Below are 57,671 nucleotides of genomic sequence, written 5' to 3'. Positions count from 1 at the left end.
GCACATCAAGAAGATTTATGGAAACAGACTGGTTTACACATAGAGATTCATCGTATTTTTGTGAAGGACATACATAAGACCAGAGACATTTCTACTCCTACGAATATGTTGACAACAAATATTGATGATATTCTTCATAGTGATGAGATTGATGTAATTGTGGAAGTTATGGGTGGCATTGAGCAAACCAAATCATACATTTTAACAGCTCTTGAACAGAAAAAACATGTGATCACCGCAAACAAAGATCTGATGGCTCTTCATGGCGGAGAAATATTGAGTACCGCTAGAGCAAACAATTGTGATGTATTTTACGAAGCCAGTGTCGCTGGGGGAATCCCGATTTTGCGAGCATTGGTAGAGGGACTTTCTTCCGATCGCATCAATAAAATGATGGGGATTGTCAATGGAACTACCAACTATATGCTTAGTAAGATGAGCAAAGAAGGTATGGATTATCAAGAAGTCTTAGCAGAAGCACAAGCTTTAGGTTATGCAGAGTCTGATCCGACAGCAGATGTAGAAGGTTTTGATGCAGCTCGTAAAATGGCTATTCTCTCGACACTTGGTTTTCGGGTTGCGATGAAACTAGAAGAAGTAGATGTAAAAGGAATAAGCAGTGTGACAAAAGAAGATATCGCATATGGGAAATCACTTGGGTATGAACTCAAATTACTAGGAATCGCGGAGCGTTCCGATAGTAAGATTGAAGTAAGTGTGCAACCGACGATGATCCATAAATCACACCCATTGGCATCTGTCCACGATGTGTTTAATGCTGTTTATATTTATGGGGATGCAGTGGGAGAAACGATGTTTTATGGACCAGGAGCAGGGGAACTTCCAACGGCTACATCTGTCGTTTCCGATCTCGTCACAGTCGTCAAAAATATGAAACTTGGAACCAATGGTTTAGGGGTAGTTGCACCATATGTGGAGAAACAACTCAAATCGGATGAAGAGAAATATTCGAAATATTTTTTACGAATGATTGTTGCGGATCAACGAGGAGTCTTAGCGAAGGTAACACAGCTGTTTGCAGATCATAATATCTCGTTTAAACAGATTGTCCAACAGCCTTATAATGGCGGGAAGCAAGCAGAAATTATCCTAGTTACACACACATCAGCCAAGGCAGATATGGATCAAGTGATCGAAAAAATGGAATCTATCGATATGATATATCAGTTAAAAAGCTGTTATCGGTTGGAAGGAGAAGGAAGATGAGTATTACAACAAAAGAGAAGCGGTTTGGGATTATCGAGCGTTATCGTGAATTTTTACCTGTGACAGAAAATACACCAAAATTAACGTTGCACGAAGGAGATACCCCCCTTATTCATGCAGCGTCCTTATCCGCGGAACTAGGGATCAACCTCTATGTGAAATACGAAGGATTAAACCCTACAGGTTCTTTTAAAGATCGTGGAATGGTGATGGCTGTTGCCAAAGCAGTCGAAGAAGGAAGTAAAACGATTATGTGTGCTTCAACTGGCAATACCTCCGCAGCAGCAGCAGCATATGCTGCACGTGCAGGTCTACGTTGCATTGTGCTTATTCCTAGTGGCAACATCTCTCTGGGCAAATTGGCACAAGCGATCATTTATGGAGCAGAAGTAATTGCTATTGATGGCAATTTCGATGAGGCTTTGGATATTGTTCGTGATATCACTGCAAAAGAGCCCATCACCTTAGTGAATTCCGTCAATCCATATCGAATCGAAGGACAAAAGACATCTGCTTTTGAAATTTGTGATGTGTTGGAACAAGCGCCAGATATTTTAGCGATTCCTGTTGGGAATGCTGGTAACATCACTGCTTATTGGAAAGGCTTTAAGGAATACAAACAAGCAGGAAAAATGGACCGCCTGCCTCAGATGTATGGTTTCCAAGCAGATGGGTCCGCTCCTTTGGTATATGGAAAGCCGGTTCCAAATCCAGAAACAGTGGCAACAGCGATTCGAATCGGTAATCCTGCGAGCAAAGAAGGAGCACTGGGTGCTTTACAAGAATCAAATGGTTTGATAGATGCTGTTACAGATGAAGAAATTCTCGCAGCTTATCAAAAATTAGCAAGTACAGAAGGTGTATTTTGTGAACCTGCATCCGCTGCTTCCATCGCTGGGGTGATGAAGCAGAGAAAACAAGGAAAAATAGCAGACAATGCAACAGTCGTTTGTGTACTTACAGGTAATGGCTTAAAAGATCCTAATATTGCGCTCAGTACAATTGATGGGCAACCAGAAACCGTTCCAGCAACTCGTGAAGCCGTTCTATCGTTGATATTTTAGTAGAGAGGGTATCCAGCATGCATCAACAAGGAGTTACAGTAAAGGTTCCAGCAAGTACTGCAAACATGGGACCAGGATTTGATTCCATCGGGATGGCTTTTCAGCTTTATACTGTTATTCGTATGGAGCTTGCATCCAAAACAACCATTCGCGCACATGGTGACCATTTAGCACTGCTTGCAACAGATAAATCTAATTTGATCTACCAAGTTGCAGCACATTTGTATCAATCAGCAAATTTACCAATACCAGAACTATTAATTGAAGTGAATTCGGAAATCCCTCTTACCCGTGGGTTGGGAAGCAGTGCTGCTGCTGTAGTGGGAGCACTCGTAGCAGCCAATATTTTAGCAGGTAAACCATATACAACGGATGAGCTTTTCTCTATGGCTGCAAGATGGGAAGGGCATCCAGATAATGTAGGCGCCTCTTTCTTTGGCGGAGTCATTGTTTCTTCTATGCCAGAAGACAAAACAGCGCTCGTTCCATACGTGCGTTTTCCTATACCAGACTCCCTGCGGATATTAGCGGTAATTCCCGATTATTGGTTGTCAACGGATAAAGCAAGATCTGCTTTACCAGAAACCTACAGCAAGCAAGATGCTGTCTTTACGATTGGGCATAGTAGTTTACTTGTGGCAGCACTTGCGCAAAATAGACTAGACTTGTTAGCACATGCCATGCAAGATAAAATCCACCAACCATACCGAGCTAGTCTGATACCTGGATTGACCGAAATACTAGAAAATGCAGTTTCCCATGGGGCGCTAGGTGTGGCTTTAAGTGGCGCTGGTCCTACTAGCATTTGTTTCTACGAAACGGATGAACAAAGAGATTCTCTCTCGGCATTTTTAACCAATGTGATGGCTGACAATCAAATAGCTTTTCAGCTACTTGATCTTGTACCTGATACAATTGGTATACAGATAGCTTAACAAAAACCCAACCGATATCGGTTGGGTTTTTGTATAGATGGGATATGGTTTCTCCATTTCCCAATGTGTCATACTTCTTTCAACTCAGACGGGTTTCATTTTGTGAAACCAATCCTTCTGATTCAACTCTCGTTAAAATCTGTTCAACGGTTTCTTCTGGAGTTAGATCTGAGGTGTCTAGCCACATTCCGATTTTAGGTGTATCTACTTGCAACATTTGATTCAATTGAGTAACGGTCCATACACCATAGCCTGTTTTCCCACGAGTTTCTTCTCTCTGTTTGATTGTTTTTTCGTCGGGAGAAAGTACGACTAGATAGACTGGGTTACTCTGTATCGAGTCGATAAACTCTTTTAGCATAGGCCCAACAATAATATCTTGAACCACTACGTTAAAACCTGCTTTTACATACATATCTGCTACAGATGCACTGATTTGGTAACGAAGTTGTAACTGGTGGATCGCTTCTTGTGAGGGATCTGGCAAAAATTCTTCACGTCCCGTTACAATCATTCTACGAAACGTATCCCCACGCAGATGAACTCCTCTTTCAAATCGTTCTGCTAAAAGTTGGGCAATGGTGGATTTACCTGAAGCCATCGCTCCTGTGATAACAAATACACCAGGTATTTGCAAATCCATATTTTCTACTTCCATCGATTTTTACCTCCACGATTCATGAAAATGTCTGTTTTATTTTTTTGTATTTGGATAAAGAGGACTAATGGTATCGTGATAGAGCTGATACCAATCCATAAAATCCCCTCTGGTGATATATATCTAATGAAAGACCCTATAAAAGTAAAACCAATTGCATAAAAAGCGTCCATCAAAGCGAGTGTCACACTATTAAGACTACCTTGTTTTTCTCTAGGCACCCTTATCTGTATGACAGTAAAATAGATGATTGTACAGAAAATTTCGAGCATCGATGCGACCATCAGCACGATTAACTTGCCATATACATGAATAGGGAAGGTAAGTACTATCAGAAATAGGGATTCTCCAACAACAAATAGCAGATAAATCTTAGTTAGAGGGAGTTTTGGTGTAAGCCGAGCAAGGAACCAACTGCAAACGAGGGAACCAATAAAAGCCCCTGTCCCCTGAGCGGCCAAAAAGAACCCCCAATATTGTTCGATATCTCCAAACAGATCTGCTAACTTTAGCAAATAGATCTTTAAAATTCCTGACATGGCTGAATATCCTATAGCTGAGATAGAAAAAGCCAATACAATAGAATCTCTTCGAAATAATCGCCACAAGTCAGGTAGCATATTTCGCAAGTTATCCCACCAATTTTGATTATCAGATTCACTTTTTTGCTCATCTTTTATGGATAAACCAACAAATAAAGCTAAGGATAAAAAACCGAGAGTCGAATAAATCAAATTGCTATATGTGTAACTAAAAAGAGAAACACAAATTCCTCCAACTAGTGGTCCGCAAATTCTAGAAAGCCTTTCGATTCCCATAATAAGGGAGTTTCCTTGGATTTCATATCCTCTTCCTATCACAGATGTACGAAGAGTGAGTGAGGCGGGAGTTCCGATTGCTTGTGAAATTCCAATGCTAATCATCAATAACTGAACTTGCCATAATTCCGAGGTGAATGGCAAGATCGCTATTAAAATACTGTAGATCAACATATCAAGTGTTACAATATGTTTCGCTCCCCACCCATCAATCCACATACCAATAGTTGGCCCCAAAATAATAGAAGGAAGAATTTGTATAGTCATGCTAAATACAAATTCTGTTCCAAGACCGTATCGACTATTTAAAAATAGTGGAATCGTGGTAATGACCATCCATTTAGTCAATTGCCATAGTGAGAAAGCTGTAATATACTGACCGAATAATTTGTTCATATGAACAAATTGCCAAAAATTCAACTAAATCCCCCCAAGTAAAATATTTTTAACTTGGGGGATATACAAGTGTGATAACCATTATTTCCCTCTTTCTATTAAGTAGTTAATTTAAACCAAATATTTTATTTTTAATGCTTGATAAGCTTCAAAATTCTTTTGGTTTGGAATTCATCTCAATTTGCTTCTATTATGACATAAAAAAATGCCTTATTCTATATCTTCTGAAATACCAAAGTAACGACTTTTATTGATGTGTAGCCAGCATGATTCTGGCATGCTAAGGGTCAATTTCTGAGTGAATTCAAAGTAGTCTACTATAGAAAAAGATAGAAATAACTCATTGATTTCAGAATATTCCTTATTAATATAACTAAATTCAAATCTCAAAGTGGCAACCATTGATGGTTGTTCAACTTGTAGAATAAGAACCGTTATTATCATTGGAAAAGAGAAAAAAACATTTACAGCATACAATAGAAGCTATATAATTTGACTATGGGAAACTTTATTTCCTTAAGTAAAAAGAAGAATCCAAAAATAGAAGCTATCATACACTAGTTACAGATACATTTTTTTATCCAAAAAGTTGCCTATAGCAAAAATCGTTAATTAAAGGAAAAAGATGTGAGGGGAGAAAACAAAACAATGAATGAAGCCTTAGAAGTAAAGGAGTTATATGTTTCCTATCAAGGAGACATAGTGGTTGAGAATGTATCCTTCAGCATCGAAAAAGGAAAGATCGTTGGAATTATTGGACCAAATGGGGCAGGGAAGTCCACTTTATTAAAAGCGATGTTGGATTTAATACCAAATGATAAAGGGCATGTCCGCATTCTTGGAAAAGATGTTGATGATGCTAGAAAGCTTGTTGCATATGTTCCTCAAAGAAGTGATATCGATTGGGATTTTCCGATCACGGTGCTAGATGTGGTGGTAATCGGTACGTATCCAGCTTTGGGGATGATGAAAAGACCAAAAAAAGAACAACGGGATTGGGCATTGGAGTGTCTAAAGAAGGTTGGCATGGAAGAATTTAAAAATAGGCAAATCGGGGAGCTTTCAGGAGGACAGCAGCAGCGGGTGTTTTTAGCTCGAGCGTTAGCACAAAAAGCAGAAGTTTTCTTTCTAGATGAACCTTTTGTTGGGATTGATGCAACAAGTGAGGAAATGATTATGCTTATTCTTCAAGAATTACGAACAGAAGGCAAAACGATTCTGGTGGTACACCATGATTTGAGTAAAGCTGAATTTTATTTTGATGAGTTGATTTTACTGAAAAAAAGTTTAATCCAATATGGGGAAGTTCAAAAAGTATTAGAACCTGCTGTTATTTCCAAAGCTTATATGAATCATCACCTATTTTTAAACCGTTTCGGGGAGGTGCAATCCTCATGAAGATAACAGAGTTTGTTCATGCACTCATGACATACGGTTTTCTACAAAAAGCGTTATTTACTTCCATCATGGTAGGAGTTATTTGTGGTGTGATGGGATGTTTCATTATTTTGCGTGGGATGGCACTGATGGGCGATGCAATTTCCCATGCAGTTTTACCTGGTGTTGCGCTCTCATACATGATTGGGCTCAATTATTTTATCGGTGCAGTAGTAACAGGGGTCATCACTGCGATTGGGATCGGATTTGTCAGTCAAAACAGCCGTATTAAACACGATATGGCGATTGGGATCATGTTTACATCTGTATTTGCTGTTGGAATTATACTCATCACATTTATGAAAAGCAGTGCGGACTTGTACCATATTTTATTTGGAAATGTATTGTCTGTTCGGTCTTCGGATATGTGGATGACACTGGTGATTGGGATCGTCATTATTGGTCTTGTTTATCTGTTTTACAAAGAGCTACTTGTTTCAACGTTTGATCCGATCATGGCACAAAGTTATGGTCTGCCAAACAAGATTATTCATTATGGATTAATGATTCTTCTTACTATGGTAACAGTAGCTTCGCTTCAGACAGTAGGGATAATTTTGGTCGTTGCCATGCTTATCACACCAGCGGCTACCGCATACCTATTAACCAATCGTCTATGGATCATGATTTATTTGGCAGCAGGTATTGGGGTGGTTTCAGCTATAGTCGGATTATATTTTAGCTTCTCCTACAATCTTGCATCAGGGGCGACGATTGTTTTGGTTTCTGCGTTCTTGTTCGGAATAGCTTTCTTTTTCTCTCCTTCACAGGGATTAATTTGGAAGGCTATAAAAATTCGTAAAAACAGAACAAATCTTTCTTGATGCATTGGGGGATAAACATGAAACGAAAAACAATTTGGTTTATTTTGCTCAGTATGTGTGTATTTGCACTAACAGCATGTACCAGTAATGTAAATGGAACAAAAGACGAAAGCGGCAAATTAAAAGTGGCCACCACATACTCCATTATTTATGACATGGTGAAACAAGTAGGCGGGGATAAGGTGGAAATTCATAGTCTTGTCCCGATCGGTGCAAATCCTCATGAATATGATCCGCTGCCAAAAGATGTAATGAAAATGGCCGACGCGAATGTAGTCTTTTACAATGGATTAAACTTGGAAGAAGGTAACTCATGGTTTAAAAAGCTCTTGGAAACCGCTGATAAATCAGGAGAAGATGCTCCTGTTTATCAGGTAAGCGAAGGTGTAGAGCCGATTTATTTAGAAACAAAAGGATTAGAGAAAGAGCCAGATCCGCATGCTTGGTTGGATATCAACAATGGCATAAAGTATGTGGAAAATATCAAAAAGGCATTGATCAAAGAAGATCCAGCAAATAAAGCTTATTATACACAAAACGCAGCAAATTACATCAAGGAACTCCAGAAACTTCATGATTATACAGTCGAAAGGGTTAAACAGATCCCAGCAGAAAAGCGATTTTTAATCTCTAGCGAAGGTGCTTTTAAATATTTTGGGAAAGCCTATGCGATCAAAACGGGATACATTTGGGAAATAAACTCAGAAAACCAAGGGACTCCAGATCAAATTCGACATGTTGTTGACTTGATCCAAACGAATAAAATTCCAGCGTTATTTGTGGAAACCAGTGTAGATAAACGCAGTATGGAAACAGTATCCAAAGAAACGAAAGTTCCGATTGCTGGTACTATTTTTACAGATTCGCTCGGAAATATAGGGACTGATGGAGATACTTATTTGAAAATGATGAAGTGGAACATCGACACTATTTTGAAAGGTTTGGAGCAAGAGGCAAAAAAGAAATAAAACACAAGAAATAAAACACAACCAGTTTAGTAAAGCTGGTTGTGTTTTATTTGTAGTCGTAGGAACGAATTTTATTTTTGTACAGAAAACAAATGGAATTCAAATTAGTAAAATGGATGCCTTGAGAAAGAGTACTCAAAGATCGTTCCATTATCAAGGAAAGCGATCTGGTCAACTTCTAGTACAGGATCAGTTTCTTCAAAGTGTAGATATTTTTTATCCATGTCATTTGGCTTTGCAGTTCGAATGATTTTATGTGCACTTTTAATTGTTAACTGTAATTGTATCTCCATATACTTGTAGATAGAGGTATAGAGTACAGATTCATCCAACAGAAGCAGGGCATATATGTTTTTTCTATTACATATGGTTTCCCTTCTACAGAACGAAGCCGAATGATTTTATAGACAGGACTGCCATTTTCGATATTTAATCGTGATGAGATAAGCGGGTTTGCTAATTCTGCTTTAAACTCTATAACATGACTCTATATCGGGTCGTAGCGTGGATAAGGAAGTAGTACCAAAGGTTTTGTCGTTCTTTTTTCTAGCTTCAACATCCAGATTCAAAAACTGTCTGCTATGTAAGTCATATTCAGTTGGATTTTTACCCCAACAGTATGCCTGAATTTTCCTATATATGGATAACATTCCCAAAAATTCTTAAACTTGAAACGTAGTTGAATCGAGAATTCAAATTCGTAAGAAATGATCGCGATACTCACTTGGTATGGTACTCGACTGAACAGACTCCTGCTTATAGTAGACGAGCAAACAACTTGCTGAAGAAAGGTTATAGCGTGTTCGTTCAAACGTTGATTTAATCCATCTGCACTCATACTGATCCCTGTTGCAACTTCCAACTCACTGTATAACTGAGTCAGAGAAGTACTTGCTAAGTTATGACTTAATTAGACACATAAGGTCACCAGATCGTGTCCTCGATATTTGCTTGTTCTCCTTACAAATTCGATCGCTTTAACTAACTGTTCTAGTTCGGTAGGATTGTACGCTTGGATATTTTTTACATAAAACAACCGACTACTTTGTACGTTAAGGAATCGGTTGGTGATTTTAGTTCTATAGTCAGAAATGGGTACGGTCGCGATCACAATCACCCCTCACCCCGGGATTTATCTGTAAAATAGGTTCCTAATGTTATGCATTTGGTATGTTATTTTTTTACCCCTGTCTGTAGCTCCAAGAAATACGCTACAAGAAAATCTCGAAAATTGCGCGCAGCAAGTGATAAATAACGATCTTTTAACCAAACAAGCTCGTAAATCCGATGACAAGCAGGTTCATTGATTCTTAGTTTAGTTAGGTCATCGTCAATTTTACATGAACCAACAAACGCAACTCCAAGGCCTGCTCGGACAAGGCTAGCGATAGATCCAGGATCATCAGCTTCACAGACTACATTTGGTGAGAAACCAGCCTCATAACAAAGAGTATCGTTCATTATTCGAAACGGATATCCTTTTCTATAGTTGATGAATGGCTCATTTGCTGCTTCACTTAGAGAGATTTTACTTCGATTAGCAAATCGATGTCCGGGAGGAACACCCAGGAAAATCTCTTCCTTTAATACAGGAATGGTAAAAACTCCTGGTCTTACGATTGGAACTGCGGTGAAACAGAAATCCACTTCTGGATCTTCAATTAGTTGAGCCATATTGTCCATAGAAGCTTGAGTAATACGGAAGTTTATCTTTGGGTGCATAGAAAGAAATTTTTTCAGAGCCCCAGATAGACGATCAATAGCAGATGCCACGATATAAATACTTGTATACTCCATCCCAGCCCGATCAGACAGTTCCCTCTGACCTTCCTCCAGAACTTTCAGAGCTGTTTCTGCTTTCTGTAAGAATATTTTCCCATAAGAATTGAGCTTAATTTGCCTCCCCTTGCGATCAAATAAAGGAACACCTAAATCCTTCTCCAATCGTGAGATGGACTGGCTTAGAGCGGGTTGCGCGATATGAAGCTCTTCTGCTGCTTTTGTCATATGTTCTAACTGTGCTACTGTACGAAAATAATGTAATTGCAACAGCTCCATTGTTCCACCCCTCTTTTCATATGTTCAACATTATAAGTTTATATATAAATATATATTTTTTATTATCTAATTAGGATTATAAAATAAACATTACAAGTAGGACAAGTAATGAGAGTACTTGAAAAGATATCCAATCTCATATATGAAAAGAGGATTAGAATGGACATTTTACCCAAACATAAGAGTGATAAGTTAATTATTACTCTTATGTTCACACTCATTATCTCTATGGTTAGTGCAACGATGTTCAACATCGTCCTTCCCAAAATTAGTGAAGAGTTCAGTCTAACCACTTCCCAAGTTAGTTGGATAACTTCCATATATATACTGATTTTTGCGATTGGAACAGTTACGTATGGGAAACTAGCAGATACTTATAAATTAAAAAATTTACTAACATTTGGGCTGTTTTTATGTGCTATTGGCTCAATCATTGGTTTAAGTGCCCAAACCTATGCCATGATCCTGATTGGACGTTCTATTCAGGCTATAGGAGCTTCAGTTAGTCCAGCGACATCGATGCTAATTCCAGTTCGCTATTTTCCTCCAGAAAAACGCGGTCGTGCATTAGGCATCGCATCTGTCGGAATAGCGCTTGGTAGTGCAGTGGGACCTATAGTCTCCGCTTTCATTGTTAGTGTTTTTCATTGGCGCTGGTTATTTTGCTTGCCCCTCCTTTTCTTGTTTACCGTTCCGTTTTATCGAAAATACCTAGGTGATGAACAGCAGAAAATGGGTAAATTTGATTGGATTGGAGGGGGATTACTGGGGGCTACAGTGGCATTATTGATGTTAAGTGTCACAAGTGGAAGGTGGTTATATGTCTTTTGTGGGCTTCTCATGATGAATTTGTTTGTCATTCGAATCCGATTTTCAGCAGAACCATTTATTAGACCTGAACTTTTTAAGAATAAGCGTTATACGTTGGGACTAATCATTTCTTTTCTTGTAAACGGAACCGGTTATTCGCTCTATTTCCTCAGTCCACTTCTATTATCTGATGTTAATAAACTAGCATCTGGATTAATTGGCTTTTTGATGGTTCCCGCTGCTATCACTGCTGCTTTTCTTGGATTGAAAGGCGGCAAGCTCGCAGATACGAAAGGGAATTCATATCTTTTTTACATCGCATCAGTACTTTTACTAATTTGTTTCTTGCTCCTTTCTTCGTTTGTAGGAATCTCATCTTTAGTAATTTCAATCTTTCTAATCATTGGTAATGTTGGTCAGTCCTATATTATAATCGCCATTTCTAATGCAGTATCTCGTACACTTTTAAAAGAAGATGCTGGAGTAGGGATGGGACTTCTAGCGACGATGAATTTTATTTCTGTCGGTATAGCAGCAGCAATATACAGTAAAATGGTTGATTTGGGTTCGTTTACACTTTGGAATCCATTAAACCGTTATCAAGATGGTTTTGTGTACAGTAATATTTATCTGATTCTCTTTGGGGTACATGTATGTATTCTTGTGTTCTATTATTTTCTGTTTGGTAGACGCATTAAATAGCCACCTTATAAAACCACTACAGTCGAACAACCTATTCAAGATGATTTACATCAAAGAATATCCTCACTCCTGAAGAACAGAATTTGCGTCGAGCAGTAGATCGACTTTCTTGGGAATAAATCGGAATAGGAGAAGGTCGAGGGAACACTTTATACAGTTCATGAAAACTACTTCTTTTGCAAAGGGAGATTTTGTGATACTACCAGCAGATTTAGGGGGCTTTGCGATAGATGGTGAAACAGAAATTATAGTCTCTTATAAATAAAAATTGAATAGAAGGGGCAGAAGAAGATGAAGATGAGGTATACATGAAGTATTATATAAAGCTTTAACATCCAGCTAAGATCATGCCCATCGTAGGATCTGGAAAGCAAGAAAGAACCAAATCGATGATCAATGATTTTCATCTTTCATACCTCGATGGGACATGATGCCCCTTTTATCTAAGATGGATTGTTCCAAAAATAGAGAGTGTAAATGATCAGCCAAGCTGCAGCCCAGATGATAAATTTACTTTTACAACTCCATTTGGGTAATGCATATTTCCCGATCGCCCAAGAAAGAAGAGTTACAAGAAAAAAGCGGCCAAATCGAGCAGGAATACTGGAGAGCAGAAATGCTGCGTAGGATATACCTACCCCAGAAGCAGTAATAGCATAAATCTTATAAGGTATTCCTTTTGCTGGTCCTAATATCATTGAGAGGAGTCCATCAGAAGCTAAGCTGGTTTTTACTTCTTGCATCATCGCTTGATCAATGGCAGGAACTTTCTCTACGATCTGGTAACTACTCGCTGGATTGGTTACACCCCAAAAGTACATAATGGTACCACCAATTAATGCACCAAGTAACGCATAGCAACATGCATAGAAAGCTTTTTTTCCACTACGCAAGGCAACTGCGGAGAGTAAAACATCTGGTATGATAAAAAAGAGAGTTGCCTCAGCAAATCCCCAAAGTATACTCGCAATTACTATTCCCATGGAGGAAAATCCCCCTCATCAGCTAAATCTGTCATGCGTTTATTGAGTTCATTCATAAATTCTTTCTTTTGTGGATTCCAATAAAAAGGATCGCCGACGACCACATTGCAGTTAAAAGGAACCAAAAGAAAATCTCCTTTTGGCAATGCTTTTCCAAGTCCATGCATAAAAGTAGGATAGATGGGAACATCAGGGCATCCTCTACCAAGATGAAAAATACCAGTTTTATAATTTTGCAGTTTTTCCGGTTCTCCTCGGCTTCCTTCGGGATACAAAATCACGATGTCCCCATTTTTTAATGCTTCATGTACATTTGCAAACAAGTCATCGATCTTCTTCGCACCGTTACGTTGAATCGGCAGTATGTGCATAATGTTTAGAGAAAACCATGCGAGAAACCGGTTTTTTAGAAAGTAATCAGCAGCTGCAACTGGACGGATGCGATTTGTCAACGTAAGAGGAAATAAGGTCATCAGTACCAATGTATCCAAATGGGAATTGTGGTTAGCTACAATAATGGCAGGTCCTTTTTTTGGGAGACGAAATCGATATCTTCCGCTGATTCCTATGACGATCAGTATTAAAGGGCGAATAATAAGAAGGGAAAATAAAATACGAATCGCATTCATAAAGAAGGCAGCATCCGTTACATAACATCAAAAGGAATACTGCCTATCCCACCTTTCATTTAGAAATAGAGATATCGGATAAAATGAAAAAACATAGGGGCTGTAAAGGTGAGACTATCGATTCGATCAAGTACTCCACCATGCCCGGGGATGGTTGTCCCACTGTCTTTGACTCCAATATCGCGTTTCAAAGCAGATATGTTTACATCGCCAATAAATCCGCCAATACCGATGATCAGCCCAGAAAAGAGAATGTGAAGAGGGCTCAAGGGAGTTAGAAATGGAGCTAATAAATAAGCGAGACCAACTGTTGTTGCCACTCCGCCAACTAATCCTTCCCAAGTTTTATTTGGGCTTACTTTCGGGACTACTTTATGTTTCCCAAGCAATTTACCCCACAAGTACTGAGCGACGTCGTTTCCTTGGGTAAGCACGACTAGGTATAAGATAAGTCCTGCACCGCCAGCTCCCACAGCGTTTTCAGGAGGTAGCACGAGCAAATATGAAATATGGCTCAGTCCAAAAAGCATCATCATCATACCCCAGTGAACAGAACCGACAGATTTTAAAAATCCTTTGTTCTCCCCAATAAAGATGAGAACTAGCGGAATGAGAAGAAACATATAGACAGGGATAAAAATGATAAACATGCCATACCATTGCATATAAATCCAGTAAAATTGCACAGGAATAGAAAGATAGGCAAAAAAGAGCACTGCCCGATGAGCTCGTTTGGTCGGAATAAGCGTAAAGTATTCTTTGAGAGCCAAAAAGCTTAGAAAGGCAAAAAATAAAATAGATATATTTCTATTTATCAGGATGGCGATGGAGAAGAGAATAGCCATGATCCACCATGATTTAATCCGGAGAACCAATTCGTGAAAATTCTTGTCCGGTTTTGATTTGGTTAAAACAAATGTAATAATACTAGCAATCACAAGTACAACAAATATTCCGATAAAAACTGTAAGTAATCCTTGAGGAATGTGGTTCAATTTTTAACCTCCTTTAATGCACGAGTGATACGAAAAATAATATTAAGTACCATCAATAAAATAAGGACGACCAAAAGAATGCTTGTCCACATACCAGCAGAAACCCCACAAGCTAAAATAATAGCGAGCACACCAAAGACAAAAGCACGATCACTTTTCCCCATGGGTCCATCATAACGACGACTCGCTCCTATCACCACACCCATGACTCCAGTCATTTCACTGAGAATAGCTAAAAAGATGACAGCCAGCATCAGAGGTTCTAAGATACCAGCAAGGTAAGCAAAAGGAAGGTATAATGCAGTATCGGAAATAACATCACCAAGTTCGTTTAAGAAGTTGCCAAGCGATGATTTCATATTATGTTCTCGTGCCAACATACCATCAATGGCGTTAAGTGCCATACGAAAAAAAAGGACAATTGGTACGATAACAAGGATGAGTGGATTGGATGAAAAAGCAAAAACAATAAGTCCTGTTGCAATGGATAATAACATCGCAAATATCGTAACTTGATTTGCAGTTACTCCTATCTTTGCAAGTTTCTGTACCAAAGGTCGAAGTAAGTTTTGAAACTTTGGTTTTAACTCATAGATGCTTATCATAAGTCCCCTCTTTTATTATAATTTGTATTTCTTTCGTATTCATAATAGCATAAAAACATGCTATTTGATGGAAGCGCGTTCAAAGATTGAAGAGAAAGGATAGAAAAGATGCAAGTCCTACAAACTTATCACGATGTCCTATGGCTACCCCAACCAAATAAAATCTCCGAGGTTTTATCTTCTGACCTCCCGCCAATGGAACAAATAACAACAGTCTTTGGATTGATCACTTATAAAAAGCAAATTCTGCTCGCAAATTTGTACCGAGGATGGGACTTACCTGGTGGACATGTGGAAGAAGGGGAAAGTTTAGAAGAGACATTGGTGAGAGAAGTGTATGAAGAAACAAAGGTAATAGTAGAAAAGCCCGCTCTGATCGGTTACCAGCAGATGGAAGTGTTAGCTGAAAAGCCAAATGAATATCGGTATCCGTACCCGGTCAGCTATCAAGTTCATTATCATGCAAAGGTAAGGAAAATTTGTGATTTTACAGGTGATCAAGAAACAACGGGCAGAGGATTTTTTACTTATGAACAGGTGAAGGGATTAGAGAATCTACAATTACGACTTGGGTTGATTAGTCATATTTTAGAGAAGATTGTATAAATTAAATATTTTAACTTCCTCTACTAGGATAGTGTTTGAACGTGCTATGAAAATGGTAAAAAGGTTGAGCCAAAAGTGCACAAATTGACTTATCTAGATGCTGATCGAGCAAAAATAAGCATCTAAGTAAACTGAAGTTTTTACTGGATTTAATCATTTTTTTAATTTATTATGAAAATAAGTGGTAGTCGAGTTCATCCATAAATGAACTCCCACCCTCATTTGGAGGAACCATGGCGAAGAGCATGGAGCAGGAGAAGTTCGAGCAGGCGTTCAAGACCTGGGCTGACCAGGCGAGCGATGCTACGCCCAGCACTTTCGCGATCGCGTCCATCGCGGCTCTCCACTGCATTCTGAAGGCCGCTCACGCAGTCGGTGTACGGCCGCAGATCCAGGGTCTCAGCTACCCGCTGGCGTCCGCTGCAGAAGTGGAGCTCTGCGACAAGGTCGTGGAGTACGGCTACAAGCGCACTCCGGAGAACAACTCGGTCTCTATCGATGAGATTGACGAGCTCATCCCCGCCGCGCTCGACTGCCTCGCGAAGGCTCTCAAGGCCACAAGCAAGAACCTGAGTTACGAGATCACCGAGATCAAGTAACAACAGTTCTTCCTGGACCTCATTGCATGGCATTTGGTATTACCCTCCCTTTGGTCTTCGATGAGACCAGATTTATTCGGGAGAACCTCCTTCAGGGAGGATGAAGTTCTCTGTAGTGTGATTGCACAATGTGTCGCAGTACCAGCAGTACCCCCTAGGTTGAAGTAAAGCAGTTAACTTGCGTTCCTTTCCAAGGGCGTAAAAAGCGGTAAAAGCGTTCCATGTGTGTATATTACATTAATCCCAGCTGCATGCTGGGACTAGATTACAATGATTGACCCATATAGTAAAGACTTTAGGGATAGTCGATACCCTAAGGTCTTTACTTTTTTCGAGCACTTTTAGTTTATCCTAGAAGTCAAAGAAACGATATTTGACCTTTGATTTAAATGGTATCTCGAATTTAATACCATCATGGTCATTTGGTGTATAACGAATCAAGTTTTTCCCAGTTGTTACAGCAGTGCCGTTTTTCATGTAAAGAGAGTTGCCTTGAAGGCTCAACCGATACAAGCCTGCTGTATATGGGATGTGTTTGACATCTTTTAGCAGAGGGCTGATCGAAAATAAGAGCCCATCGGTGACTGCATACATGTGATGATTGGGATGGACTATGATACCAGCCCCTTGTCCAATGCCATTTTCAACTAGTTGTTTTTGAAAGACAGGAATTTTTAAGATGGGATTGAAAGCAAAGACATAGCCATCGGCGATGCCCCAGATGTTACCGTCTTCACCGGTTGTCAAAGCTGTAATTTTTTTAACTGTTTTCAGCAGCAGTGGTGAATATTCTCCTGTTTTTTTGTTTGTCTTGGGATCAAAACAAAATAACTTTGCTGCTTTCGCTTTTGGCTGGGTGCCGGCTCCGCCCTCAATACTCGTACCTCCCCAAATCTTTCCACGATAATAGGTCAGTGATGCGACAGCTTGATCGGAAACGATATTTCGATAAACTACAGGATTATCTGGTTTTTTGGAATTTGCTACAGTTAGTGCACCACCTAATTTCCCATAATCTGGTGTAGTCCCCATGTAAATATTATGCTTATCAGTGATAACAACGAGTGGTCGATTTTGTTCATGTTCTTTTCTCAATGCAAATAGTATTTTTGGATTTTCTTCGTCTTTCCAAGGTTTGTTTGGATCATAGACGATAAGCCTGCCATCTGGATAAGTTCCAGCATATAATTTGCCGTTTAGCCATGTCCATCCTTCCACTTGCCCCAATCTTCCTATTTCTTTTACGCTGTTATTTGTTGTTTGAAAAGTACCGATTCTTCCATTTAAGTAAGCATTGGTGTAAATGTCGTCTTTAGGAGCAGCGATGACATGAAACAAATCAATTGGTTGAGGTGGAAAAGGCAACTGAAAATATTCAAATGCATGGGTTTGAGGGTTATAGCGAAATGCTTTTCCTTCATAGTTTCCAGCTAGTCCGACCAATGTTTTGCCTGGATAATTTTTTTCCTTAAATTCTACCCAAGACCAGCCAATCACAGGATTTTTTTGAAGGGAAATAGGTTCCTTTTTGGCATTTACTACTGGAGAAAAAGAGCGATTCTTCAGATCGTAACGTAATAAAAAGCCTTTGTTGGAATAATAAACAGAACGTCCATCTGGTGAAAGTGAAGAAACTCCGCGCGAATCACTGGGAAAAGCATCTGTCTTTTTATTAGTGGAAGCGTCTGTCAATGTCTCTACTTGCTGTGTTTCAGGATTCAAAACAATCGTTTGGAAAGCAGGATGTAGTTTGACAAATAACTTTCCTGCAATATAGTTCAAATCATAAGCTTGTGATTGCGACTGATATTTACTGGGTAAAATTTGTTTTACCGTTTTTGTATGAATATCCATCTGTATTACTTTTGCTTTGGATGATCCTATACCTGCATAAAGAGCTTTTTTGTCAGGATTATAGATTGTGTCATGCGTATATGTATCTCCTGGGGAAACAGAATCGATTGCAATTGGTTTGCCATCTTTGGTGTAGCCAAAAATTTTAGCTTTTCCATAGGAACCTCCATATACAGAACCATCGGGCCCGCTGCTTAGCCCAAATAGTACATCGCTATCGGCTGATGAACGGCCTAGGTCTTGTAATATCTCGGTTTTCGGATCATAGCAATATACATGACCGTTTCGATAGCTTCCGACCCATACCTTTCCATCTGTCGCTACGGTGATGGCCCAAGCACCAGTTGCTGATTCAAGTGGGATCAATTTGTGCAGCTTTCTTGTTTTGATATCTACTACTGCAAATTGTGCAGGTTCGCCTGTGACAACAGCAAATATGACACCATTTCCATGCTTATCTTTTCCAAATGCTGCTTCGTAGATGGTAATCCCTTTGATTTGACTACCTAAATCGGTAAAGCCTGTCTTATTTTTAGCAGACGAAATGGGAGAAGGGGAGGCACTATAACAAAGTAAACAGATCAGCAGCAGGATGAGAATATTTGGTTTGAAATTTTTCATCATACCCTTCTTTCACTTATCAGAATAGGTATGATTTTACAATAATTTCTGTTATTTGTACCTTATTTTAGATAAATTTCATATTTTCCACAGAAAAAACCGCTTTGCAAAGCGGTTATACACGGATGATAGCGGTTTTGTTCTTTAAGAAATAGCTGACACGGGAATATGCTGAAACGTTGTAACATTGAAAAGACCTTTGTCTGTTAGCTTTATGTCTGGGATTACCGGTAAACAAAGGAATGACAGTGTAGGAAATAGATGAAAATGAGTTGGCGCACCAAGTTCGTGCAGGGCTTGATGGAGCAGCGATAAATTTTGATTTACTTCTTCAAAGGGACGAGAACTCATGAGACCTGCGATTTCCAACTTCAGAGAAGCGAGCTTTTTTCCGTTTTTCACCACAACTAGCCCGCCATGCATCTGACGGATAGCTTCTATCGCTGTTTCCATATCTTCATCGTTGGTTCCTGCTACTACAAGGTTATGGGAATCATGAGCTACTGTTGAAGCGATGGCACCCGAAGTTAGTCCCAGCCCAGAGACAATCCCTAATCCGATATTTCCTGTGAGATGGTGGCGTTCTAGCACAGCGATTTTCAGTTGATCTTTTTCGATAGATGGGACAAAGCAGCCATCTGTTATATTTACATCTGCAATGAGATGTTTGGTGACAAGGCTGTTCGGCTGAATTCCGATCATATTTGCCTGTATCCCTTTGATCGGTATCTGTAGTTGATCGGTTTGAAAATCTGGAATATGTACCGTTTGTGTAATCGATGGAGAGATAGGATTTTGTCTGGAGACCGTTTCTATCACCTTGCCATGCTCTGCAACGAGTTTCCCTGCTTTAAATACTTGATCTATCTTTATATGCTCGAGATCATGAAATAGCAAAAAGTCTGCTTCATAACCCGGTGCGATAGCTCCTTTTTGCTTTAATCCAAAACATTCAGCAGCATTGAGAGAGGCCAATTGGATGGCAAGAAGTGGATCTAATCCATGTTGAATGGCAAGCCGTACGTTGTGATCAATACTACCTTCTACGATTAGATCGTCAAGGTGTTTGTCATCGGTACAAAAAGCAAATCGCCTCGCGTTTTTTTCGTTTACCACGGAGATCAGGGAAGTGAGGTCTTTGGCACTAGAACCTTCACGGATAAATACAAACATTCCCCGCTGTATGCGGTTGAGTGCTTCTTCGATTGAAATGCATTCGTGGTCCGTGGAAATACCTGCGCTTCGATATACATTGATCGCTTCATGCTGCAAGCCAGCAGCATGTCCATCGATATGATTTCGATGCTGTAAGGTAGTGGATAATTTGTTCATCATGTGATCAACGCCCTGTAAAACAGCAGGATAATCCATCACTTCTGCGAGCCCTAGTACCCTTGGATGATTGAAGAAAGGCTCCAAGTCTTGTGCATGTAACGTTGCTCCAGCATTTTCAAAGCAAGTACAAGGAACGCTAGAAGGAAGCATAACGAAAATATCCATGGGAAGATCTTCGGAATCAGAAAGCATAAAAGAGATCCCATCTTGACCAACCACATTGGCAATTTCATGTGGATCAGTGATGACAGAAGTGACTCCATGAGACAACACTACTTTGGCAAATTCAGCCGGGGTAACCATGGAGGATTCGATATGTACGTGTGCATCGATAAAACCAGGAGAGATGTATTTTTGCTTTGCATCGATCACTTGTTTCCCCTGGTAATCTCCAATACCAACAATATAACCATCCGCAATTGCTATATCTGCTTCGATGATACTCAAGTTAAAAACATCGATGATTTTTCCATTGGTAATTACTAAGTCAGCTGGTTCGCGTTTACTTGCTACTGCAATTCTTTTTTGTAATTGTTCAACAGATAACTTCAATTTTCTTGCCCCTTTCGCTCATTATTTTATCTCAAGATATAAGAGATCATCTTTTGACCACTCTCCACGCATGAATGTGGCGGATTCTTGGGACGGTAGTCTCTCATGATTACTTCATTACTAAGCTAACCCCGTGATCCCCATGGTTTAGATGTTCTATTAATCACTTAAGCAGCTTGATTATCGCTTGCTCATGGTGAATATTACCATGCGAACAGATGTTTATAAAGATCTTTTTTCAAAAAATGTCAAGTTTATGAGAGGAGTAAAAAATACCCATCCCTTGCTTGACGTTCGCTTTTATCCCCATCGCTGAAGACCGGGGTTTTCTTGCTCATAAAGATATAAAAGAGATGGTTTGTAAAAAAGCTCTATTTGGAAATGTATGTGTTGTAGTATTATTCGCAATAAATATGATAATCTATATCTAGCTCTATCCCTACTCAACAAGGAGTTTGTCCATGACGGACATTGTTCCGATCAGGCCGTCGATCAAGACCCAGATCAAGTATCGCAACGCCAGGCAGCTCAACGAAGTTCTCGGGACCCTTCATATGAAGATGTGGTCGGGTATTCCTGACTACATGAAAACTCATAACAATGGGCGTCTGTTCATCATCAACCACACGACGATGGGTGATGTCCTCGGACCACACTATACTCTGAACTGCCTTGGAGTAAAACCCTACTACATGGCTGCCGAGTTCCTGTGGGAAGTTCCTTTCGCAAAGAAATTCTTCAAGCGAGGGAAGTTCATCAAGGTGGAGCGAGGTACTGCCAATGCGAATAAGGCATATCAGCAGACTCTTGAGATTCTGAAGTCTGGTGGGGATGTGGCGATGTATCCGGAAGGTCGCATCCCCAAACGTGATGACTCTGCAGATTATCTGCCTTCTCCAATCAAGAATGGGGCTGCTCGTTTGCAGATCGAGACTGGGTGTTCCGTCTATCCTGTCGGGCACGCAGGTGCTCCCAAGGCCACGAGTGGTTCCATAGGGAAGAAGGTGGCAGGTGCAATTACTGCGGAGATTCGGGGAGTTGAACGGGTTGTCTATGTAGGCGAACCAGTAGAACCTCGTCCTGAAGGTCCCATCGATTTGATGTCGCTTCGTGAGACCAATCCGAAGATGTATCGGGACATTGTGGACACGGACACCGGGCGTTTGCAGGAGGCTCTCACCGAGTCGACTCAAACTGCCATTGACATTCGGCAGCAGAAGACCGGTAAGAAGAGGTAATTCTGCAAGCCCCTCCATCACAGCCAGTGGTGAGAGGGGCAGTACATTTTTTAACCCTTTATCATTGTCTTCACTCGAGCTATTATCTCCTCAAAAATAGGCTCATTAGCAAACATGATCTTTGTTACCTCATGTTCCTCTCCGTACCGCACTGCCACATCATCGATTCTTTCTTGTAATGTCGTTCTTTCCCCAGTTGCGGTTGTATGCAGATCACAATAACTAACTAAATCAATAAACATCCGATCTTTGTCATCCAATAAGGAAAGATGATGTACATATATTTCTTTTAAATCCGGTCTTGAATACAAAACTCCTTCGAAAGCACAGCTATGGAAAAGCAAAGTTGCGATGATACATTTAGGATACCCTTGTTTTGATGCGAAGATAGCACCATCCAATTGATGGTAGTTGTACTGATTTAATTTCGTGCTGTATCCAATATCATGCAGGTGGCAAGCATCAATGAGTAAAGATTTCCATTTTTGCGAAATTTTAATTCGGGGTAGTAGATCGTGCATGTTACGTACTACCCCTAAAATATGATGGTATCTTGGTAGGCTGGGGTCTAGATAGTGTGCTAACTTCGTTTTATTCATCTGTGGATGATGATTTCCTACGTTTTCAAAAAGATTCAGATAGAAAACTCCTTTCGGTTCTATTCCAAACCATGCTAACATTTTCCTTTTGTGTCTAGCTCATAACATAAAGCTCTCTATAAATTATCATTTGATTCGACCATCAACTAAAATTTTTGCGCACCTTCTTATATCTAGCCAAGTGCGTTCATCTAATTCATTTTCTATATATTTGCTGATCGCTGCGTTGTCCGATAGCCAATCACAGAGCTCTAGCAAAGTAGGTCGGTTATTGGGGAACTCTTCTTGGTAAGATTGAAATAGAAGGGATTTGAAATTTTTGTAAAATTCAACGGCATAGGAGGATGTTTGGTTTTCTGTACTTTTTTCCCAAATTAAAGACTTAAGAAATTTCCGCTTGTCTCGTCTCCAAGTCTGCAAAATCTTCCGCTTTGTAATACTATGTTGGTAATGCCAAATCATAAATTCTGTGCGATTAACTTTTGAGTCATTTAATTTTACAGACATGATGTAGATCTCCTTCATAGCAAATCTTATTTCCAATCTATCTACTTTAATAATGATACAAATCTAATTGTTATTCAATAGTTTTATGAAATAGAAGGAGATTATTTCATTTTTTTATAAAAAGGTGAATGAGCTTAGAGTTCATATTTTCATCTGAGAAGATGCCTTATTTCAACCATACTAACAACCAAAGTAAAAAATAAGTAGAATGATGGAATTCCTTTGTTTCGCATGAATACCTTGACCAAACAAAAAATGTTATTTGTAAATAATCCTAAATAAAATGATAAAAAATAAATGACTAAAAAAAATCTTTCTACCAATTTCACGAGAAAGAGTGGAACTTCCTGCTAAAATTACGTTAATAAAACGTAAAATATGGTTTTATTTTTTCTATTTTTTACTATTTGATAGATAAAGAGAGAGGGAATTTCGTAGATCTCGTAAATCCCATTTGGAGGTAAATTTTCCATGAAGACATCTGGTAAGGACATCAAAAAAATATCGGTAGATGGGCATGAATTTTTCTATGTCCTCCATGAAAAAACTGATTTCGTTCGATTGCGGATTTATTCCGTAAAATGGAAAACTGCCTATTGTGATCTGTATTTCACTTGGAAAGATAATTGGCTCATTCATTTTTATAAACCGAGCATTGCCGTAGTGCTGATAAGGCATGTGATGCATAATGGATGGGAGTACCAAAATCGAGGGATGATGGAAATCAAGGAAGCGAGTTTCTTAATAGAAGAATTGCAATTAGAATCATTAGGAGAGTGAACGAACCTTCTGGGAAATGGTATAAAAAGGATAGAAGGTAAAGGATATAAATCATTGTTAATCTGGAATATTCCTGTTGACATAATCCTGGCGCCATCATAGAATAATCATGAGTTTGATAATCATTCTCAATGTTAATTCTAGAAATAAGTTTTTATATAAAAGGAATACAAGGAGGAGGTGAAGAGATGTCCCTTTCGCGGTTAAATACGAAAAACCTACATATTGCATATGGCGATCAAGAGATTGTGAAAAATGTTAGTTTACATATAACAGATGGTATGATCACGACCATAATTGGTTCCAACGGTTGCGGCAAATCTACCTTACTGAAAACTATCGCTCGAATTCACCCCTCTAAATCTGGATCCGTATTTCTTGATGGAAAAGAAATACACAAAGAATCTACCAAAAAAATTGCTCAGAAAATGGCAATTTTACCTCAATCTCCAGATGCTCCAGAAGGTCTAACTGTTGCTGAATTGGTGTCTTATGGGAGATTTCCATATCAAAAACGTGTTCGTTTAAATGCAAAAGATCATGAAGTGATTAATTGGGCTTTGCAAGTGACAGGAGTAGATGCTTTTCGCCACAAAGTGGTAGATTCATTGTCTGGTGGTCAAAGACAGAAAGTTTGGATTGCGATGGCATTAGCACAAGAAACAGATATCATTTTGTTAGATGAACCGACCACATACCTTGACTTATCCCATCAATTGGAAATCTTAGAGCTTTTGAAATGGTTAAATGTAAAAGAAAAACGCACTATCGTCATGGTATTACATGATCTAAATCATGCAGCCCGTTTTGCTGATCGTATCGTTGCGATGAAACATGGACAGATTGTCAAAGAAGGTAGTGCAGAAGAAGTTATTACTACAGCTACTCTACGTGATGTTTTTCATATCGACGCTGAGGTTATCAAGGACCCAAGGACAAAGAAACCAGTCTGTTTAACATATGATTTAATTGATTCTATTTTTGATGCAGCAGAAGAAAAAGTAATAGTTTGATATTTTTTTTACTCTTAAATGATAATGATTATCATTTATTGAAAATAATAAATGAGGATGAATTGAGATGAAGAAGCAAAATCGAGTGATAGGGTTTCTATTGATTGCTATTTTAGCAGTGGGTTTGCTGGCAGGGTGTGGAGGAACAGCAAGTACAAATGATACTTCTAAACCAAAAACAGTAACTTATCAATCTGAAAAAGGACCTGTTCAAGTTCCTGCAAATCCAAAGCGTGTCGCAGTATTGGCATCGTCCTATGCTGGTAATGTCCTTTCTTTAGGAATCACACCAGTCGGCGTGGACCAATGGGCAAAAAATAGTAAATTTTTGGGAGATAAATTAAAAAATGTAGAGACTGTAACCGTTGATTCTTTGGAAAAAATTCTCGCTTTAAAACCTGATCTTATCATTGCAGCTTCAAATGATAAAAATGTAAAAAAATACCAAGAAATCGCTCCAACTGTTGCGTTTACATATGAAAAATATACGTATACACAAATACATGTCGAGATTGGTAAATTACTTGGTAAAGAAAAAGAAGCGCAAGCTTGGGTGGATAAATGGAACAAGCAAACAGCAGAAGCAAAAACGAAAGTGAAAGCAGCAATTGGCGATACTGCAACTTCAACCGTATTTGAAACATTTGGGAAAGAATTGTATGTATACGGGAATAACTGGGGTCGTGGCACCGAAATTATTTATCAAGCTCTTGGTATTAAAGCACCAAAACAAGTAGAAAAAGATGTTTTTGGACCGGGATACAAAGCTATTTCCTCAGAAGTGATTCCACAATATGCAGGCGATTATTTGTTTGTTGGGAAAGGCGATGCTACGGCAGATAATTCTTATTTGGAAACACCAGTGTGGAAACAAATACCGGCTGTGCAAAAAGGAAATGTATTCTTTTTTGACTCTTCCTCTTTCTATTTTAATGATCCAATCTCTTTGGAGAAAGAATTGGAATTTATCGTTCAATCACTGGCAAAAGGGAAATAAATGATAATCTCCACATAAAGGATACCAATTTATGCTGATCAAGAATAAACAGACAGACGAAAAACAAATAGTTTCCAGACCAGTTATTGGTTTATCCGTTATTATTCTCGGTTTGTTTGTGCTCGTTATTTGCTTGGTATTTGCAATTTCTGTCGGTGCTGCTCATATCGATTTTGCTACGGTGTGGAATTCCATATTTCACTACAACGAGAGCGGAAAAGCAGACCAAGTCATTGTTGGTATTCGATTACCAAGGGAACTAGGGGTTGTATTAGTAGGGGCTGCCCTTGCAGTAAGCGGCGCTATTATGCAAGGGATAACGAGGAATCCTTTGGCTGAACCAGGTTTGTTAGGGATTAATGCTGGTGCTGGGTTTGCTTTGGCATGCTTACTTGCATTTCAAGCTCATGCTTCTTATATAGTGATCATGTTCGCTACGTTCCTTGGTGCTGGACTTGGAGCAGGGATGGTATTTGGGATAAGTTCCATAAAAAGAGGCGGGCTATCCCCTCTTCGAGTTATTTTAGCTGGTTCTGCTGTCATGTATTTGTTGACAGCCTTAGCAGACGGGGTAGCACTTGTTTTTCATCTAACACAAGACTTGAGTATTTGGAAAATAGGTAGTACTTCAGGCACTAACTGGATGCAATTACGGCTAGCTGTTCCCATTGTGATCATAGGAATCTTGATTGCGATTGTCTTTTCTAAAAAACTAACGATTCTTAGTTTTGGGGAGGATATAGCTAAAGGTCTTGGAGAACGTACAACACTGATCAAAGTTGTTTTAATGGCAGTTGTGTTAGTTTTAGCGGGTATCTCCGTTTCATTAGTGGGTGCTCTGGCCTTTGTCGGATTAATGGTTCCTCATATGGTAAGATTTTTAGTTGGTACAGACTATCGCTGGATTATTCCATGCTCTGCTGTTTTTGGAAGTATACTCTTGGTGCTATCAGATACAGCGGCAAGAATGATTAATGCCCCATTTGAAACACCAATTGGTGCTGTTGTGGCAATCATAGGTATTCCTTTCTTTCTTTATCTTGCAAGAAGGGAAGGGAGAAGACAATGAGTATTATTCATCAAGCCAGTCAAAAAAAAGTGCGTCTCATATTTTTTATTTCGGTAGTAGTACTTGTATCCGCTTTTATTATAAGTGTTGCCACAGGCTATATATCACTTTCTCCATCACAACTGGGAAGAACTATCTTTGGTTTTGGAACAAGTCAAGAAAATTTGATCCTTTTTAGTTTTCGACTCCCTAGAATCTTAGTAACAATTCTAGCTGGTATGGGACTTGCTCTATCTGGAGCGATCTTACAGAGTGTGACGAGAAATCCATTATCTGACCCTGGAATACTCGGAATAAATGCAGGGGCAGGTCTAATGGTTGTCATCTACGTCATGTACTTTTCCAGTGAAGCAACTAGTTTTATTTATGTGCTTCCGTTCTTTGCACTTGTTGGGGGGATACTTACAACGATTGTCATCTACTTATTATCTTTCAAAAGAGGAGAAGGTGTAGAGCCGACTCGTCTCGTATTGGTGGGGGTCGGACTGGCTAGTGCCATCAATGGTCTGATTTTCACACTTACTGCTAGATTAGAAGAGGAACAGAATGCGTTTATCGCCAACTGGATAGCAGGTAGGATCTGGGGAGATGATTGGATCTTCGTGCTCGCTCTGCTGCCATGGTTATTGATCTTGTCGCCAATTATTTTTTCGAAAGCGCATATTCTCAACATATTAAATCTAAATGAGAACGTCTCCGTCGGGCTTGGTGTGAAAGTAGAGAGGGAAAGAAGACTTTTACTGCTGATCGCTGTTAGTCTTGCAGCTGTTTCGGTATCCGTCAGTGGAGGAATCGCTTTTATCGGTCTTATGGCTCCGCACATTGCAAGAAATCTAGTGGGACCACGTCACCAGTCCTTTCTTCCGATAGCAGCAGTATTAGGTTCTATCCTTCTTCTGGTTTCCGATACCATCGGAAGGAGTCTATTAGATCCTAGTGGCATCCCTGCTGGAATCATTGTAACGATTATAGGAGCGCCCTATTTTCTATATTTGATGGCGAAAAGATAAGATGAAAAACAACTTACTTTGGTAGGTTGTTTTTTACTAGCTAATCCACTTCCTGCATTTTTGAAATTTCTAGACCATGCTATGATATAATATCTTTATTTAAATAGTCCCAACGTACAAGGAGAATGATGCATTCCACTGTTCCTTCCGCATATTGGTGGGGTAACTACCACATTGGTCGGTCGATTCGGGACATCGTGCTGTGCTATGGATGGCGAACAAAGGCTATTTCTAGGCGTCCCCAAGTGCGCGATGATAACCAGGTTCGTAAGATCATTTCCAACAACCTGAGTGATCTTGGGAGCAAAGAGACACTTCAGGGTGGAGTAGCATTCTTTTCCCGAGTGGAGGATCTTCGCCAGGCAGTTGTGCAAGGAGATGCACGAATCTGCTATCTTCTAGCGCAGGCTCTGGAGAAGCATTTTCTAGCTGATTCCATCCTCTTCCAAGCCTCTAATAGAGGAGCTAGCGAAGAAGAGGTCTGGAATAGACTTGCCAACTCCCCTGAACGGGTCCAGCTTCTCGCGGAAGCAGAGGAGCTGAAGCGTCAAGTGAAGTAACAAGTACGGTGGGGCATACCAAACCAATTAGGTTTGGTGCAGTGGATTGGTTTGTTCTTAAGCGGACTGATTCACTGCCCACTTTAGGAATTTAGATGTAACGACAATAGGTGAAATCATAAGAGACTCCTAACTCTCATGCGACTAGGAGGCATTGTCTAACAATTAATAACTCGTAGTACGAGAAATGTATTATCAAACTCATCACGACAGAAAGTATGGGTTTATTTGATGTTTTAGTTTCTAATGATAAAATATTCAAAAACAAAATGTTTAATCGTATATAACAGATATAAGGGTTTGTGCACAATGGATAAATTACGCGAAATAGCATTCTGTGTATACATCATAGAAGGTGAAAGGAATGTATTGGAAAAGAGTATTATGGATATTGTGGCCGGCTAATTTTTTGATATCCGCAGGGATGAGCTTAGCAGTTCCTTTTTTACCTCTATATGTGGAACAATTAGGTGTACATAATATGCAAAGTGTGGCACATTGGTCAGGATGGATTTTTTCCGCTCAATTCCTAACCTCTTTTTTGTTTCAACCGCTATGGGGAGTATTGGCAGATAAATACGGTCAGAAAACGATGTTGCTTCGTTCTGCTATCGGGATGGGTATTGTAACGATTTTGATGGCATTTGTTACATCTCCTCTGCAATTACTTCTTTTGCGCCTGACAAATGGTATATTCTCCGGCTTTATTTCGATGTCGATTTCTCTTCAAGCTTCGGTTACACCAGATGAAAATTCTGGTAAAGTATTAGGAACACTTCAAACAGGACAAATTGTAGGAGCGCTTATAGGACCATTGATCGGTGGTATTCTGTCGGAAATTACGGGGTATGGAGGCGTATTTGTTCTTACAGGAGTTTTGATTTTACTTGCAGGTTTAGTTGTCATGATTTTTGTAAAACAAACTGACCCCAAACAACTGGGACAAGGTACCATTGTGAAATCAAAACGAAATTGGAAATCGTTGCGGATGCTGTTTCCAGTTTTTCTTGCTTCAACGATTACACAAATGGCGATGATGAGTATTCAACCAATTTTGCCAATCTATACGAAAACCATCTACAACGGCTCGCATTTGGCTTTCATGGTAGGGCTTGTAAGTGCGATCACAGGAGTCGCTAATTTGATTGGTTCTCCCATTCTAGGACGTTTGGGAGATAAAATAGGACAGCGTAAGATCCTGATTTTCTCCCTTATTATGTGTGCAGTAGCTTTTATTCCGCAAATATTTGCTACTACCATTACTGGGTTATTGATTGGTAGATTTTTCTTAGGTCTGTTTATTGGGGGGATGCTGCCTTCCTTAAATGTATTGGTCAAAAAGATGACTCCCAAAGAACTACAAGCTACAGCATTTGGGTTAAATTCTTCTGCTCGTTTTTTAGGTAATCTCATTGGTCCGATATTCGGAAGTTTCGTCGCTACAACATTTCAAATACAAGATGTGTTTTACTTTACGATCGTGTTTTTGCTTATGAATGCAAGTATGATTATATTTGCACACAGGTTTGAAGTAGCTTCACATAAAGTTTGATTGTTATAGCAATTTTATTATAGGTGTAGTTATTGCTATCATCACATGAGTAAGATAAACGAGGCATAAGATTTATCGAATAATTTAAGATGGCTGGTATTCATTTTAGATGAGTGAGGTGTGGGATGTTTTTGTATCATATAGAAAAATACCAAGCGAGCCAAAAGCAGGATCGCTTTTTTAGTTAAAGATTAGATGGATCATAAACAGTTCCAAAAAGCAGCCAGACCACTGATCACGTGTTGCATTGTGAATCAGTGGTCTGATCTGATTTTCATCCATTCACCTGAGTGGATCAGGAGCTGGATGGGAGAGAGAATTAAGACGTGAAATCCTGCCACCAGTGCCTCGTCGTATGTCCGATCGAGCACCTTGACCAGATCTTCCTTGAAGTTGTAGTCGAAGCTATTTCTTACCGTGATCTCGGCGAGCACAACGAAGGTTTCCATCTGGTCACGAGTCAATTCAACAATATACGAGTGGAACTTCGATGTGTACATATTACAAACTAGACATACAGAAAGAAGTAAGCATGGTTTTTAGCACTTATATTTAAAAAGAGAGAGTTCTCTGTCGGAAGGTGGGGAAGGAAGTCGAACATGTAATACCTTTCATAGTGGATTTTAACAAAATTTAATTTTTGCAGTAAATTGCAGGAACTATCATGCAAAATGGTGAATTTATCACTTCGTGGTTATAAAAATTGTGGAATAAAGTTAATGATTCACTACTATTCCAAACCGGAATGAATAGAAATAGTATAAGAGTGGTCCAACAATCTTGGATCTCTTTTTATTTTTAGGAGGAGTATGGATGACCTATCAAGAGCTAGAGCAAAAGTTAGAGGATTTGTATCAAGAATTAGCTATGTATACCAGACAGATGGATAGAGAGAATACATCTCAAACAAGGAGAAAGATAGTAGAACTGGAGAGAACACTGCATCAAGAATATAGCAATGCAACATGATGTTTTTCTATTTTGTGAAAAGGGAACTATTGATTTTGGATTGAACTTATCATATTTTAGATATAAGTATTTGAGGCGTCTTTGTTGATCGGAGAGAGTGATGAGTGAAAACCAGTACCAGTCGGATAGCTCGCATCCCCAGCTGGTGAACATGGAGATGGACGGATGCGGAGGATGCCGAGGTGTCTTTCTGTGGAATGGAACGTATGTCGCGTTCAGCGGCAAGGGTTTCATCCCTACTGCGAATGATGAGATCATCGTCAAGCAACCGTTCTCTTCTATCATCAAGGGGAAGTTCGCCGAACTTCAGAAGCAGCACTCGGAACGTCGTCTGACAGATCGTATGGACCGCTGCATCCTGTTTCTGTTCGAACAGCTCGATCTCCTCCGTGAGGGGGAAGAGCTGAAGGCAGGTGATGCGTGGAACTATGTCCTTCAGAAGTCCGACATGCGAGACTTCCCACCGACTGACTATAACTACTTCCTGATGAACGAAGCCTTCGGGAAGTCCTGGACCTTCGTCTCTTCCCTGCGTTCATAGAGACATGCCACATCCCCGCGATCAATGAATCCACTTTCGTGAACTCGTTGATCGTGGGGACAGCTTTTTATGAAATAAGAACAATGACTCCGCTTTTTTATCTAAAAAAGGCGTTGGAAATCATTCAATACCTTTTGGTGTTACCTCTAAAATTTCTCCAGTAGCTCAATGATCACTTTATAAGTGGAAGTAGTATCGATATATGCATACTTTCCTTTTCTATTCCAAAAATCCCCTTTTTGGATCAATGGGTGACCAAGTTTGTCCATGAGTTTCACTTTATCATCCAGATTATTTACGACAAAGGAAATATGATGAATGCCCTCTCCTTTGGTTTCCAGATGTTCTTTCCAAGTGCTCGGTGAATCGGTAGGTTCGATCAGTTCTAGTTCAATAAGAGGAGTTTGGATGAACATAAATCTTGCTTTCGCTTCGGTATGCTGACCTTTATATACAATTTTTGTAATATCACTAGCTCCAGATAGTACTATATTTGGTTTTTCTACCCCAAGTAAGGTACAGTAAGCTTCAGCAGCTTTATCCAAATCTTTCACCACAATAGCAAGCTGTGTCACTTTGTTTGTGCCTAACAATGGTTCAAAGAGAGGATCAACTGGTTTGATCAATTGAGGTTCATCTCGCTCTAGTAACTCTACGAGCGTTTTATAGGAAGCGATTGTATCTACATACGAATACCGACCATTACTAGAAGTAAAATCTCCTGTCTGCAAGACAGGGAATCCATGTTTTTCCATGGTTTGTTGCTTCTCTTGAATATCATCTACATCAAAAGCGATATGGTGAATCCCTTCTCCAACCGTATCTAAAAATTCACGCATCGTGCTCGGTTTTTCGTTTGGTTCGATCAATTCGATTTGCACAGATGGTGTGTCGATAAAGACTAGCTTGCTTTGAGCATCGGATGATCGTCCACGAAACATGACATGGGAAATTTCATGGGATGCTGTCAAAAACCATTCTGGCTTAGGGATTCCAAGCAATTTTCCAAATGCCTCTGTTGCTGCATCCATATCATTCACTACAAATGCGAGTTGATTTAATCTGTTATTTCCAAGCAAAGGTTTACTCATTTTCTCTACTCCTTTTTCGATTTTTTCAAATAAAAAGGGGAGAAATATCTCCCGATGGTTAAACAAAAATCGCTAGATTTCTGGTGTTTATGGTTGTCTGATCAATGATGAATGTACGTTTCGATAGTTTCCAAGCTCCATCTACATATGTAAATTCATCATTACGTTCTCCAGAGATCAAGTCATGATGAATATCGTTTAAGCGATTTCGATAAATCAAAAGATAGCTTTGAACGACTGCCGTTTTATTTTCCTGATACTCTTGGATTTGCACATTGCTGACAAACCGACGAGTACGAGAGGGAGGTATTTCTGCCCATGCATAATCGGTTTTTAAACGATCGATGCGTAGTTTCATCGTTTCGATATCATCATCAAAAGCATACATATCAGTAGAGTAATCAGGCCGTTCGATGCCTTCTTTGTTGACACGAACGGGCATTTGATAACGCAAGGTTGGATGAAGCAAGTCAAACCAGCTATCAAAGTCGATATCATCTAAGATTTTTGCTTCATTGTATAACCATCGTTCAAACAAATAAGTCGCCGTAATTGTTTCTATATTCATCTCCATCACCTTCCCATCATATCTAACCAGTAACGGTAGTAGTTACGAGAGCCTGCTTCGGAAAACTTGTCGTCATACACCACACCGGGCCCAGGAAAGTCTGTTACGGGTGTTCGATGCATACCCATCGTGTAGTTGTAGTTGAAATTTTTCGCATACGGGACTACACCAGTTGCAGTTGCTGTAATATCTGTAAATACTTCTGTATCATCTTGCTCAAAGATACCAGAAGGACTAAATGTTAAAATATACGACTCTCGGGAACGTTTCTTCCATTCTTCAGGAGCGTCTTTTTCTACAAGGAACCATGTGATTACTTCCATTTTATCGTGTGCTATCGGTTTCCATAATCGAAGGGTAGTATTGGAAATGAGCTGTCCTTTGACGCTGGTATGGGATACCAAGCATGATAAGTTTGGAAAAATAGTTCCAATAATGTTTTTTACATTAGACATTACGTCAAATTGTTCAGGTGATAGATTCTTTTTATACTCTGGGATAAGTTCTTCTAAAAAGGCGAAATCAGGATTTGGCATACCGATATTTCCACCATGACCATTTTTCGTGTGAACTTGGTATCCTTTTTTCGAGTAAGTAGCATTTGGAACCATCCCTAACTGAACGATAGAACCGTGTGTGACCATAGTATGGTAGGAGTCACTGACAAAATTGTCCGCCCCTATTTTCCAATGGGAGTGAACTACAAATTTTTGAGGAGGTCCCAAAACCTCCATCTCTGCTCTGCCGACTACCATATCAAGATACCATGTAAAATCTCCAAGGAATTCTTTTAATGGCTCAGGATTATCGTTCCATGTTCCAAAGATAAGCCCTTTATACGTATCAATGGTAACTTCATGCAATGCCAACTTATCAAAGTCTAACTGTCCGCCATAAATGTTTTTCTGAAGAGGAACACCAATCAATTCCCCAGTGTTTTTAAAGTTAAAGCCATGATATGGGCAAGTAAACTGCGATTTGTTTCCTTTGTCAGCGCGACATAATTTCATACCTCTATGGGTACACATATTGTAGAAAGAACGCAGGACACCATCATTTGCTCTGGCAATAATAACAGAATAACCAGCCAGATCACGAGTTAAATAATCGCCGTTATTCGGGACTTCCGATTCATGACCTAGAAAGACCCAAGTCTTCATAAATACTTTTTCATGCTCCAACTTATAAACGGTAGGATCTCCCAACAAAAAGGCTGGGATTACGCCTTCTTCTGGTCGAACTGTCTGCTTTAAATGTTCTACTACCTCTTCTCGCTTCATCTCATCTAATCGAATTTCAGGTTTAATCATAGATAATCCCTTCTTTTATTAGATTTCGTTCATTACGATTTTAAAAGACGAACTTCTTCGGCTTCTTTTTTTAAAGAGAACAAGTAAGCTACAAAACCGACAATAGAAACGATGATCAGCATAATGATAGAAGGACCAAAGTCTCCATTTGAAATATCACGCAACCAGCCCATAATATAGCTGGAGAAACCGCCTAAAATATTGGTGAAGCCCATTAAACCAGCTGCTCTCCCTGCTGTTTCTGGAGTAGAGTATTTTACAATGAACAAATTACTCAGATGAAATACGCCGCCTTGAGTTCCCATAGCTAGTCCCAAACAAATCCCTGCTAACAGTGGATTTGAAGTTGTAAAGGTGATAGTTAAGAAAATGGCGCATAGAGCAAACATGAGAGTTGCTTGTAACGCAGGTCGTTTTGTTTTATCTGCAAAGTAACCATTTATCAATACGAAAGAGAGAGCAAAAAGCCAAGATAGGGAAGTAATACTTGTCATACTATCTGCTGAGAAATTTTTTCCTTGAATCAAGTACGTAGGTAACCAGATGCTAAGTCCAAAGAATAGGAAGGAAGCCACTAACATCCCAACCCAGACAATCCAATAACGGAAGTCTTGTGCAAAGTTTTGTGTGTTTTTATTGGAGTTTTTTTCTTTTCTTGTATAGCCTGCACGAATATAAGCCAATTCTTCTTTACTCAAACCTTTGTGTTCTTCTGGCAGATCACGAGTCATGAAGAGAAACATAGGTATATTAATCAATAAGTTACATAATGCCAAGAAATAAAATGCTCCTTGCCAATGTAAAGAAGCAAGTACGATGGATAGAACAAAGGTGCCAATGGCTGGACCTAGGTAGTTACCAGAAATCCAAGAAGCTTGAGCACGTCCAGTTTCTCGTTTATGAAACCAATTGGAAATAAATTTGTTTGAAACAGGAATCATCATTCCTTCCCCAAGACCAAGGAGAATCCGGCTTAACATAAATGTTTCATAGGATTGAGACAGACCAGCCATAACCATGGTGATCGTCCATACAGAGACACCTAATATGGCAGTTTTGCGTGCACCCAATTTATCTATGATAAAGCCCCAAAAAATATTGGATACTGCGTAAGCAATGGTGAAAGCGAGTGTTAATAAACCTATTTTGGCGTTTTTATCTGCTCCAGTAAGTCCTAAATCCAGCAAAAATTGTGGATCTGTTTGGATGATGGATATTCCTAATTTATCCGTTTGACCCAAAAACCAAAACATAAAAATCGGCAGAGCGATATACACCCAACGCATTTGTTTGCTTAACATGAAAAATCCTCCTTGGCTCCTCAAGTAAAAAAACTTCTAGACGGTCAAAGATGAATATCTTTAGGAAGCGCTTTCAACAATTATAGATAGAAAAGGAGATTTTACGTTCGTTTTACTAGGAATTCATCCATCCTTTCTGATGAGGAATTTCATTTTTGTTTTGTATATAAAACAGTGTTTTTATATTAAGATACTATCACCCGTACCTATAAACTGTCAATATTGTGTTTCCTTTATCGATTATCAAAAATATTTATTTTCTATACTCTTTATTTGCATAATATTTATATACACCGTAGCATAACGCTATTTTTTTGTTGGTTTCTTTTTATAAGTTATCAATAGACTAATGGAAAAATGATAGCAGATTAAAATTATAAAATAATTATTGTTGACATCATTCATCAGGTGGTACTAGAATAATAACAAATGCAAAACATTGTTTTTTATATAAAACATATCTTATGAGGATTATGGAGGGTTTCAGCTATGAGTACAGAAAAATCTAGTTTTGTTCAGGAATTTGAAAAAAAATATGTTGCCAGACTAAAAGATCGTGAATTTGATTTTAATGTGTTATCCTTCCAAGAAAAGGTAGATCCTAAATATCGTCGAGCACAAATTCGCTACATTGGCGGGGGAGGTACTGGCATGCATAATGATCAAAATGTAATCAAAGCAGAAGGTTTTACGTTAAGCACCATGCTTCTTCCTCCAGGTTCAGAGGGTCCACTTCATTTGCATCATGATGTAGAAGAAGTATTTTTTGTCATAAAAGGAAAAGCTATTGCTCTCATTCAAGAAAAAGATGGCGAAGAAGTATATGAAATCCCACTTGATACAAGGGATTGTATCTCTACACCTCCAGGTGTTTATCGGGGAATAAAAAATCATACAGATGAAGAAGCTTTGTTCCTTGTTATGATCGGAACCAAAAAACCCCAATTGCCTACTTACCATGAAGGAAGTGAATTGGAAAAAATTCGCATCGAACGACAAAAAGCGAAAGCCGCTGCTGCGAACAAATAAATGATAACGTTACCATAGGGCTCTATTAAGAGCCCTTCCTTTTCATAAGTTGGGAGGTTATACCATTATGCTAGGAATTACACACTTACGGCATATCAGTCTCATCACACCAAATCTAGCTGATCAAGTGAAGTTTTATGAGGATGTATGGGGCTTAGATTTATTATTCCAAAGCGAAACGGAAGCTTTCTTTCGTGGGGCGGGTTCAGAAAATCATATTTTGCATTTGATAGAAGGGGAAGAAAGAGGATTACATCATCTATCTTTTGGAATGCAAGACAAGATTGCAGTAGATCAAGCTGCTGAGAAACTAACGAAACTAGGCGTACCGATTGTACAAGAACCTGGCTACTTGGATGAGTTTGGTAAAGGATATGGTTTTCGGTTCTTAGATCCAGAAAATCGTTGTATGGAATTATCTTGTTGGGTAGAGATTCACACTACTGAGTGGAACAGTAAAAATGTAAATCCAGTTGTGTTGAATCATGTGGTATTAAATACAACAGATATTGATAAAATGGTAGATTTTTATACTACTATTCTTGGTTTTAAAGTGTCTGACTGGAGCGAACATCAAATGGTGTTTATTCGATGCAATAAAAAGCATCATTCGCTGTCTTTTAATCAAGCAAGTCATGCATCTGTCAATCATATTGCTTACGAAGTGGAAAATGTGGATCAAGTAATGCGTGGGATTAGTAATGTTCGAAAGAAAGATTATGAGCCCATTTGGGGACCAGGGCGACATGGTCCAGGGAATAATATTTTCTGTTATTTTCAAGATCCAGGCGGGTTTGTGATGGAGTATACGTGCTATTTGACAACAATTGAAGATGAATCCAAATGGGAAGCTGTAGTATGGAAACGTGTTCCGCATTTGATGGATCTTTGGATGGTCGCAGGTCCACCTACTCCTGAAGCACGTAAAGCAATGGGAGGAACCCCTGACAAAGGATGGGCAGCAGATAAAGCAAAGAAATAAGTCGTTGAAAGAAGTGAGACTCATGGATTATGGACTGAAAGATAAAGTAGTTCTCATCATGGGCGGCAGTTCCGGCGTAGGTCTTAAAACTGCTGAGATGTTTTTACAAGAAGGAGCAAAGGTCGTGATTGGTGGACGTGATCCATATCGACTTGATGAAGCAGCTAAAAAGTTAGGAAGTTTCCATGCGAAGGAAAAAGTACTCGCAAAAAAGTGTGATGTGACAATGGAAAACGATGTCAAAGAAGTAGTGAAAGCAGCCATACAAAAGTTTCATCAACTGGATGTTCTTGTAAATTCAGCAGGTCGTAGTGTGATGGGGCACTTTTTTGATATAACGAACGATCAATGGGAAGAACAGATAAAACTGAAATACCACGCCATTATTTTTGCAGTAAGAGCTGCTTATCCATATATGAAAGAACAAGGTGGCGGACGGATTATTAATATCAATGCTACCTTGTCAAAAGAACCAGAACCTCATATGGTTGCAACTGCTGCGACAAGAGCAGGATTATTGAACTTAAGCAAAAGTTTGGCTCATGAGTTGGCAGCAGATAACATCTTGGTTAATTCTGTTAGTTTAGGTGTTATTCAGACCGATCAATGGGAACGAAGACGTTTGCAAAATGCCCCTGATATGGAGCCAGAAGCATATTATGAAGATCTAGCAAAAAAACGCAGCATTCCACTAGGTCGAGTTGGCAAAGCAGAAGAAGTTGCAAGTGCGATATTATATCTTGCGTCATCAGGTGCTAGTTATGTCACTGGAACAACGATCGAGGTAGCTGGCGGTATAGGAAAAGCACTGTAATTGGGAGAGTTGAACTTATGAACACACAAGAAAACACGTATACAGTTGCAGATGCGATTGTAGAAGAATTGGTTCAAGCTGGTGTAGAAGTTGTGTTTGGAATTGTGAGCATCCATAATATGCCGATCTATGATGCGATTCACCGAGACGGACGAATTCATCCTGTCACAGCACGTGGCGAAAGCGGTGCTGTCAATATGGCAGATGGGTATGCAAGAGCAACTGGGAAATTAGGTGTTGTCATAACGAGTACAGGTACAGGAGCTGGGAATGCGGCAGGTTCATTAGTGGAGGCGTGGAGTGCTGGTGTGCCGTTGCTTCATATCACGGGTGAAGTGGACTCTTCCTATATTGGCACAGGACGAGGGTATATTCATGAGATGAAAGATCAGTTGCAAATGATGGAAGGCTGCAGCAAACTAGCACTTGAATTAAAGAGACCTGACCAAGCTTCCGCTTTTACGCGTAAGGCGATCGAAGAGGCAAATGCAGCACCTACAGGACCTGTGACCATTCAAATTCCGATTAATTATCAGTCAGCGATCATCCCGAAATCTGTCTCTCTGATCGATGTAGAAAAAATCTCTTCATGCTGCTCCAAACATGTGCATTTGCCCCAAGAAGTAATCGAGGAACTAACCAATGCAACAAGACCAATAATATGGGCAGGCGGAGGAGTTATTTCCGCTGAGGCTTCAGACGAAGTAACGAAACTTGCGGAATTACTGGGAGCTGCTGTCATCACAAGTCAATCAGGCAAAGGTAGTATTCCTGAAGATCACCCACTATGTATCGGGCATTTTGCTAGTTATCAACAAGTTAGAAATTTGGTTCAAAAAGCAGATTTGGTTTTGAGCATTGGTGTACGATTCCGCAGCAATGAAACTGCAAATTGGAAAATACAGATTGAATGCAAACATATCAATATTGATGTCGACTACCTAGCATTCAATCGAAATTATCCAGTAGCTCATAGTTTAATCGGTGATGCAAAACAGATCGTAAAAGCAATTTTGCATAAAATAAAGAAAGAAGAACTTTCCACTTCTACCGCATATCAAGCAGAAGTTACGAGTGTTCGAGAAGAGATCCGTACACAGTTACGTGTAACTTTAGGCCCTTATGAGCAGTTTGTGGAAGGTATGCGCCGTGTATTACCAAAAGATACTATTTTAGTCCGAGATGTTACCGTTCCAGCAAATGTATGGGGAAGCCGATTATTTGAAATTTATGAACCTCGAACTTCCATACATGCTTCTGGCGGTGGAATTGGACAAGGTTTGCCGACGGCTATTGGTGCACAGATGGGTCGAAAAGATCGAACTGTAGTATTGATGGCTGGTGATGGTGGTTTTATGGTAAATGTCGGGGAAATGGTGACTGCTAGTCAAGAATCTCTGCCACTCATTGTTGTTTTATTTGATGATTCTGGATACGGTGTGCTGCGAAATATTCAAGATGCTGCATATGGAAGACAGGTGGCCGTTGATCTTTTAAGCCCTGATTTTGTACAGCTAGGACAAGCAATGGGCTATGAGGCGAAGCGTATCGGTGATGCAACAGCGTTTATTTCCGAATTAGAAACTGCGATCAATCGCAAAAAGCCATCCATCATCGTGGTAGATATGGAAGCAGTGGGACCGATGGCTAAACCTTTTGGTGGTCCTCCTGGAGCAGCGGAGGCTTTTCGTCCCAAAAAACTATCATAAAAGGAGGAGAGGACATGTTTCCATTTGTTTCAGGTAAATATCTCCTTCATGGAGAGTGGAAAGAAGCATCAAACCGCACGAGCATCTATAATCCAGCAAAATTTCATGAACTAGTTGGAGAAGTTGCACTTGTTTCCGAACAAGAATGCACAGAGGCAATCGACTCCAGTGAAAAAGCATTTCATACATGGTCGACAACTTCCGTAGAGGACCGCGCAAATCGAATGCTGCAAGCGGCAGCAGCGATCAAACCGATTGTCGAAGAAAATGTTTCCCTCTATGTGCGTGAAAATGGAAAAGTACTTGTAGAAGCCAAAAAAGATATCATGCGATGTGTGGATGTGATGACGCAAGGAGCAGAGGCGGTTATCCAGTGGTGGAAACCAGAAGAGCGGAGCGGAGGACAAAAAGTACAAATCAGAAGACGCCCAAGAGGAGTAGCTGCTGTTATTACACCTTGGAATTCTCCCGTTTTATTGACTTTTAAACGTGTCATACCTGCTATCCTCGCTGGAAATACAGTAGTAGTAAAACCAGCATCCAACTGCCCGCTAACCGTCATGACTCTGTTAAAAACAGTCGCAGAACATTTTCCACCAGGTGTGATCAATATCATAACTGGTTCCGGTGCGATGATTGGAGATATCCTGTCACGAGATTCACGAGTTCGGACCATCTCGTTTGTTGGGGGAACAGATACAGGGAAAACATTGATGAAGACATCAGCAGATACGCTAACCAAGCTATATATGGAACTTGGCGGGAATGATCCTGCTGTTCTTCTGCCAGATGTAGTACTAGATCAAACAGCACTTACTCGCCTGCGAGGTGGAGTACTTCGAGCTGCTGGACAAGTTTGCTCTGCGATTAAACGAATTTATGTGCCCCAATCTCGTGCTGATGAACTGGTGGAGAAGTTGACCAATGAATGTAACCGTGTAATTGTCGGAAATGGACTTATACCAGATGCCAATATGGGTCCCCTAAACAATAAAAAACAATTCACATATGTGTCGGATCTGATTAAAAGCACGAAATCCTCTGGAGCAAATGTGATCGAAACAGGAAGAGCGTTAGACCCAGAAACTTGGGAAGAAGGGTATTTTATTTTGCCACATATTGTTACAGGTGTAACACAAACAGAGGAAATTGTTCGCTGTGAACAATTTGGACCAGTGATACCAATCATCACCTATAGTGATGAAGAAGAGGCTATTACATGGGCGAATGATACCATATTCGGATTGCGAGCATCAGTTTGGACGGAAGACGAAGAAAAAGCAATGAGGTTAGCGGACCGTATACAGGCAGGAGCTGTCTTTCACAATAATCATACTGTTTTTCAAGATTTGCATCTCGATTTTCCAGGGATCAAAGAAAGTGGCGTAAGTCGGGAAACGAGATGGGGAAGTCTTGAGCTATTTGCTGATTCATATGGATTTGCGAATTAGTTGGGGGAATCGTAGATGAAAATTGGATTAATTGGTACCGGTAACATTGGACAATATATTTTGCGATCCGTCAACTTAGAGCGAGTGATTCCAAAGGCAGAAGTTGCAGCAGTATACACTCGAGTGAAACCGAAAAGAGATGCGATATCAGTTCCATATAAAACCAAGTTATATGACGATTTTGATCAATTTATAAAAGAAGATCTTGACCTCGTAATAGAAGCAGCTACCATCCAAGCAGTTGAAGCTTACGCAGCAAGAATACTGGAGAGTAAAAAGAATTTGTTACTCGTAAGTGTTGGAGCATTAGCAGATGCTGATTTTCTCACCGAATTAAAACAGCTTTGTGATGATACAAATACTTCTATCTATTTGCCATCTGGTGCAATTGGCGGTTTAGATATTTTAAAAGCAGCAAAATCAGTAGGAGAACTGAATTCTGTTTCGATAACGACACGAAAGCCTCCAAAGGCGCTGCTAGAAGAAACGGTTGACGAAGAAGTCATTCTGTTTGAAGGCACTGCGAAAGATGCGATTTCGAAGTTCCCTAAAAATATAAATGTAGCAATTGTGCTCTCGCTTGCTGGATTAGGAGTGGATAATACCAAAGTACGAATCATCGCAGATCCATACGTCGGAAAAAATAACCATACGATTGAAGCAACGGGCTCATTTGGAAAAATGACATTAACCGTTGAAAATGATCCAATGCCGAGTAATCCAAAGACGAGTTATTTAGCTGCCATTAGCGTCATTTCAACCTTAAAAAACCTCTACAATTGTGTACACATTGGTTAGGAAAGGATCTGGTGTAGATGCGTTGGTTAAAAGAAAAAACAGTTTTAATCACAGGAGGTGGAGCAGGGATTGGGAAAGCGATAGTTGATCGATTTGTAGCAGAAGGCGCAAATCTTTTGGTTTTCGATATTTCCAAAGAAAGACTAGTGGAAATAGATCATGAGTTTGAGGGGAAAGTAGCGACCTATCAAGGTGATGTTCGAAGTTATTCGGATAATGAGCAAGCTGTGGCATGTACAATCGAGCGGTTTGGTAAACTGGATTGTTTAGTAGCAAATGCTGGTCTCTTTGATGGTTTTGTCAAGTTGCTTGATTATCAACCAGAAGTGTTGGAGCAAACGTATCAACAACTTTTTGATATCAACGTGAAAGGTGCTTTTCACGCTGCAAGAGCAGCTTTGCCCGAATTAATGAAAACAAAAGGAAATATGATTTTCTCCGTCTCAGGTTCTAGCTTTTATCCAGATGGCGGTGGTACCATCTATACGGCTACCAAGCATGCTGTCCTCGGTTTGATCAGACAACTTGCTTTTGAAGCTGCACCAACTGTTCGGGTCAATGGAGTAGCCCCTGGTGGAACGATAACCGATTTAAAAGTAGTACCTAGTTTAGAAGGATTGGCAAAACAAGTGAGCAAAGAAGAGAAAAAAGCAAGCATTCAAAGTCGAAACCCGCTTCGAATGTATATGGTTCCTGAGGATCATGTCGCTTCCTATGTCTTGCTGGCTTCTGATCAAGCCAGAGCGATCACTGGGGAGGTGATCAATAGCAATGGAGGTCTGACTGTTAGAGGACTGTCTTGATTTATTGGTAGTAAGTAGGAGGTGGAGTTATGCCATATATCAACATAGAAGGTATGAAAATTCATTATGCCAAAGCAGGAAGTGGTCCTGCACTTGTCTTACTCCATGGTCTGGGAAGCAATGCGGATTCTTGGAAAAAGCAATTGGTTGACTTGCAAGACCAATTTACCGTGATTGCGTGGGATGCACCTGGCTACGGACACAGTGATGATCCAGTGCCAGAGTTTCGTTATTTTGCTGATTTTGCTCATGTACTGAAGAAGCTGACAGTACAGCTAAATATCGAGCCTTTTTATTTGCTTGGGCATTCAATGGGCTCAACGCTTGCTCTTGAGTTTATGAAACATTATCCACAATCGGTAAAAGCGTTGATCCTTGCAAGTGGAACAAGAGGTGGAGCAGCGAAAGATGGAGATCAAAATGAAGGTAAACTGCGTAATCGGTTGCACGCTATCGAGCATTTTTCCAGTGAACAGATTGCCGAACAGCGGGCAGATAATCTACTTGGATCCAAAGCGACAAAGGAAATGCAGGAAGAAGCGAAACGCATATATGCAAAAATCAGACCAGCAGGCTATCGTTCTGTTACATATGCTTTGTACCATGCAAATCAAAATGATATACTACCTATAATTGATGTACCTACCTTGGTTATATGTGGGGAATGGGACAAAATCACTCCAGTGCCAGAGTCCAAAACCATTCATCAAGGAATACGTCATTCTAAACTTAAAATTATCCCTGATACAGGTCATTTATGTTATCAGGAGGACTCCATTACTTTCAATCAACACATACGATCTTTTTTAGCAAATGTGTGAGTAAGAAACACAGGTATGAAATGAGGTAAGAAATGTGGGCGCTAGTGATAAAGATCGTTACATATCGCGTTCATTAGTAAAGGGACTTGAAATCCTTAAACTTTTTAGTGCAGAAAATCCAACTCTATCTTTAGCTGAAATCGCTGATAAATTAGGAGTGAGCCGAACGACACCTTTTCGACTGCTATACACCCTTCAAGATGTCGGGTATCTCGATCAGGATGAGCATACGAAACGATATTCCTTAACACCAAAAGTGTTGGAATTAGGTTTTACCTATCTCCATACCCTTCAATTATCAGATATTGCTCAACCTTATCTGGAGAAACTTCGAGATGAGACAGGTGCATCTGCCCATATTGGTATCTTAGATGGCAGAGAAGTGGTATATATTGCAAGGGCTTCTGCCAGAGGGGTACCAACGATCAATGTTACCGTTGGGTCTCGGTTACCTGCACATGCAACGGCGATTGGAAAGCTATTACTTGCTTTTGAACCGGCGGAAAGATTAAATGAATTGCTTGTTGGGACAGAGTTAAACAAGTACACACATTACACCAAATCGATGATATTTGAATTACAACAAGAGTTGGATAAAATAAAAAGCCAAGGATATGCCGTAAGCAATGAGGAGTTTGAAAACGGCATTTGCTCTGTGGCAGCGCCTATCTTTAATAATCATAGTAAAGTGATCGCTGCTGTTAATATTGCCACACCAGTATTCACCTTAAAAGATGGGATACTGGAAAAAGTATTCCTTCCTGCCCTCCGAGAAGTTTCTGAACAACTCTCTATTTCATCTGGTTATAGACTTCCTAATCCATACGAGCGAAAGTGATCCGAATGAACGTGGGATCACTTTTTTTGATATCTTTAGGGAAACATCCTTTTTTTATAATTTGTGAATAGATAGATGATATACATGGGATAAAAATAGTGTTTGGTCGAATCAACAAGTAGGAACGCACTGATATATAGCTAGAAGCATTGGTATAAGGAAGAAGGTTTTTTGATTTATTTTTTTGATTCCAATTGGTGCATAACATGCCAGAGACAAGTGATCTACATGCTAGAATTTGGGATCGCTTTTTTATATGGAGTGTGTATTTGTTTTCAAGGCTTGCATATTTGACAAGCATATTAAGGAGGTATATAAAGTAGTATTCTATGGAAGCTTTTTAATTTAAATGAAACCAATGTTTAGAGGGGGAATTAACCAATATAAGCTGTTCAATGTCTGAAAAATAGTGTAGTTATATTTAATGGAATTGGGGCAGTCACCTTCCACTACATGCAGCAGTTAGAAGGTGACTGAAAGAATCCAACAGGGATATTTACGGAGTTTTTACTTCTTTCGATTAGCCTTTACTAGGACGCTGATTTGTCGATTTGGAAAGATGTTGACCGTTACATCTGCTTCCAGACCCCTATCCTTGAGAGTGAATGTTTGCTGGCATGCACGATTTCGGGTTGCTGTGTAATCTCCAGAAACGATAACTTCTAGAGAGAGGGAAAGGCCCCTTTCTCCTCGAATGTTGCAGTCTATGGTTGTCTCAGGAACAGTTACCTTTACACTGATATTCCTTTCCCTAGTCGTAATCTTTTCGTTTTTGACAAGGGATGAACCAGATGCAGGACCGTAGCCTTCAACATCCTTCAACGTGCAACTAATCACTGATGCTCCAATTCGAAATCTGTTACGGCTCGAACTCCCTATGAATTCCTTGGATCATTTTACATGTTTTATACGTTTATTTAAAGTGTTTTATTTCTTTTTTAAATATATAACGAAGTTCCTAGAAGTCTCTCATAATGATTAATCTTTACCTCAAATTATTAGTCCGAAAAAGAGGAGCGTTCTATTTTGATAAACCTGAATGGTATTCGAAATTTGTTTCCACATCTTAAAATTAGGATGAATCATGAGAAGCAGCAAAATATGGTTGTTCAATATACTTTTGTCATTGCAGATGAGAAACAGGTAATCAATTATTCTGTTAGACCGAAGAAATTGGATACCATCAAATCTCTAGAGAAATTAGAAAAAGAGATTATAAACATATGTAGGATGTTAACAGACTACTATGCTAAGAAAAAAGGTTGATGTTTTGGTAAAATTAGAATAGTACCAACTGACTCACAGGGAGTAAGTATATGTGTGGAATGTGTGGTAAGACCAGCTCTGTCGGACGTATTCCCGGGGACCCGATCCTGGGGATGCTGCATCGCAAGATCGTCGACCTTTGTCGAGAGAGCCGACAGCTGGATCTTCTCATGCGGAAGAAGTTCCCCAACTACTGGAACTATGGCAAGTTTTGCGATGCCGTTCTGGAGAAGGTCAAGCAGGAGAATCCTGGTGTCTCGGAAGACCAGCTTTCTCAGCCTTTCCTGGAGGCGTTCAAGAGGGCTTTCTTCGAATTGATCAGTACTGTCATTGATGATCGACATGGTGATCACGGCTGAGTTCTGTGAGTCGGGTCAGGTCTGTAGGGATATGTTCCGTACAGATCTGGCCTGCTGTAAATCAAATTCTACTGCGAATTTTGTGTATAGATTTAATGCCCTCAAATCTTAGGTGTTTTTTGATTAGAGGGCATGTTTGTTTAGACATTATCTCATTAAAACTTTAGACCTAGCATAGATAGAAGATTTAGAGAACAATAAGAATTATAATTAGGTATCTAGTTAATAGCATAATTATACAAGAGAGTAGAGATGATGTATGTGAAAAGGTTTACTGTTTGTTGGGGTCTTGGGTATTCCTACCTTTATAGGAATACCCAAGGTGAGTTCCATAAAGAGAACCCACTTATCAGATTCTCTATTCGTTAGCTGGAGATTCGAACAGTCACACCAGCATCCGTTGTGAGTTCACCTACGGACAGCTGGGAGTAGTACCTTCCAGAGTTACTGAATTCGAGTACTTCGAACAGAGTCCCATCCGAGGAAAGATAGACCCGACCACGGAGGGATACACCATCCGTGTAACAAGCTTCTCCATCGTTGAATTCAACCGACTTAACATCGGTTCCATCGATCGTGACCTTCTTGTTACCGACGGTACCACTTTTCAGCATAATAATCCCTTTCCAACGAGTAGATTTGCTGTGAATTCAAATATATCATTTTTTTACTTTTATTTCTAGATTTAGTGTTCATTCAAAACTATTTATCAGTGTGAAAGGTATCTTGTGTTTCATAGATGTTTGGGAGTGTGATTTCAGCCTACCAAAGCGGAAGAAAACTAGGTTTTCCAATCACACAGACACTGCTTTGTACATGTTCACAGCGATCGTTGTATTGATGAAGAGATAAGATACGATAACCATTTACGAACAAGCAAATTACAATCATAATCAGGATTACTTTTGATGATAACTTTCCAACATACATAATAAATAATCCAATAAGGGAGAGAAAAATGCTAATACAAGCACTTAAATAAATTAATCCTGCTGCTTCTGGGTCAAAACTTAATACATTTGGATCTGCTTCTTCGTCTAGAGGAATGGCAGCAAAGAGTGTGAAAAAAAAGACGCAAATTACAAAGAAAATCAAAATTCCATATCCTAATTTTCTTTTAAAGGAGCTTTTTGTATGTAGTATTGTTGAATCATTGAACACCTCTGAGGCTCCTTTTCTATTTGTATATCTAATCTTTTGAAAGGCAGAAAAAAACCGCCTGAATCAAGTTTTAAGTAGTGGCTTTAGCTCCGATCATTGAGTGTAGGGGAAAAACAAGGAACTAGTAGATCATGCAATATAGCTTTGGCAAATCAGTAATTACAGAATTATGCAGATTGAAAAAAAGGAAACTGTGACAAAATCAACTTAAACTGTGAAATTTAAAAGTGTGGTCTAACCAGAGGACATGCAGATTCAATCTATTATATTAAATGGGAAGGACAACTGAACGAATCAGTTGCCCATTTTAGGGTTATGCCGAAGGCTTAATCCTAAAGAGGCTCACAGAACGATGGAATAACCCACCGTTCTGTGAGTTTTGTTCAGTATCCCTCAATAACGAGGAATGTTACTGCATACGAGGATTGATCTCCCTCGCACGCTCCAGGAACGTCGGGTCGGGCTGATTGGGACGGAACTCGCCCGTATTCGGGTCGATGTAGCCCCACTGACCCTTGTTCCCACGACCACAGACCATCAGCGTCAGCGTCCGGCCAGGGTCGTGGATCTCGGTGACCTCGTGGAAGAGATCGAGCGGAACATGGTTCTTGTCTCCAGCACGATGCTCCTCCGTGGTGGTGGTGACCTTGCCATCGACCACCTCGTACCGACTCTCTGTGTAACCGCCCATCAGCACGTAAGCTGTGAACGGCCACGGGTGGTTGTGGGGCATCGGAGCATCACCGGCACGAAGATCAGGCTTCATCCAGAGGTTGATCTTGACAGTACGATCCTCCGAACGGAGGACCAGATACTCAGCCTTGTATCCAACTCCATCAGGGTCGGGCACAAAGAACCAGTTGTCCTGATCGATGAAATTCCCCCAGGTGATCTCCAAGTCCGTCGTGTGTGTTGCGAGTGCCTCCGTTGCGCGATCGAACATCTCCCGATCTACAATGAGACCAGGGATGACCTGAACTGACTGCATGACTTTTCTCCCATGTTGGGGGACAATGACAGTTTCATTATATAGCATTAGTTATAAGCAGTACATAAAAAGAAAAAAGTTATATTTAAATGTAGAAGCGATGAAGAGTATGTTATTAATCAAAAAAACATCAATCTAATCCATCCATAATATTGGGGATACTTCTTAATGAATATTTTTGAGTGCTATACAAAAAGGCAATCTTCTGTTCTGGTGTATCAAATACGATTTTTCTCATGAGCGAGATGCAGGCAACGCTCTTTCCACTCGATTTGATGGATGTAGTCACCGTGAAAGTGAACCTCTCCATTTGCGCTCGGATGATTCTCCGAGGTGAAGACAACCCCATCGTATATTGGGAGGGAAAAGTATATAAATTTACAGATTTCCGTAAGAATGATCGCAACTTTATCATTTTATCAAACTTAACTTCCAGAATTTATATTAGAGTAATTGGTTTAATATTGACTAAATAAATGTAGATATAAGGTTAAATTGTACGTGTTCATTAGAGGTGGGAAAGCAATGGAAGACTCTGTCATGCTTCGTGCCATGGAACTGGCTCCCGAAGCTGGTCGGGAACGACCCAACCAGGATGACTTCGATCAGGCCAAGGATGAGCACGACAAGGGAATAATCAAGTGACCTTGTAGGCATGTATAAGCGCCTATAGGGACAAAAGCACCCTCTGGGATAGATTCGGTTTCAAATCGAGTTTAAGACCAGAGGGTGCTCACATTATTAGGTATTCATGGCTTTATAAAACGAGGGAAGTGATCTTGTAAGATATTTTGCCGGATCACTTTTTTAATCCTTAGAAACAGCATTCAAATTTCATTCAAATTTACTTATATAACAAAAGTGATGAAAATATTTCAAGAGGTTTATGAGGTGCTGTAAGCGATTATGGAATGAAGTTGGCGCAGAAAAATAATTCATTGTACAAAAAGCATTTACGAAATCGCTCGATCACTTGGCATTCTAATCCTTGATCATGAAAAAATTGAAGATAACTTTCTTCTTCCCGAATATATTTGCCTTTATCAAATTGATTCATAAAAAAATTGGAGAGTGGGTTTTTAGCATGGAAACAAGGTTCCATAACAATAATTGAACCATTTGGTTTTAAGATGCGTTTAAATTCCTGTATATACTCGACAATGTCATGAGAAGGAATATGATGCAGCACAGCAATGATTAATATATAGTCCATACTATCGTCTTGAAAGGGTAAAGTATGGTTGTGAAGGTTGTAAAAACGGTGATTCTTGTATCTTTTTCGTGAGTATGACACTCGTTTCTCGTCAGGATCTATTCCCTTATATCTTTCAGGAGGGAACAAAGTGCAATTCGCTCCTGTGCCAGACCCAAAATCTAAAACAGTATGATGGTCAAATCGAAATCTCATCCTTAATCGGTCGTGTATGTATTTTTTGGTTATCCAATTTGGTCGAACCATCCATTGGTAAAGAGATGGGGAAATTTCCTTGTTTAGGTTCATTTGTGTTGGTCCTTTAAGCTCTAAATGTAAAAGCATTGGGTTAAAAAAGGCAGGTTTCATTTTTGATAAAAACATAAATATGTTTTTTTATTTTGCGATTCTTATGCTAAAAGAACGGTTTTACTTAAAATACCCTTCTTTTTATGAACTATTCACATGCTGTATGGGAACTTCTTTTGGTAAAAACGAAGGAGGCACAAGTGGCACATACAGCTCTAAGCCATTATTATATGGGTGAAATATGCCTGCAAGTGAAAACGGGCAAAACCGCAGCTTCTCTTCTTCCTTATGTAGGATTTAAATGAGGAGGATTAAGGATATAGCAATAACTACGAGACTCCCAAGGGTACATAAGATCGTCATTCTTTCGTTTTTCTTACGACGACTGAAACAAAATTCGTAAGCTACTCGAAGTTGTATGAAGATATGAAGATCTGTTTCGTGGTCTACAAACAAAATGAAAAGGATAACCTATTTTACACAGCTATCCTTCATCCATATCATTTGATGTAATACATGGAGAAACCTTTATTTAACTGCTGTGTGGTGTGTGGTGAGTGCTTCTTCAGGAACTGTGATCGATTTTGTATTCCATTTAAAAATATGCGTTTGATACTCATCTGTCTTGATAACATCTCCACTTTCTGCCGTGGTAGTAGAGAGCTCATGCTGCTCTACTTTTTGTGTGAGCAGGGTTTCTTTATCTATCGTAATTTTGACGGTAGAAAGGGGAATTTTTTTGATTGCATTGACATTAGCAAATCCTTTGCCGCCTTTGCCAAAACCCATAATTTCTGTTTTTTCTTCTTTATTGGTTAATGTGAGTTCAAGTACATATGCATTTTGAGACTGCGTAAGCTTTACTTGTTTTTGATTCGGTTTTAAGTTTGCTAATAGATAAGAAGGGTCTAGGAATATGGGACTTTCATACAATGTTTCTGAAAGTGTAGAACTTGTTGGTTTGGCTTTCGTCCAGCGATCCGTACCATCGCTGCCCCAATTAAAATAATGTTTATAAAGGGTACCATCTTTCACGTATATTTCTGTTTGGGTGTCTGGTTGCTTCTCTGTGTCAGTAGCTCGAGTCTCGTGTATACGTTCATAGAGATGATACTGATTGCGATCAATAAACGTAAAAGATATCGTGTCATTCTTTACGATGTGATTGCGATAATCAGTTTTTGTATTTTCTTCATCAGAAGTATATTTCTTTGTATACTCGACTTGAAAACTTTTCATCTTTTCCATGGCAGCTGTTGATTTTTCGATTGCCTCTGACACGGAAGTGATTGGTTTGGGTGGATTCTTTTTGGGAATAACTGAAGAGTTGGTTTGAGAAGAACAAGCGCTTAACAAGAATAAAATAGCAATGCAAGGTATGATCCATTTTTTCATCGTAACAGCTACTCCTTTTTTAGGGATAACCCTATTATAGGCATAGCCTAGTTGTTCGTATATGATTATGCTGTTATTTTTTCTTATTTAAAAGTTTGTTTCCTTGTTTTATATATATGAATACCTATCTTTGAAATTAGCTTGAGTCTATGTTTGTTGCTATTAGCGACTGGATTTTGTTTATAGAACCAAGTAATCAGAGGCCTGTAGCAATTGATTTTTGAGTTATGATGATAAAATGGATTCACTTATCGATCACAAATGTTCTGTAAATCAGTCGCGGCTAGGGTATGTGTGATTGAAGCACATCCCTAGCCGCGATTGCTTGAAGGGGTGTCCCCATCAGCTAGAATCAGCCGATCATAAGCTTTTGACTTTGATCAATCATGATTCTGTTTCATTTTCACTTTGCCCTATTTGGAGTGGGGCATTTTTTTGCAGGATTGGACCTTAGGGATGCTGATTGCACCAAGCGCACTTGTGCTCGTGCTTCTTACGGGCATCGGTCCAAGCGTTCTGGTCGTTCTCCTTGCTTTTAGGTACTTGCACGCCGTTGCAGATGTGCCTGAGTGTATGGGGGGGAGCCCCTTGCTGACGTGCTGGACATAGTTCATCTTTTGGTGAGTTAATTGGTTCTGGCCAACTGTAGTTACAGTTTTGTGTCACCATTGTTTCGGACATGTCTGTTTCTCCAATCGTAGCCTACTTCTACACATTCTCAAAAGTTGATCAATAAATCAACCTCTAATTTTTGAATAAACTATCCACTAATACAGTCTACCAATTCTAATAACAAAGTTGTATGACATCTTTCATCTATCGACTATGGTATATTACACAAAATTGAAATTATTGATTTTTGATATATACTTAAGTAAGCTTATCATCCTCCCCTATCTAGGAGAAAACATGCCCTTGACTATCCATACTGGTAGTGAAGCAAAACAGGCTCTAGAAGATTTTGAGAAAAAGGAGCTGAAAGGATTTCATCCCATTATAAGAAGTAACCTCAAAGATGCCGCTCGAACTTTGGGGAATATAAGAGCAACTCGTCGGGATATCCTTCGTGTGATGGATTCTCTTAGTGACATCATGAAAACTCATCGCCATCAGGTTCTGGCTGAAGTGCATCATTACTGTTTGAGAATGACGGGGATGGATTGATGATTAGACGGACCAGATTTTGTGAATACAGAAAATCTGGTCCAGCTATTTTTTGAACAAATAAGAGGGAAATATAAGTAAATAATCCCAGTGACAGGTTTTTTTATGATAGACTGCAAAGTATAATTTTTAAGGCTACCACGATTAAATATTTCGTTAACGTGGATCCCTTGCCATACCTTAGAATTTTTAAATATTTACTGGGACTCCTCTCCCTTATCGTCTCGAAAAAGGGAATAAGGAATAGTCACTAAAAAATCATTGTAGTGCTCCTTTTAACGTGAACGTTTTGATTCCAAATAGTATCCTCGATCATTTCTATCCACACATTCTTGATTCAACGCTAATTTTCCTCATTCCTTCCTTTCATGTCCATAAACAAAACCTACCCATATTCTGAGCATACCTTGCATAAAAATAAGAATGCTAATAATAAATGAATACATGTACAAAAGCTAGGGAGGTTCTCATGCCAGGGATAATAACTGCACTGTCGCTTCTTATTAAAGAGATGATGGTATTTGTTTCTTTTATAAAGAGCAATGCTTTTCCCCAGCCATTGTCAGAGCAAGAAGAAGAACTTAATCTAAAGAAAATGGCTGATGGGGACAGCTATGCTAGGAATTTGTTAATTGAGCATAATTTGCGTTTAGTAGCTCACATTGTCAAGACATTGTAAGCATGAAACGATGTAAAAATATCGGGATGAATGTTGGGTTTCAGCGGGGAGTTGTACCAGTTTCGAAGAAAATGTGCTGTGGGAGAAGAAGATTATGGTGGAGTAGAAACCTAGTGTTCGGCTTAAGTGAATGTTGGACAAGCGTTTTAACAAGGAAATTTAAATGTATGATCAAACCTTTCTCATTTTTCGATGAGGGGGTGAAATATCGGTAATACCTTGAATGGAGTTTTTCAATGGTAAAACCGACCTTCGACGGTAACAGAACTATATAATGAAATCTATCTAAGAGACTAGAGCAGCTCCCTTGTCACTGAACCTACTATATAACTTTACAAACAGAAGTAAGTCTATTCGGAAAGTAGCAGCATAAACCACAAGACGACAAACAACTTCTGCTGTCTGTCGCCTTTTTTTGGTCATACCATGTATTTAGAGCTTACGCCTCAGACTGTTAGCATACTCTACTGCCTTCGGAAAACTCGGGAAGCGACTCATCTTCGGGTCCTTACTAAATCCATTGACCATATAACCCGCCTCTTGCATCACAGTAGGACCTCCACAAATGACATAGATATCGCAAAGGTCGTTGTCATAATTCATTTCCTGTTCAAAAGGCTGAAGCAGAGTCCTAACCTTCGCACGATCTCCCGGCTTTGAATAGTCGAGTCGCTTGATAGCCTTCTTAACATCACCAAGCTTAGCCATGGTTGACCTTTCTCTATTTTCCTCTAGGAAGGATTTCTTCCAATTTTGATTGGATCTTAAGAAAAAGTCTTTTTAAATAGGATACATGAAATTCGGACAATAAAATTCCTATTTATCATGTCATTAACTGAAAAAATGGTGATGAGTTTGAGCTTGTAATTCGATTGGATCAAAAACAATGTGATTGGGGAGAGGAAAACCAAATGTTCGGCTTGAGGTAATATGGCAGCAGCAAGTTTAAATTTTTATCTTGAAAATTAGATTCTATTGTAATATTCTGATTTTAATCTCATGAGTTTTGCAAAAAGTGCAAAACTCCACGATAAAGCGTGGGTTTATCAACCATGAGAGCTACAGAGGAGTCAATATGTCGCAGGAGCAGTACGAGCAGGAGCGGGCCAAGAATGAGAAGAACGAGAAGGATCTGAACTGGTGCGCGAATCGTGCCCTTGCTATCTACGATCGAGGGATGAAGGAGTACGCGATTGACTCCTTTATTAATGATGTCACCAAGTGCCCCGGAATCGCATGGGTAGCCCCCAAGGCTAAGGTAGTGCTCCGTAATGCTCTTGGTAGCCGGGAGGAGTTCGAGAAGGCTCTGAGGGGCTTTAACGTCTCTGATTGACCTCTGGACAGCCCACTTCCTTCATAAGGAAGTGGGCTGTCAGTGGTAATTAAGCTGAAAGTGGCTTGAAAATATAAATTATATAAATGGGTGGGTCATTTTTTGTTTGAGAAGAAAATCAAACATGACAAAAATTTTTTTCAGTAAATTCATAGTAAATCAAAGAGAATCCTGTATTTGCAATTGAGGATGCTACAGTCTTTTGTTATTTTCTGAATAGTTATATAATAAAAGTAAGTTACCACAAGGGTATCTTTCAATTCACTGGAGCTATATGGAATCAATCTATCCGATGGTGTACTCTAGACCATCATCACCTCATGGGAACAGGCGAAAGAGACCTTCAAAAGAGAAGGAATGTCACAAAACTTCCGGGATAAGCTGCAGAAGGCACTCCAAAATACTCGTCAGAACGTTACTTTCCCTTCTCACGGGAAAGAGAGGAGAAAACAGTTCGGACGGATGAACAGGAGGGAGCAACTCGCTGTCCTTGAAGAGATCGTCGATCTTTGGAAAGAGGTTAAGCGACTTCATAGCAAGGGATCGATGCATCGGCTTCTTTCCACACTGAAGAAGGTCATCACGATCATCGCAGAGGTGTTCTGACCAACAGAGGCAATCCTGCCTGAATAAGGAAGAAGTAATTCTTCCCAAGCTGGATGATTCGCTGGTAAGAAGATTTGGCTAGCGAGTGGAGCTCTAATGAATCCTGACGATAAGTTAGTGTTATCTATCTCCAATCCAGTTTGCCCCTTATTTTTCTGAGAAGAATAAGGGGCAACTAATTTTTATATCATTGCGAGCGAGAAAACCCACGGTTTAAATCGTGGGATGAAAGCAAGATGGTAGGATAATTTTTGGATATACTTGACAAATAGCAAACATACGATCTATGATATTCGCAAAATTCCAAACAAGGGTATATCTAAACTGAAGGATGCAAATGAATATGGATCAACAAAAAAAAGATCACTTCCAGCATAGAATCAAAGTAAATAAACAACGAAATCAACGAAAACGGCTACTTGAGCTGATACCTGCACATATATCTCAAGTGTTGGAGAACACGGAGTATCTCACTTCACCAGCGAGAGAGGATGTTTTACAAAAAGTGCAACAGCGCTGGAATGGAGAGCTGTATACATATGACTTTCGCTCGAGGTACCCAGAGTTTGTCAAGGCATTTAGTTGGGAACAAGAAGTCATTTCCTATGTGCAAACGTTAACGATTTGGGCAGGGCAAGTGTATTTGTATTTAGGAGTCCCGGATAGTCCGGTATTTGTAGCAGATAGGGAGTGGGTGAGAGCTAATTTTGCGGTGTTATGGCAGACGATTGATTATGAAGATATATGGGTGATTTCTCAGGAGGCTGATGAAGGTATCATTGTTTGTGGTTATGTAGGATATTTGGCAGAAAATCCAAATCCAGCAGAGGTTTATTATGAGGTTGTCTCTTGGGATGGAGAATGAAGATTGTTTACTGTAATCAACTCAGATAGGGCAAGAACTAACAACTGAACGACGAACCTTGATTTTCTCAACAAATGGAAAACCACATGATCTCTAAGTATATAGAGGTAATGTGGTTTGTTTTTACTTTTTATCTAATATGCCATCTTGAACCATCCACTCATCAGAAGAAACAATTCAGATAGAATCGTAAAGACAAATCCAATTGGTTAAGGTGGTTGATCCGTTTCTCTGCGTTTCATCCCTTCAATGATCAACTCGAAAAGAAGAAAAGCAAAATCACCTTGAATATCTGTTTTATGGAGAATGTCATAATGCCGATTAGATTATCCTTTATTGGTGTAAATCATTCTAATCATAGAGGAAATAAGGATACAAGTGATTATAAAGAGCCTAATTGGGATATGTGAACGATGCGTAATTGAGTTGTTACACTAAAAATAAAATACAGGATTTATCTGGGATACAAAAGTTCAGAAAGATATTATTTTATGAAGTCTAGAATCCTGACACACAAGATGTCAGGATTGATGAATTATTCTTTTGTTAGCTGACGCTGTTTTTTGTGAAGACCATTGTACTTTGAACTGAAAATGGATTGTTTTTTGTGGATTTTACTTACAAATAAAAGGAGAAATATTTATGCAAAAGCCAAATACCCCTGAAGGATATAACACTATCAATCCTTTTATCATTACGAAAGATGCGCTCAACTTCATTGATTTTTTGAAGACAGTATTTGGAGCCGTAGAGGATATGGAGGGACACACCGTGGATACCGACGGCCTTTTGCTCCATTCGGAACTAATAATAGGCAATTCTCGTATCATGATCGCTGAAACAAAACCGGATTGGCCTTTTACGCCAAGCCTACTACAAGTATATGTGGATGACGTTGAGACTACTTTAGAGCAGGCCCGAAAACTGGGCGCAAAGATTGTCACAAATCCCATTGATTTTTACGGTGACACATTATCTCGGTTTATGGACCCTTGGAATAATCTGTGGTGGGTTTATCAACATAATCCTCAGTTTGAAACTCAATGGGACGAAGATGCCAGCAGCGACACATCTTGGGAGCCCACTAAAGAAATGGAGTATATCCACGATACGTTGTTAGAGGCAATGAAAAACTTAGGCAAAAGATAGTATAAGTTCACTCTGCAGAAAGTAGCGAAGTGGATAAATTAAGAGGAGAAAAACCAATCATAAATTTAGATGTCAATTCAATAAAGGAAATCACAAAACGAAAGCAGGTAAAATAATTTACTGATCCGTTTTGTGAAATCTAAAAACAAATGGAAAGGATAGCCGTATTATAATACGGC

General features: G+C 39.5%; 58 protein-coding genes and 1 pseudogene (1 of these 59 running past the window's edge). 35 read left to right on the top strand and 24 right to left on the bottom strand.

Going from position 1 to position 57,671, the window contains the following annotated elements; all coding sequences use genetic code 11:
• The 3 genes in view from GSM42_RS18975 to thrB are tightly spaced (at most 17 nt apart) and all read left to right on the top strand, a layout consistent with a single transcriptional unit that may run on beyond the window.
• On the top strand, positions 1–1,227 hold the 3' portion of the coding sequence (locus tag GSM42_RS18975) for a homoserine dehydrogenase (RefSeq protein ID WP_160803120.1). Its footprint begins 75 nt before the window's first position; 1,227 of the gene's 1,302 nt are visible here — the last part of the coding sequence; its start codon lies beyond the left edge, outside the window; its stop codon occupies positions 1,225–1,227.
• Positions 1,224–2,291 (top strand): threonine synthase, encoded by a 1,068-nt coding sequence (gene thrC, locus GSM42_RS18970; RefSeq protein ID WP_160803119.1) that lies wholly within the window; start codon positions 1,224–1,226, stop codon positions 2,289–2,291. The genes GSM42_RS18975 and thrC overlap by 4 nt, the downstream gene beginning before the upstream one ends.
• Positions 2,292–2,308: 17 nt before the next feature.
• The gene (gene thrB, locus GSM42_RS18965; protein ID WP_160803118.1) at positions 2,309–3,226 is read left to right on the top strand and encodes a homoserine kinase; all 918 of its coding nucleotides are present in this window, start codon (positions 2,309–2,311) and stop codon (positions 3,224–3,226) included.
• Positions 3,227–3,305: 79 nt separating this feature from the next.
• Here thrB and GSM42_RS18960 read toward each other — a convergent pair whose 3' ends face one another.
• Together GSM42_RS18960 and GSM42_RS18955 are read right to left on the bottom strand one after the other, a co-directional pair.
• Entirely contained in the window at positions 3,306–3,884 is a 579-nt protein-coding gene (locus tag GSM42_RS18960; protein ID WP_160803117.1) for a P-loop nucleotide/nucleoside kinase family protein, read from the bottom strand.
• Positions 3,875–5,122 (bottom strand): MFS transporter, encoded by a 1,248-nt coding sequence (locus GSM42_RS18955; protein WP_160803116.1) that lies wholly within the window; start codon positions 5,120–5,122, stop codon positions 3,875–3,877. The genes GSM42_RS18960 and GSM42_RS18955 overlap by 10 nt, the downstream gene beginning before the upstream one ends.
• A gap of 624 nt (positions 5,123–5,746) precedes the next feature.
• Here GSM42_RS18955 and GSM42_RS18950 point away from each other — a divergent pair.
• From GSM42_RS18950 to GSM42_RS18940, 3 genes are read left to right on the top strand one after another with little or no spacing between them, the layout of a single operon-like run.
• On the top strand, positions 5,747–6,496 hold the full coding sequence (locus GSM42_RS18950; protein WP_160803115.1) for a metal ABC transporter ATP-binding protein: 750 nt from the start codon (positions 5,747–5,749) through the stop codon (positions 6,494–6,496).
• Entirely contained in the window at positions 6,493–7,359 is an 867-nt protein-coding gene (locus GSM42_RS18945; RefSeq protein ID WP_160803114.1) for a metal ABC transporter permease, read from the top strand. Before GSM42_RS18950 ends, GSM42_RS18945 begins: the two co-directional genes overlap by 4 nt.
• Before the next feature lie 17 nt (positions 7,360–7,376).
• The gene (locus GSM42_RS18940; RefSeq protein ID WP_160803113.1) at positions 7,377–8,327 is read left to right on the top strand and encodes a metal ABC transporter substrate-binding protein; all 951 of its coding nucleotides are present in this window, start codon (positions 7,377–7,379) and stop codon (positions 8,325–8,327) included.
• 104 nt (positions 8,328–8,431) lie between these two features.
• Here the strand turns inward: GSM42_RS18940 and GSM42_RS21490 are convergent, their stop codons facing one another.
• The 3 genes from GSM42_RS21490 to GSM42_RS18925 all read right to left on the bottom strand — a co-directional run bounded on the left by GSM42_RS21490 (position 8,432) and on the right by GSM42_RS18925 (position 10,385).
• Positions 8,432–8,659 (bottom strand): UTRA domain-containing protein, encoded by a 228-nt coding sequence (locus GSM42_RS21490; protein WP_160803112.1) that lies wholly within the window; start codon positions 8,657–8,659, stop codon positions 8,432–8,434.
• Entirely contained in the window at positions 8,599–8,805 is a 207-nt protein-coding gene (locus tag GSM42_RS21485) for a UTRA domain-containing protein (RefSeq protein ID WP_160803128.1), read from the bottom strand. Before GSM42_RS21485 ends, GSM42_RS21490 begins: the two co-directional genes overlap by 61 nt.
• 695 nt (positions 8,806–9,500) lie before the next feature.
• Positions 9,501–10,385 (bottom strand): LysR family transcriptional regulator, encoded by an 885-nt coding sequence (locus GSM42_RS18925; protein WP_160803111.1) that lies wholly within the window; start codon positions 10,383–10,385, stop codon positions 9,501–9,503.
• Between the two features lie 159 nt (positions 10,386–10,544).
• Here GSM42_RS18925 and GSM42_RS18920 point away from each other — a divergent pair, with 159 nt between their 5' ends.
• The gene (locus tag GSM42_RS18920; RefSeq protein WP_160803110.1) at positions 10,545–11,897 is read left to right on the top strand and encodes an MFS transporter; all 1,353 of its coding nucleotides are present in this window, start codon (positions 10,545–10,547) and stop codon (positions 11,895–11,897) included.
• Positions 11,898–12,340: 443 nt separating this feature from the next.
• Here GSM42_RS18920 and GSM42_RS18915 read toward each other — a convergent pair whose 3' ends face one another.
• Genes GSM42_RS18915 through GSM42_RS18900 form a run of 4 tightly spaced genes read right to left on the bottom strand, consistent with a single transcriptional unit; the run spans position 12,341 to position 15,109 of the window.
• Positions 12,341–12,880, bottom strand: a complete 540-nt coding sequence (locus GSM42_RS18915) for a hypothetical protein (protein ID WP_160803109.1) — start codon at positions 12,878–12,880, stop codon at positions 12,341–12,343.
• Positions 12,871–13,509: a lysophospholipid acyltransferase family protein gene (locus GSM42_RS18910; RefSeq protein ID WP_160803108.1), complete on the bottom strand. Its 639-nt coding sequence runs from the start codon at positions 13,507–13,509 to the stop codon at positions 12,871–12,873. The genes GSM42_RS18915 and GSM42_RS18910 overlap by 10 nt, the downstream gene beginning before the upstream one ends.
• 59 nt (positions 13,510–13,568) lie before the next feature.
• Positions 13,569–14,504: a phosphatidate cytidylyltransferase gene (locus tag GSM42_RS18905; protein ID WP_202404996.1), complete on the bottom strand. Its 936-nt coding sequence runs from the start codon at positions 14,502–14,504 to the stop codon at positions 13,569–13,571.
• The gene (locus GSM42_RS18900; protein WP_202404995.1) at positions 14,501–15,109 is read right to left on the bottom strand and encodes a CDP-alcohol phosphatidyltransferase family protein; all 609 of its coding nucleotides are present in this window, start codon (positions 15,107–15,109) and stop codon (positions 14,501–14,503) included. Before GSM42_RS18900 ends, GSM42_RS18905 begins: the two co-directional genes overlap by 4 nt.
• Positions 15,110–15,217: 108 nt before the next feature.
• Between GSM42_RS18900 and GSM42_RS18895 the strand changes: the two genes are divergently transcribed.
• Both GSM42_RS18895 and GSM42_RS18890 read left to right on the top strand, forming a co-directional pair.
• Positions 15,218–15,715, top strand: a complete 498-nt coding sequence (locus GSM42_RS18895; protein WP_160803107.1) for an NUDIX domain-containing protein — start codon at positions 15,218–15,220, stop codon at positions 15,713–15,715.
• Between the two features lie 233 nt (positions 15,716–15,948).
• Positions 15,949–16,314, top strand: a complete 366-nt coding sequence (locus GSM42_RS18890; protein ID WP_160803106.1) for a hypothetical protein — start codon at positions 15,949–15,951, stop codon at positions 16,312–16,314.
• A 351-nt stretch (positions 16,315–16,665) separates the two neighbouring features.
• Here GSM42_RS18890 and GSM42_RS18885 read toward each other — a convergent pair whose 3' ends face one another.
• Positions 16,666–18,792, bottom strand: coding sequence for a PQQ-binding-like beta-propeller repeat protein (locus GSM42_RS18885; RefSeq protein WP_237446709.1), 2,127 nt, complete (start codon positions 18,790–18,792; stop codon positions 16,666–16,668).
• A gap of 141 nt (positions 18,793–18,933) precedes the next feature.
• The gene (gene ade, locus GSM42_RS18880) at positions 18,934–20,676 is read right to left on the bottom strand and encodes an adenine deaminase (RefSeq protein ID WP_160803104.1); all 1,743 of its coding nucleotides are present in this window, start codon (positions 20,674–20,676) and stop codon (positions 18,934–18,936) included.
• Positions 20,677–21,137: 461 nt separating this feature from the next.
• Between ade and GSM42_RS18875 the strand changes: the two genes are divergently transcribed.
• Positions 21,138–21,914 carry a lysophospholipid acyltransferase family protein gene (locus GSM42_RS18875; protein ID WP_160803103.1) on the top strand — a complete coding sequence of 259 codons (777 nt, stop codon included), beginning with the start codon at positions 21,138–21,140 and terminating at the stop codon, positions 21,912–21,914.
• 50 nt (positions 21,915–21,964) lie between these two features.
• Here the strand turns inward: GSM42_RS18875 and GSM42_RS18870 are convergent, their stop codons facing one another.
• Positions 21,965–22,594, bottom strand: coding sequence for a hypothetical protein (locus tag GSM42_RS18870; protein WP_160803102.1), 630 nt, complete (start codon positions 22,592–22,594; stop codon positions 21,965–21,967).
• Between the two features lie 45 nt (positions 22,595–22,639).
• Positions 22,640–23,020 carry a hypothetical protein gene (locus GSM42_RS18865; RefSeq protein ID WP_160803101.1) on the bottom strand — a complete coding sequence of 127 codons (381 nt, stop codon included), beginning with the start codon at positions 23,018–23,020 and terminating at the stop codon, positions 22,640–22,642.
• 471 nt (positions 23,021–23,491) lie between these two features.
• Between GSM42_RS18865 and GSM42_RS18860 the strand changes: the two genes are divergently transcribed.
• The 9 genes from GSM42_RS18860 to GSM42_RS18820 all read left to right on the top strand — a co-directional run bounded on the left by GSM42_RS18860 (position 23,492) and on the right by GSM42_RS18820 (position 31,511).
• On the top strand, positions 23,492–23,800 hold the full coding sequence (locus GSM42_RS18860; RefSeq protein WP_160803100.1) for a hypothetical protein: 309 nt from the start codon (positions 23,492–23,494) through the stop codon (positions 23,798–23,800).
• A gap of 188 nt (positions 23,801–23,988) precedes the next feature.
• The gene (locus tag GSM42_RS18855; RefSeq protein ID WP_160803099.1) at positions 23,989–24,813 is read left to right on the top strand and encodes an ABC transporter ATP-binding protein; all 825 of its coding nucleotides are present in this window, start codon (positions 23,989–23,991) and stop codon (positions 24,811–24,813) included.
• A 67-nt stretch (positions 24,814–24,880) separates the two neighbouring features.
• Positions 24,881–25,810 carry an iron-hydroxamate ABC transporter substrate-binding protein gene (locus tag GSM42_RS18850; RefSeq protein WP_160803098.1) on the top strand — a complete coding sequence of 310 codons (930 nt, stop codon included), beginning with the start codon at positions 24,881–24,883 and terminating at the stop codon, positions 25,808–25,810.
• 31 nt (positions 25,811–25,841) lie between these two features.
• Positions 25,842–26,879: a FecCD family ABC transporter permease gene (locus GSM42_RS18845; protein ID WP_160803097.1), complete on the top strand. Its 1,038-nt coding sequence runs from the start codon at positions 25,842–25,844 to the stop codon at positions 26,877–26,879.
• Positions 26,876–27,889: a FecCD family ABC transporter permease gene (locus GSM42_RS18840; RefSeq protein ID WP_202404994.1), complete on the top strand. Its 1,014-nt coding sequence runs from the start codon at positions 26,876–26,878 to the stop codon at positions 27,887–27,889. Before GSM42_RS18845 ends, GSM42_RS18840 begins: the two co-directional genes overlap by 4 nt.
• Before the next feature lie 125 nt (positions 27,890–28,014).
• A complete protein-coding gene (locus GSM42_RS18835) occupies positions 28,015–28,449 on the top strand; it encodes a hypothetical protein (RefSeq protein WP_160803096.1) in 435 nt (144 codons plus the stop codon).
• A gap of 364 nt (positions 28,450–28,813) precedes the next feature.
• A complete protein-coding gene (locus tag GSM42_RS18830; protein ID WP_160803095.1) occupies positions 28,814–30,001 on the top strand; it encodes an MFS transporter in 1,188 nt (395 codons plus the stop codon).
• Between the two features lie 813 nt (positions 30,002–30,814).
• Positions 30,815–30,970 carry a hypothetical protein gene (locus GSM42_RS18825; protein WP_160803094.1) on the top strand — a complete coding sequence of 52 codons (156 nt, stop codon included), beginning with the start codon at positions 30,815–30,817 and terminating at the stop codon, positions 30,968–30,970.
• Positions 30,971–31,070: 100 nt separating this feature from the next.
• The gene (locus GSM42_RS18820) at positions 31,071–31,511 is read left to right on the top strand and encodes a hypothetical protein (RefSeq protein ID WP_160803093.1); all 441 of its coding nucleotides are present in this window, start codon (positions 31,071–31,073) and stop codon (positions 31,509–31,511) included.
• Between the two features lie 146 nt (positions 31,512–31,657).
• Here GSM42_RS18820 and GSM42_RS18815 read toward each other — a convergent pair whose 3' ends face one another.
• The 4 genes from GSM42_RS18815 to GSM42_RS18800 are packed head-to-tail and all read right to left on the bottom strand — an operon-like array spanning position 31,658 to position 35,781.
• Complete coding sequence (locus GSM42_RS18815; protein ID WP_160803092.1) at positions 31,658–32,602, bottom strand: VOC family protein; 945 nt, start codon at positions 32,600–32,602, stop codon at positions 31,658–31,660.
• 58 nt (positions 32,603–32,660) lie between these two features.
• The gene (locus tag GSM42_RS18810) at positions 32,661–33,170 is read right to left on the bottom strand and encodes an aromatic-ring-hydroxylating dioxygenase subunit beta (protein WP_160803091.1); all 510 of its coding nucleotides are present in this window, start codon (positions 33,168–33,170) and stop codon (positions 32,661–32,663) included.
• Between the two features lie 5 nt (positions 33,171–33,175).
• Positions 33,176–34,480: an aromatic ring-hydroxylating dioxygenase subunit alpha gene (locus tag GSM42_RS18805; RefSeq protein WP_160803090.1), complete on the bottom strand. Its 1,305-nt coding sequence runs from the start codon at positions 34,478–34,480 to the stop codon at positions 33,176–33,178.
• A 32-nt stretch (positions 34,481–34,512) separates the two neighbouring features.
• Positions 34,513–35,781 (bottom strand): MFS transporter, encoded by a 1,269-nt coding sequence (locus GSM42_RS18800; RefSeq protein ID WP_160803089.1) that lies wholly within the window; start codon positions 35,779–35,781, stop codon positions 34,513–34,515.
• A 489-nt stretch (positions 35,782–36,270) separates the two neighbouring features.
• On the opposite strand from GSM42_RS18800, the gene GSM42_RS18795 reads away from it, so the two are divergent.
• The 9 genes from GSM42_RS18795 (at position 36,271) to GSM42_RS18755 (ending at position 45,026) form a co-directional block, all read left to right on the top strand.
• Positions 36,271–36,810, top strand: coding sequence for a cupin domain-containing protein (locus tag GSM42_RS18795; protein WP_160803088.1), 540 nt, complete (start codon positions 36,271–36,273; stop codon positions 36,808–36,810).
• 67 nt (positions 36,811–36,877) lie between these two features.
• Positions 36,878–37,792 (top strand): VOC family protein, encoded by a 915-nt coding sequence (locus GSM42_RS18790; protein ID WP_160803087.1) that lies wholly within the window; start codon positions 36,878–36,880, stop codon positions 37,790–37,792.
• A 22-nt stretch (positions 37,793–37,814) separates the two neighbouring features.
• The gene (locus tag GSM42_RS18785) at positions 37,815–38,606 is read left to right on the top strand and encodes an SDR family oxidoreductase (RefSeq protein ID WP_160803086.1); all 792 of its coding nucleotides are present in this window, start codon (positions 37,815–37,817) and stop codon (positions 38,604–38,606) included.
• Positions 38,607–38,623: 17 nt separating this feature from the next.
• Positions 38,624–40,315 carry a thiamine pyrophosphate-binding protein gene (locus GSM42_RS18780; protein WP_160803085.1) on the top strand — a complete coding sequence of 564 codons (1,692 nt, stop codon included), beginning with the start codon at positions 38,624–38,626 and terminating at the stop codon, positions 40,313–40,315.
• A gap of 14 nt (positions 40,316–40,329) precedes the next feature.
• Positions 40,330–41,766: an aldehyde dehydrogenase family protein gene (locus GSM42_RS18775; protein ID WP_160803084.1), complete on the top strand. Its 1,437-nt coding sequence runs from the start codon at positions 40,330–40,332 to the stop codon at positions 41,764–41,766.
• A 15-nt stretch (positions 41,767–41,781) separates the two neighbouring features.
• A complete protein-coding gene (locus GSM42_RS18770; protein ID WP_160803083.1) occupies positions 41,782–42,564 on the top strand; it encodes an aspartate dehydrogenase in 783 nt (260 codons plus the stop codon).
• Positions 42,565–42,581: 17 nt separating this feature from the next.
• The gene (locus GSM42_RS18765; protein WP_160803082.1) at positions 42,582–43,367 is read left to right on the top strand and encodes an SDR family NAD(P)-dependent oxidoreductase; all 786 of its coding nucleotides are present in this window, start codon (positions 42,582–42,584) and stop codon (positions 43,365–43,367) included.
• Between the two features lie 29 nt (positions 43,368–43,396).
• Positions 43,397–44,188: an alpha/beta fold hydrolase gene (locus GSM42_RS18760; RefSeq protein ID WP_160803081.1), complete on the top strand. Its 792-nt coding sequence runs from the start codon at positions 43,397–43,399 to the stop codon at positions 44,186–44,188.
• A 34-nt stretch (positions 44,189–44,222) separates the two neighbouring features.
• Positions 44,223–45,026, top strand: coding sequence for an IclR family transcriptional regulator domain-containing protein (locus tag GSM42_RS18755; protein WP_160803080.1), 804 nt, complete (start codon positions 44,223–44,225; stop codon positions 45,024–45,026).
• 507 nt (positions 45,027–45,533) lie between these two features.
• Here GSM42_RS18755 and GSM42_RS18750 read toward each other — a convergent pair.
• Positions 45,534–45,863 (bottom strand): hypothetical protein, encoded by a 330-nt coding sequence (locus tag GSM42_RS18750; protein WP_160803079.1) that lies wholly within the window; start codon positions 45,861–45,863, stop codon positions 45,534–45,536.
• A 189-nt stretch (positions 45,864–46,052) separates the two neighbouring features.
• On the opposite strand from GSM42_RS18750, the gene GSM42_RS18745 reads away from it, so the two are divergent.
• Together GSM42_RS18745 and GSM42_RS18740 are read left to right on the top strand one after the other, a co-directional pair.
• Positions 46,053–46,292, top strand: coding sequence for a hypothetical protein (locus tag GSM42_RS18745; RefSeq protein WP_160803078.1), 240 nt, complete (start codon positions 46,053–46,055; stop codon positions 46,290–46,292).
• Positions 46,293–46,342: 50 nt separating this feature from the next.
• Positions 46,343–46,651: a hypothetical protein gene (locus GSM42_RS18740; RefSeq protein ID WP_160803077.1), complete on the top strand. Its 309-nt coding sequence runs from the start codon at positions 46,343–46,345 to the stop codon at positions 46,649–46,651.
• A gap of 762 nt (positions 46,652–47,413) precedes the next feature.
• On the opposite strand, the gene GSM42_RS18735 is transcribed toward GSM42_RS18740, so the two are convergent.
• The 4 genes from GSM42_RS18735 to GSM42_RS18720 form a co-directional block, all read right to left on the bottom strand.
• On the bottom strand, positions 47,414–47,812 hold the full coding sequence (locus tag GSM42_RS18735) for a hypothetical protein (protein WP_160803076.1): 399 nt from the start codon (positions 47,810–47,812) through the stop codon (positions 47,414–47,416).
• Positions 47,813–48,221: 409 nt separating this feature from the next.
• Entirely contained in the window at positions 48,222–48,800 is a 579-nt protein-coding gene (locus tag GSM42_RS18730) for a hypothetical protein (protein ID WP_160803075.1), read from the bottom strand.
• 904 nt (positions 48,801–49,704) lie between these two features.
• Positions 49,705–50,301: a class I SAM-dependent methyltransferase gene (locus GSM42_RS18725; protein WP_160803074.1), complete on the bottom strand. Its 597-nt coding sequence runs from the start codon at positions 50,299–50,301 to the stop codon at positions 49,705–49,707.
• 528 nt (positions 50,302–50,829) lie between these two features.
• On the bottom strand, positions 50,830–51,696 hold the full coding sequence (locus GSM42_RS18720) for a DUF6612 family protein (protein WP_160803073.1): 867 nt from the start codon (positions 51,694–51,696) through the stop codon (positions 50,830–50,832).
• A gap of 909 nt (positions 51,697–52,605) precedes the next feature.
• On the opposite strand from GSM42_RS18720, the gene GSM42_RS18715 reads away from it, so the two are divergent.
• The gene (locus GSM42_RS18715; protein ID WP_160803072.1) at positions 52,606–52,860 is read left to right on the top strand and encodes a hypothetical protein; all 255 of its coding nucleotides are present in this window, start codon (positions 52,606–52,608) and stop codon (positions 52,858–52,860) included.
• 469 nt (positions 52,861–53,329) lie between these two features.
• Positions 53,330–53,530 (top strand): annotated as a pseudogene (locus GSM42_RS18710) (RNA polymerase subunit sigma-70); the annotation flags it as partial.
• A 441-nt stretch (positions 53,531–53,971) separates the two neighbouring features.
• Here the strand turns inward: GSM42_RS18710 and GSM42_RS18705 are convergent.
• A complete protein-coding gene (locus GSM42_RS18705) occupies positions 53,972–54,247 on the bottom strand; it encodes a hypothetical protein (RefSeq protein ID WP_160803071.1) in 276 nt (91 codons plus the stop codon).
• 367 nt (positions 54,248–54,614) lie between these two features.
• Between GSM42_RS18705 and GSM42_RS18700 the strand changes: the two genes are divergently transcribed.
• A complete protein-coding gene (locus GSM42_RS18700) occupies positions 54,615–54,872 on the top strand; it encodes a hypothetical protein (protein WP_160803070.1) in 258 nt (85 codons plus the stop codon).
• Between the two features lie 530 nt (positions 54,873–55,402).
• On the opposite strand, the gene GSM42_RS18695 is transcribed toward GSM42_RS18700, so the two are convergent.
• On the bottom strand, positions 55,403–55,612 hold the full coding sequence (locus GSM42_RS18695) for a hypothetical protein (RefSeq protein WP_160803069.1): 210 nt from the start codon (positions 55,610–55,612) through the stop codon (positions 55,403–55,405).
• Positions 55,613–55,821: 209 nt separating this feature from the next.
• On the opposite strand from GSM42_RS18695, the gene GSM42_RS18690 reads away from it, so the two are divergent.
• Together GSM42_RS18690 and GSM42_RS18685 are read left to right on the top strand one after the other, a co-directional pair.
• Positions 55,822–56,343 carry a hypothetical protein gene (locus GSM42_RS18690; protein WP_160803068.1) on the top strand — a complete coding sequence of 174 codons (522 nt, stop codon included), beginning with the start codon at positions 55,822–55,824 and terminating at the stop codon, positions 56,341–56,343.
• Between the two features lie 642 nt (positions 56,344–56,985).
• Complete coding sequence (locus GSM42_RS18685) at positions 56,986–57,492, top strand: VOC family protein (RefSeq protein ID WP_160803067.1); 507 nt, start codon at positions 56,986–56,988, stop codon at positions 57,490–57,492.
• Positions 57,493–57,671: the final 179 nt, after the last annotated feature.

This window comes from Shimazuella alba (assembly GCF_009831235.1).
Taxonomy (GTDB): Bacteria; Bacillota; Bacilli; order Thermoactinomycetales; family Thermoactinomycetaceae; genus Shimazuella; species Shimazuella alba.
This window is presented reverse-complemented; position numbering and strand designations above follow the sequence as displayed.

What these genes read in the sequence shown, in the direction of transcription:
- GSM42_RS18825 (WP_160803094.1), top strand. Translation starts at nt 30,815, where the DNA reads ATGACCTATCAAGAGCTAGAGCAAAAGTTAGAGGATTTGTATCAAGAA.
- GSM42_RS18725 (WP_160803074.1), bottom strand. Translation starts at nt 50,301, where the DNA reads ATGAACCTAAACAAGGAAATTTCCCCATCTCTTTACCAATGGATGGTT.
- GSM42_RS18805 (WP_160803090.1), bottom strand. Translation starts at nt 34,480, where the DNA reads ATGATTAAACCTGAAATTCGATTAGATGAGATGAAGCGAGAAGAGGTA.
- GSM42_RS18835 (WP_160803096.1), top strand. Translation starts at nt 28,015, where the DNA reads ATGATGCATTCCACTGTTCCTTCCGCATATTGGTGGGGTAACTACCAC.
- thrB (WP_160803118.1), top strand. Translation starts at nt 2,309, where the DNA reads ATGCATCAACAAGGAGTTACAGTAAAGGTTCCAGCAAGTACTGCAAAC.
- GSM42_RS18870 (WP_160803102.1), bottom strand. Translation starts at nt 22,594, where the DNA reads ATGTTAGCATGGTTTGGAATAGAACCGAAAGGAGTTTTCTATCTGAAT.
- GSM42_RS18820 (WP_160803093.1), top strand. Translation starts at nt 31,071, where the DNA reads ATGAGTGAAAACCAGTACCAGTCGGATAGCTCGCATCCCCAGCTGGTG.
- GSM42_RS18945 (WP_160803114.1), top strand. Translation starts at nt 6,493, where the DNA reads ATGAAGATAACAGAGTTTGTTCATGCACTCATGACATACGGTTTTCTA.
- GSM42_RS18740 (WP_160803077.1), top strand. Translation starts at nt 46,343, where the DNA reads ATGTGTGGAATGTGTGGTAAGACCAGCTCTGTCGGACGTATTCCCGGG.
- GSM42_RS18900 (WP_202404995.1), bottom strand. Translation starts at nt 15,109, where the DNA reads ATGATAAGCATCTATGAGTTAAAACCAAAGTTTCAAAACTTACTTCGA.
- GSM42_RS18685 (WP_160803067.1), top strand. Translation starts at nt 56,986, where the DNA reads ATGCAAAAGCCAAATACCCCTGAAGGATATAACACTATCAATCCTTTT.
- GSM42_RS18700 (WP_160803070.1), top strand. Translation starts at nt 54,615, where the DNA reads ATGTCGCAGGAGCAGTACGAGCAGGAGCGGGCCAAGAATGAGAAGAAC.
- GSM42_RS18815 (WP_160803092.1), bottom strand. Translation starts at nt 32,602, where the DNA reads ATGAGTAAACCTTTGCTTGGAAATAACAGATTAAATCAACTCGCATTT.
- GSM42_RS18840 (WP_202404994.1), top strand. Translation starts at nt 26,876, where the DNA reads ATGAGTATTATTCATCAAGCCAGTCAAAAAAAAGTGCGTCTCATATTT.
- GSM42_RS18690 (WP_160803068.1), top strand. Translation starts at nt 55,822, where the DNA reads ATGGATCAACAAAAAAAAGATCACTTCCAGCATAGAATCAAAGTAAAT.
- GSM42_RS18780 (WP_160803085.1), top strand. Translation starts at nt 38,624, where the DNA reads ATGAACACACAAGAAAACACGTATACAGTTGCAGATGCGATTGTAGAA.
- GSM42_RS18775 (WP_160803084.1), top strand. Translation starts at nt 40,330, where the DNA reads ATGTTTCCATTTGTTTCAGGTAAATATCTCCTTCATGGAGAGTGGAAA.
- GSM42_RS18800 (WP_160803089.1), bottom strand. Translation starts at nt 35,781, where the DNA reads ATGTTAAGCAAACAAATGCGTTGGGTGTATATCGCTCTGCCGATTTTT.
- GSM42_RS18705 (WP_160803071.1), bottom strand. Translation starts at nt 54,247, where the DNA reads ATGGCTAAGCTTGGTGATGTTAAGAAGGCTATCAAGCGACTCGACTAT.
- GSM42_RS18765 (WP_160803082.1), top strand. Translation starts at nt 42,582, where the DNA reads ATGCGTTGGTTAAAAGAAAAAACAGTTTTAATCACAGGAGGTGGAGCA.
- GSM42_RS18770 (WP_160803083.1), top strand. Translation starts at nt 41,782, where the DNA reads ATGAAAATTGGATTAATTGGTACCGGTAACATTGGACAATATATTTTG.
- GSM42_RS18895 (WP_160803107.1), top strand. Translation starts at nt 15,218, where the DNA reads ATGCAAGTCCTACAAACTTATCACGATGTCCTATGGCTACCCCAACCA.
- GSM42_RS18860 (WP_160803100.1), top strand. Translation starts at nt 23,492, where the DNA reads ATGAAGACATCTGGTAAGGACATCAAAAAAATATCGGTAGATGGGCAT.
- GSM42_RS18785 (WP_160803086.1), top strand. Translation starts at nt 37,815, where the DNA reads ATGGATTATGGACTGAAAGATAAAGTAGTTCTCATCATGGGCGGCAGT.
- GSM42_RS18910 (WP_160803108.1), bottom strand. Translation starts at nt 13,509, where the DNA reads ATGAATGCGATTCGTATTTTATTTTCCCTTCTTATTATTCGCCCTTTA.
- GSM42_RS18925 (WP_160803111.1), bottom strand. Translation starts at nt 10,385, where the DNA reads ATGGAGCTGTTGCAATTACATTATTTTCGTACAGTAGCACAGTTAGAA.
- GSM42_RS18950 (WP_160803115.1), top strand. Translation starts at nt 5,747, where the DNA reads ATGAATGAAGCCTTAGAAGTAAAGGAGTTATATGTTTCCTATCAAGGA.
- GSM42_RS18885 (WP_237446709.1), bottom strand. Translation starts at nt 18,792, where the DNA reads ATGATGAAAAATTTCAAACCAAATATTCTCATCCTGCTGCTGATCTGT.
- GSM42_RS18960 (WP_160803117.1), bottom strand. Translation starts at nt 3,884, where the DNA reads ATGGAAGTAGAAAATATGGATTTGCAAATACCTGGTGTATTTGTTATC.
- GSM42_RS18715 (WP_160803072.1), top strand. Translation starts at nt 52,606, where the DNA reads ATGCCCTTGACTATCCATACTGGTAGTGAAGCAAAACAGGCTCTAGAA.
- GSM42_RS18915 (WP_160803109.1), bottom strand. Translation starts at nt 12,880, where the DNA reads ATGGGAATAGTAATTGCGAGTATACTTTGGGGATTTGCTGAGGCAACT.
- GSM42_RS18720 (WP_160803073.1), bottom strand. Translation starts at nt 51,696, where the DNA reads ATGAAAAAATGGATCATACCTTGCATTGCTATTTTATTCTTGTTAAGC.
- thrC (WP_160803119.1), top strand. Translation starts at nt 1,224, where the DNA reads ATGAGTATTACAACAAAAGAGAAGCGGTTTGGGATTATCGAGCGTTAT.
- GSM42_RS18730 (WP_160803075.1), bottom strand. Translation starts at nt 48,800, where the DNA reads ATGCAGTCAGTTCAGGTCATCCCTGGTCTCATTGTAGATCGGGAGATG.
- GSM42_RS18940 (WP_160803113.1), top strand. Translation starts at nt 7,377, where the DNA reads ATGAAACGAAAAACAATTTGGTTTATTTTGCTCAGTATGTGTGTATTT.
- GSM42_RS18850 (WP_160803098.1), top strand. Translation starts at nt 24,881, where the DNA reads ATGAAGAAGCAAAATCGAGTGATAGGGTTTCTATTGATTGCTATTTTA.
- GSM42_RS18875 (WP_160803103.1), top strand. Translation starts at nt 21,138, where the DNA reads ATGACGGACATTGTTCCGATCAGGCCGTCGATCAAGACCCAGATCAAG.
- GSM42_RS18865 (WP_160803101.1), bottom strand. Translation starts at nt 23,020, where the DNA reads ATGTCTGTAAAATTAAATGACTCAAAAGTTAATCGCACAGAATTTATG.
- GSM42_RS18890 (WP_160803106.1), top strand. Translation starts at nt 15,949, where the DNA reads ATGGCGAAGAGCATGGAGCAGGAGAAGTTCGAGCAGGCGTTCAAGACC.
- GSM42_RS18810 (WP_160803091.1), bottom strand. Translation starts at nt 33,170, where the DNA reads ATGAATATAGAAACAATTACGGCGACTTATTTGTTTGAACGATGGTTA.
- GSM42_RS18795 (WP_160803088.1), top strand. Translation starts at nt 36,271, where the DNA reads ATGAGTACAGAAAAATCTAGTTTTGTTCAGGAATTTGAAAAAAAATAT.
- GSM42_RS18790 (WP_160803087.1), top strand. Translation starts at nt 36,878, where the DNA reads ATGCTAGGAATTACACACTTACGGCATATCAGTCTCATCACACCAAAT.
- GSM42_RS18920 (WP_160803110.1), top strand. Translation starts at nt 10,545, where the DNA reads ATGGACATTTTACCCAAACATAAGAGTGATAAGTTAATTATTACTCTT.
- GSM42_RS18855 (WP_160803099.1), top strand. Translation starts at nt 23,989, where the DNA reads ATGTCCCTTTCGCGGTTAAATACGAAAAACCTACATATTGCATATGGC.
- GSM42_RS18760 (WP_160803081.1), top strand. Translation starts at nt 43,397, where the DNA reads ATGCCATATATCAACATAGAAGGTATGAAAATTCATTATGCCAAAGCA.
- GSM42_RS18845 (WP_160803097.1), top strand. Translation starts at nt 25,842, where the DNA reads ATGCTGATCAAGAATAAACAGACAGACGAAAAACAAATAGTTTCCAGA.
- GSM42_RS18830 (WP_160803095.1), top strand. Translation starts at nt 28,814, where the DNA reads ATGTATTGGAAAAGAGTATTATGGATATTGTGGCCGGCTAATTTTTTG.